At 67.3% G+C, this 53,525-nt stretch carries 60 protein-coding genes (1 of these 60 running past the window's edge); 28 read left to right on the top strand and 32 right to left on the bottom strand.

The annotated features are described in order from the left end of the window. Window positions 1–77: 77 nt before the first annotated feature. The gene (locus ACSFBE_RS14670; RefSeq protein ID WP_435491131.1) at window positions 78–740 is read right to left on the bottom strand and encodes an alpha/beta hydrolase; all 663 of its coding nucleotides are present in this window, start codon (window positions 738–740) and stop codon (window positions 78–80) included. An 80-nt stretch (window positions 741–820) separates the two neighbouring features. On the opposite strand from ACSFBE_RS14670, the gene ACSFBE_RS14675 reads away from it, so the two are divergent. Continuing rightward, entirely contained in the window at window positions 821–1,243 is a 423-nt protein-coding gene (locus ACSFBE_RS14675; RefSeq protein ID WP_435491132.1) for a hypothetical protein, read from the top strand. A gap of 21 nt (window positions 1,244–1,264) precedes the next feature. Here ACSFBE_RS14675 and ACSFBE_RS14680 read toward each other — a convergent pair whose 3' ends face one another. Next, the gene (locus ACSFBE_RS14680) at window positions 1,265–1,666 is read right to left on the bottom strand and encodes a hypothetical protein (protein ID WP_435491133.1); all 402 of its coding nucleotides are present in this window, start codon (window positions 1,664–1,666) and stop codon (window positions 1,265–1,267) included. Window positions 1,667–1,706: 40 nt separating this feature from the next. Between ACSFBE_RS14680 and ACSFBE_RS14685 the strand changes: the two genes are divergently transcribed. Beyond that, the gene (locus tag ACSFBE_RS14685; protein ID WP_435491134.1) at window positions 1,707–1,925 is read left to right on the top strand and encodes a hypothetical protein; all 219 of its coding nucleotides are present in this window, start codon (window positions 1,707–1,709) and stop codon (window positions 1,923–1,925) included. Here ACSFBE_RS14685 and ACSFBE_RS14690 read toward each other — a convergent pair. Together ACSFBE_RS14690 and ACSFBE_RS14695 are read right to left on the bottom strand one after the other, a co-directional pair. Next, complete coding sequence (locus ACSFBE_RS14690) at window positions 1,922–2,824, bottom strand: DUF808 domain-containing protein (protein ID WP_435491135.1); 903 nt, start codon at window positions 2,822–2,824, stop codon at window positions 1,922–1,924. The genes ACSFBE_RS14685 and ACSFBE_RS14690 overlap by 4 nt on opposite strands. Before the next feature lie 111 nt (window positions 2,825–2,935). Beyond that, window positions 2,936–3,454, bottom strand: a complete 519-nt coding sequence (locus ACSFBE_RS14695; RefSeq protein ID WP_435491136.1) for a GNAT family N-acetyltransferase — start codon at window positions 3,452–3,454, stop codon at window positions 2,936–2,938. A gap of 96 nt (window positions 3,455–3,550) precedes the next feature. Here ACSFBE_RS14695 and ACSFBE_RS14700 point away from each other — a divergent pair, with 96 nt between their 5' ends. The 3 genes from ACSFBE_RS14700 to ACSFBE_RS14710 are packed head-to-tail and all read left to right on the top strand — an operon-like array spanning window position 3,551 to window position 4,282. After that, window positions 3,551–3,697, top strand: a complete 147-nt coding sequence (locus ACSFBE_RS14700) for a hypothetical protein (protein WP_435491137.1) — start codon at window positions 3,551–3,553, stop codon at window positions 3,695–3,697. Continuing rightward, window positions 3,694–3,990 carry a VF530 family protein gene (locus ACSFBE_RS14705; protein WP_435491138.1) on the top strand — a complete coding sequence of 99 codons (297 nt, stop codon included), beginning with the start codon at window positions 3,694–3,696 and terminating at the stop codon, window positions 3,988–3,990. Before ACSFBE_RS14700 ends, ACSFBE_RS14705 begins: the two co-directional genes overlap by 4 nt. A 4-nt stretch (window positions 3,991–3,994) precedes the next feature. Then, window positions 3,995–4,282: a 2Fe-2S iron-sulfur cluster-binding protein gene (locus tag ACSFBE_RS14710; protein WP_435491139.1), complete on the top strand. Its 288-nt coding sequence runs from the start codon at window positions 3,995–3,997 to the stop codon at window positions 4,280–4,282. On the opposite strand, the gene ACSFBE_RS14715 is transcribed toward ACSFBE_RS14710, so the two are convergent. Next, window positions 4,279–5,520, bottom strand: a complete 1,242-nt coding sequence (locus tag ACSFBE_RS14715; protein WP_435491140.1) for an MFS transporter — start codon at window positions 5,518–5,520, stop codon at window positions 4,279–4,281. The genes ACSFBE_RS14710 and ACSFBE_RS14715 overlap by 4 nt on opposite strands. A gap of 21 nt (window positions 5,521–5,541) precedes the next feature. Between ACSFBE_RS14715 and ACSFBE_RS14720 the strand changes: the two genes are divergently transcribed. Continuing rightward, window positions 5,542–6,228, top strand: coding sequence for an RluA family pseudouridine synthase (locus tag ACSFBE_RS14720; protein WP_435491141.1), 687 nt, complete (start codon window positions 5,542–5,544; stop codon window positions 6,226–6,228). Here ACSFBE_RS14720 and ACSFBE_RS14725 read toward each other — a convergent pair whose 3' ends face one another. The 5 genes from ACSFBE_RS14725 to egtB all read right to left on the bottom strand — a co-directional run bounded on the left by ACSFBE_RS14725 (window position 6,229) and on the right by egtB (window position 10,124). Further along, complete coding sequence (locus ACSFBE_RS14725) at window positions 6,229–6,669, bottom strand: universal stress protein (protein ID WP_435491142.1); 441 nt, start codon at window positions 6,667–6,669, stop codon at window positions 6,229–6,231. A gap of 108 nt (window positions 6,670–6,777) precedes the next feature. Then, entirely contained in the window at window positions 6,778–7,518 is a 741-nt protein-coding gene (locus ACSFBE_RS14730; RefSeq protein ID WP_435491143.1) for a 2OG-Fe dioxygenase family protein, read from the bottom strand. Then, on the bottom strand, window positions 7,515–7,796 hold the full coding sequence (locus ACSFBE_RS14735) for a DUF427 domain-containing protein (protein WP_435491144.1): 282 nt from the start codon (window positions 7,794–7,796) through the stop codon (window positions 7,515–7,517). Before ACSFBE_RS14735 ends, ACSFBE_RS14730 begins: the two co-directional genes overlap by 4 nt. Before the next feature lie 85 nt (window positions 7,797–7,881). Continuing rightward, complete coding sequence (egtD, locus tag ACSFBE_RS14740) at window positions 7,882–8,874, bottom strand: L-histidine N(alpha)-methyltransferase (RefSeq protein WP_435491145.1); 993 nt, start codon at window positions 8,872–8,874, stop codon at window positions 7,882–7,884. Beyond that, window positions 8,874–10,124 carry an ergothioneine biosynthesis protein EgtB gene (egtB, locus tag ACSFBE_RS14745; protein WP_435491146.1) on the bottom strand — a complete coding sequence of 417 codons (1,251 nt, stop codon included), beginning with the start codon at window positions 10,122–10,124 and terminating at the stop codon, window positions 8,874–8,876. The genes egtD and egtB overlap by 1 nt, the downstream gene beginning before the upstream one ends. A 118-nt stretch (window positions 10,125–10,242) precedes the next feature. On the opposite strand from egtB, the gene ACSFBE_RS14750 reads away from it, so the two are divergent. After that, window positions 10,243–11,574 (top strand): NAD(P)/FAD-dependent oxidoreductase, encoded by a 1,332-nt coding sequence (locus tag ACSFBE_RS14750; RefSeq protein WP_435491147.1) that lies wholly within the window; start codon window positions 10,243–10,245, stop codon window positions 11,572–11,574. 17 nt (window positions 11,575–11,591) lie between these two features. Here ACSFBE_RS14750 and ACSFBE_RS14755 read toward each other — a convergent pair whose 3' ends face one another. Continuing rightward, complete coding sequence (locus ACSFBE_RS14755) at window positions 11,592–13,295, bottom strand: long-chain fatty acid--CoA ligase (RefSeq protein ID WP_435491148.1); 1,704 nt, start codon at window positions 13,293–13,295, stop codon at window positions 11,592–11,594. A 226-nt stretch (window positions 13,296–13,521) separates the two neighbouring features. Here ACSFBE_RS14755 and ACSFBE_RS14760 point away from each other — a divergent pair, with 226 nt between their 5' ends. Next, entirely contained in the window at window positions 13,522–13,962 is a 441-nt protein-coding gene (locus ACSFBE_RS14760; RefSeq protein WP_435491149.1) for an OsmC family protein, read from the top strand. Here the strand turns inward: ACSFBE_RS14760 and ACSFBE_RS14765 are convergent. After that, window positions 13,934–15,727, bottom strand: a complete 1,794-nt coding sequence (locus tag ACSFBE_RS14765) for a PAS-domain containing protein (protein WP_435491150.1) — start codon at window positions 15,725–15,727, stop codon at window positions 13,934–13,936. The two genes, ACSFBE_RS14760 and ACSFBE_RS14765, sit on opposite strands and share 29 nt — an antisense overlap. Window positions 15,728–15,911: 184 nt before the next feature. Between ACSFBE_RS14765 and ACSFBE_RS14770 the strand changes: the two genes are divergently transcribed. The 5 genes from ACSFBE_RS14770 to ACSFBE_RS14790 are packed head-to-tail and all read left to right on the top strand — an operon-like array spanning window position 15,912 to window position 19,717. Then, window positions 15,912–16,721, top strand: a complete 810-nt coding sequence (locus tag ACSFBE_RS14770) for a GntR family transcriptional regulator (protein WP_435491151.1) — start codon at window positions 15,912–15,914, stop codon at window positions 16,719–16,721. Further along, window positions 16,718–17,524 (top strand): transporter substrate-binding domain-containing protein, encoded by an 807-nt coding sequence (locus tag ACSFBE_RS14775; protein ID WP_435491152.1) that lies wholly within the window; start codon window positions 16,718–16,720, stop codon window positions 17,522–17,524. The genes ACSFBE_RS14770 and ACSFBE_RS14775 overlap by 4 nt, the downstream gene beginning before the upstream one ends. A 58-nt stretch (window positions 17,525–17,582) precedes the next feature. Beyond that, window positions 17,583–18,239, top strand: coding sequence for an amino acid ABC transporter permease (locus ACSFBE_RS14780; RefSeq protein WP_435491153.1), 657 nt, complete (start codon window positions 17,583–17,585; stop codon window positions 18,237–18,239). 16 nt (window positions 18,240–18,255) lie between these two features. After that, entirely contained in the window at window positions 18,256–18,909 is a 654-nt protein-coding gene (locus tag ACSFBE_RS14785) for an amino acid ABC transporter permease (protein WP_435491154.1), read from the top strand. Continuing rightward, window positions 18,893–19,717 (top strand): amino acid ABC transporter ATP-binding protein, encoded by an 825-nt coding sequence (locus ACSFBE_RS14790; protein ID WP_435491155.1) that lies wholly within the window; start codon window positions 18,893–18,895, stop codon window positions 19,715–19,717. Before ACSFBE_RS14785 ends, ACSFBE_RS14790 begins: the two co-directional genes overlap by 17 nt. A gap of 36 nt (window positions 19,718–19,753) precedes the next feature. On the opposite strand, the gene ACSFBE_RS14795 is transcribed toward ACSFBE_RS14790, so the two are convergent. Beyond that, window positions 19,754–20,119, bottom strand: coding sequence for a VOC family protein (locus ACSFBE_RS14795; protein WP_435491156.1), 366 nt, complete (start codon window positions 20,117–20,119; stop codon window positions 19,754–19,756). 96 nt (window positions 20,120–20,215) lie between these two features. On the opposite strand from ACSFBE_RS14795, the gene ACSFBE_RS14800 reads away from it, so the two are divergent. Continuing rightward, a complete protein-coding gene (locus ACSFBE_RS14800; protein ID WP_435491157.1) occupies window positions 20,216–20,812 on the top strand; it encodes a DUF1439 domain-containing protein in 597 nt (198 codons plus the stop codon). Beyond that, entirely contained in the window at window positions 20,809–21,783 is a 975-nt protein-coding gene (locus ACSFBE_RS14805) for a glycerophosphodiester phosphodiesterase (RefSeq protein WP_435491158.1), read from the top strand. The genes ACSFBE_RS14800 and ACSFBE_RS14805 overlap by 4 nt, the downstream gene beginning before the upstream one ends. 6 nt (window positions 21,784–21,789) lie before the next feature. Here the strand turns inward: ACSFBE_RS14805 and ACSFBE_RS14810 are convergent, their stop codons facing one another. Continuing rightward, the gene (locus ACSFBE_RS14810; protein ID WP_435491159.1) at window positions 21,790–22,263 is read right to left on the bottom strand and encodes a Cd(II)/Pb(II)-responsive transcriptional regulator; all 474 of its coding nucleotides are present in this window, start codon (window positions 22,261–22,263) and stop codon (window positions 21,790–21,792) included. Window positions 22,264–22,336: 73 nt separating this feature from the next. Between ACSFBE_RS14810 and ACSFBE_RS14815 the strand changes: the two genes are divergently transcribed. From ACSFBE_RS14815 to ACSFBE_RS14845, 7 genes are all read left to right on the top strand, one after another. Then, complete coding sequence (locus tag ACSFBE_RS14815) at window positions 22,337–24,406, top strand: heavy metal translocating P-type ATPase (protein ID WP_435491160.1); 2,070 nt, start codon at window positions 22,337–22,339, stop codon at window positions 24,404–24,406. A gap of 9 nt (window positions 24,407–24,415) precedes the next feature. Beyond that, a complete protein-coding gene (locus tag ACSFBE_RS14820) occupies window positions 24,416–24,826 on the top strand; it encodes a hypothetical protein (protein WP_435491161.1) in 411 nt (136 codons plus the stop codon). Between the two features lie 78 nt (window positions 24,827–24,904). Continuing rightward, window positions 24,905–26,389, top strand: a complete 1,485-nt coding sequence (locus tag ACSFBE_RS14825; protein WP_435491162.1) for a TolC family protein — start codon at window positions 24,905–24,907, stop codon at window positions 26,387–26,389. Continuing rightward, entirely contained in the window at window positions 26,389–27,771 is a 1,383-nt protein-coding gene (locus ACSFBE_RS14830) for a multicopper oxidase family protein (protein WP_435491163.1), read from the top strand. The genes ACSFBE_RS14825 and ACSFBE_RS14830 overlap by 1 nt, the downstream gene beginning before the upstream one ends. Window positions 27,772–27,804: 33 nt before the next feature. Then, window positions 27,805–28,299 carry a cupredoxin domain-containing protein gene (locus tag ACSFBE_RS14835; RefSeq protein WP_435491164.1) on the top strand — a complete coding sequence of 165 codons (495 nt, stop codon included), beginning with the start codon at window positions 27,805–27,807 and terminating at the stop codon, window positions 28,297–28,299. A gap of 26 nt (window positions 28,300–28,325) precedes the next feature. Beyond that, window positions 28,326–28,790 (top strand): DUF411 domain-containing protein, encoded by a 465-nt coding sequence (locus tag ACSFBE_RS14840; RefSeq protein WP_435491165.1) that lies wholly within the window; start codon window positions 28,326–28,328, stop codon window positions 28,788–28,790. A gap of 23 nt (window positions 28,791–28,813) precedes the next feature. Then, on the top strand, window positions 28,814–29,113 hold the full coding sequence (locus ACSFBE_RS14845) for a copper-binding protein (RefSeq protein ID WP_435491166.1): 300 nt from the start codon (window positions 28,814–28,816) through the stop codon (window positions 29,111–29,113). 3 nt (window positions 29,114–29,116) lie between these two features. On the opposite strand, the gene ACSFBE_RS14850 is transcribed toward ACSFBE_RS14845, so the two are convergent. Together ACSFBE_RS14850 and ACSFBE_RS14855 are read right to left on the bottom strand one after the other, a co-directional pair. After that, entirely contained in the window at window positions 29,117–30,439 is a 1,323-nt protein-coding gene (locus ACSFBE_RS14850; RefSeq protein WP_435491167.1) for an NAD(P)/FAD-dependent oxidoreductase, read from the bottom strand. A gap of 57 nt (window positions 30,440–30,496) precedes the next feature. Then, a complete protein-coding gene (locus ACSFBE_RS14855) occupies window positions 30,497–31,357 on the bottom strand; it encodes an SDR family oxidoreductase (RefSeq protein WP_435491168.1) in 861 nt (286 codons plus the stop codon). Window positions 31,358–31,424: 67 nt separating this feature from the next. Here ACSFBE_RS14855 and ACSFBE_RS14860 point away from each other — a divergent pair, with 67 nt between their 5' ends. Then, entirely contained in the window at window positions 31,425–31,874 is a 450-nt protein-coding gene (locus ACSFBE_RS14860; protein ID WP_435491169.1) for a winged helix-turn-helix transcriptional regulator, read from the top strand. 66 nt (window positions 31,875–31,940) lie between these two features. Next, window positions 31,941–32,957, top strand: a complete 1,017-nt coding sequence (locus ACSFBE_RS14865; RefSeq protein WP_435491170.1) for a P1 family peptidase — start codon at window positions 31,941–31,943, stop codon at window positions 32,955–32,957. Here the strand turns inward: ACSFBE_RS14865 and ACSFBE_RS14870 are convergent. The 6 genes from ACSFBE_RS14870 to ACSFBE_RS14895 form a co-directional block, all read right to left on the bottom strand. After that, a complete protein-coding gene (locus ACSFBE_RS14870) occupies window positions 32,916–35,042 on the bottom strand; it encodes a peptidase domain-containing ABC transporter (RefSeq protein ID WP_435491171.1) in 2,127 nt (708 codons plus the stop codon). The genes ACSFBE_RS14865 and ACSFBE_RS14870 overlap by 42 nt on opposite strands. 28 nt (window positions 35,043–35,070) lie before the next feature. Further along, entirely contained in the window at window positions 35,071–36,369 is a 1,299-nt protein-coding gene (locus tag ACSFBE_RS14875) for an HlyD family secretion protein (protein WP_435491172.1), read from the bottom strand. Between the two features lie 15 nt (window positions 36,370–36,384). Then, window positions 36,385–36,777, bottom strand: coding sequence for a hypothetical protein (locus tag ACSFBE_RS14880; RefSeq protein ID WP_435491173.1), 393 nt, complete (start codon window positions 36,775–36,777; stop codon window positions 36,385–36,387). A gap of 13 nt (window positions 36,778–36,790) precedes the next feature. Next, the gene (locus tag ACSFBE_RS14885) at window positions 36,791–37,510 is read right to left on the bottom strand and encodes a hypothetical protein (RefSeq protein WP_435491174.1); all 720 of its coding nucleotides are present in this window, start codon (window positions 37,508–37,510) and stop codon (window positions 36,791–36,793) included. Window positions 37,511–37,522: 12 nt separating this feature from the next. Then, window positions 37,523–37,906, bottom strand: a complete 384-nt coding sequence (locus ACSFBE_RS14890; protein ID WP_435491175.1) for a hypothetical protein — start codon at window positions 37,904–37,906, stop codon at window positions 37,523–37,525. Window positions 37,907–38,114: 208 nt separating this feature from the next. Next, window positions 38,115–38,855, bottom strand: coding sequence for a helix-turn-helix transcriptional regulator (locus ACSFBE_RS14895; protein ID WP_435491176.1), 741 nt, complete (start codon window positions 38,853–38,855; stop codon window positions 38,115–38,117). A gap of 147 nt (window positions 38,856–39,002) precedes the next feature. Here ACSFBE_RS14895 and ACSFBE_RS14900 point away from each other — a divergent pair, with 147 nt between their 5' ends. Next, complete coding sequence (locus ACSFBE_RS14900; protein ID WP_435491177.1) at window positions 39,003–40,355, top strand: TAXI family TRAP transporter solute-binding subunit; 1,353 nt, start codon at window positions 39,003–39,005, stop codon at window positions 40,353–40,355. A 16-nt stretch (window positions 40,356–40,371) separates the two neighbouring features. Here ACSFBE_RS14900 and ACSFBE_RS14905 read toward each other — a convergent pair whose 3' ends face one another. The 5 genes from ACSFBE_RS14905 to ACSFBE_RS14925 form a co-directional block, all read right to left on the bottom strand. After that, window positions 40,372–40,713 carry a hypothetical protein gene (locus ACSFBE_RS14905; RefSeq protein ID WP_435491178.1) on the bottom strand — a complete coding sequence of 114 codons (342 nt, stop codon included), beginning with the start codon at window positions 40,711–40,713 and terminating at the stop codon, window positions 40,372–40,374. 105 nt (window positions 40,714–40,818) lie between these two features. After that, window positions 40,819–41,781 (bottom strand): Bug family tripartite tricarboxylate transporter substrate binding protein, encoded by a 963-nt coding sequence (locus ACSFBE_RS14910; protein ID WP_435491179.1) that lies wholly within the window; start codon window positions 41,779–41,781, stop codon window positions 40,819–40,821. Between the two features lie 53 nt (window positions 41,782–41,834). Further along, complete coding sequence (locus tag ACSFBE_RS14915; RefSeq protein WP_435491180.1) at window positions 41,835–42,041, bottom strand: DUF2783 domain-containing protein; 207 nt, start codon at window positions 42,039–42,041, stop codon at window positions 41,835–41,837. Between the two features lie 13 nt (window positions 42,042–42,054). After that, window positions 42,055–43,725 (bottom strand): FAD-dependent oxidoreductase, encoded by a 1,671-nt coding sequence (locus ACSFBE_RS14920; protein WP_435491181.1) that lies wholly within the window; start codon window positions 43,723–43,725, stop codon window positions 42,055–42,057. A 65-nt stretch (window positions 43,726–43,790) separates the two neighbouring features. Then, window positions 43,791–44,759: an MBL fold metallo-hydrolase gene (locus ACSFBE_RS14925; RefSeq protein ID WP_435491182.1), complete on the bottom strand. Its 969-nt coding sequence runs from the start codon at window positions 44,757–44,759 to the stop codon at window positions 43,791–43,793. A 288-nt stretch (window positions 44,760–45,047) separates the two neighbouring features. On the opposite strand from ACSFBE_RS14925, the gene ACSFBE_RS14930 reads away from it, so the two are divergent. After that, a complete protein-coding gene (locus ACSFBE_RS14930; RefSeq protein WP_435491183.1) occupies window positions 45,048–45,794 on the top strand; it encodes an IclR family transcriptional regulator in 747 nt (248 codons plus the stop codon). 36 nt (window positions 45,795–45,830) lie between these two features. Here ACSFBE_RS14930 and ettA read toward each other — a convergent pair whose 3' ends face one another. Then, window positions 45,831–47,492: an energy-dependent translational throttle protein EttA gene (ettA, locus tag ACSFBE_RS14935; protein WP_435491184.1), complete on the bottom strand. Its 1,662-nt coding sequence runs from the start codon at window positions 47,490–47,492 to the stop codon at window positions 45,831–45,833. Window positions 47,493–47,772: 280 nt separating this feature from the next. Here ettA and ACSFBE_RS14940 point away from each other — a divergent pair, with 280 nt between their 5' ends. Next, on the top strand, window positions 47,773–49,575 hold the full coding sequence (locus ACSFBE_RS14940; protein WP_435491185.1) for a DEAD/DEAH box helicase: 1,803 nt from the start codon (window positions 47,773–47,775) through the stop codon (window positions 49,573–49,575). A 180-nt stretch (window positions 49,576–49,755) separates the two neighbouring features. Here ACSFBE_RS14940 and ACSFBE_RS14945 read toward each other — a convergent pair whose 3' ends face one another. The 4 genes from ACSFBE_RS14945 to ACSFBE_RS14960 are packed head-to-tail and all read right to left on the bottom strand — an operon-like array spanning window position 49,756 to window position 52,552. Continuing rightward, window positions 49,756–50,043 carry a rhodanese-like domain-containing protein gene (locus tag ACSFBE_RS14945; RefSeq protein ID WP_435491186.1) on the bottom strand — a complete coding sequence of 96 codons (288 nt, stop codon included), beginning with the start codon at window positions 50,041–50,043 and terminating at the stop codon, window positions 49,756–49,758. Next, window positions 49,988–50,200 carry a Fe-Mn family superoxide dismutase gene (locus ACSFBE_RS14950; protein WP_435491187.1) on the bottom strand — a complete coding sequence of 71 codons (213 nt, stop codon included), beginning with the start codon at window positions 50,198–50,200 and terminating at the stop codon, window positions 49,988–49,990. The genes ACSFBE_RS14945 and ACSFBE_RS14950 overlap by 56 nt, the downstream gene beginning before the upstream one ends. A 28-nt stretch (window positions 50,201–50,228) precedes the next feature. Continuing rightward, window positions 50,229–51,569, bottom strand: coding sequence for a chromate efflux transporter (gene chrA / locus ACSFBE_RS14955; RefSeq protein ID WP_435491188.1), 1,341 nt, complete (start codon window positions 51,567–51,569; stop codon window positions 50,229–50,231). Then, on the bottom strand, window positions 51,566–52,552 hold the full coding sequence (locus ACSFBE_RS14960) for a chromate resistance protein ChrB domain-containing protein (RefSeq protein ID WP_435491189.1): 987 nt from the start codon (window positions 52,550–52,552) through the stop codon (window positions 51,566–51,568). Before ACSFBE_RS14960 ends, chrA begins: the two co-directional genes overlap by 4 nt. Before the next feature lie 129 nt (window positions 52,553–52,681). On the opposite strand from ACSFBE_RS14960, the gene ACSFBE_RS14965 reads away from it, so the two are divergent. Further along, window positions 52,682–53,525, top strand: the 5' portion of a protein-coding gene (locus ACSFBE_RS14965; protein ID WP_435491190.1) for a 2-dehydro-3-deoxygalactonokinase. It continues 41 nt past the right edge of the window; the window shows 844 of its 885 coding nt (coding positions 1–844); its start codon is at window positions 52,682–52,684; the stop codon falls past the right edge of the window.

Here is a 53,525-nt window from a genome sequence, read left to right on the forward strand (position 1 = left end):
CTTTGGTGGGGCTGGAAGTTAGCACTTCTGGCGGACGTCTGCTGGCACGGGGAAACTGCCCGGCTGGCCCGCGGGCTTCAGCCCAGCACTCGCCGCAGGAAGGTGCCCAGGTCGGCGATTTCCTCCAGGCAGACCGAATGCGCCATCGGGTATTCATGCCATTCCACGGCATGGCCGAGCCGCTCGAGGGCGGCGCGGGTCTCGACGGCACGCGGCAGGACCACCACATTGTCCTGGGTGCCGTGGGCGAGAAACACGGGCGTGGTGCGGTTCGCCGGGTGGCGCTCCGCCTCGGTGGCGGCTGCCAGCGGCAGGTAGCCCGACAGGCCGACGATGCCGGCCAGCGCTTCCCCATGGCGCAGGCCGGTCAGGAGCGCCATCGCGCAGCCCTGTGAGAAGCCGGCCAGCACGATGCGCCCGGCCGGGATGCCGCGCGACTTCTCGCGCGCGATCAGCGCCTCGATCGCATCGCGCGATCGGCGCAGGCCGGGCTCGTCCTCGCGGCGCACCAGGTCGGGCGCGAAGATGTCGTACCAGGCCGGCATCGGGTAGCCGCCGTTGATGGTGACCGGCATCACCGGCGCACTCGGGAACACGAAGCGCACCGGGCCGACGTCGCCGAGATCGAGTTCCTTGGCGATCGGCACGAAATCATTGCCGTCGGCGCCCAGGCCGTGCATCACGATGACGGTGGCGGTGGGCTGGGGGGCGCTTTCGATTTCGATGGTCGGCAGGGACATGGCAGGTCTTGGGACGGGTGACAGGCCGACACGATAGCGCACGGCAGGGGGCTACCCTTCGGTGCCACCCGAGGAACCGCATGAACCACACGCCCATCCTGCCGCCGGAAATGACGGAAACGCCGGAAACGCCGGAAACGCCGGAAACGCCGAAATCGCCGACCGCCCCGCTCGCCCTGCCCCCGGGCGCGCCGGCCCCGCCCTTCGCGCGACCGAAGTTCGACGCCCTGCTGCTGGTCTGCAGCCGCTGCGCGGATCGCAGCAGCGGCCCGTCGAAACGCAAGGCGAAGAAGTTGCCGGGCGCGTTCAAGAAGGCGCTGGGCACCGGTCGACCGCGCGTGCGCATCGTCGAATCGTCCTGCCTGGGCCTGTGCCCCAGGAAGGCCACCGCCGTGGCTGTCGCCACGGGCGAGGGGCCGCTGCAAGTGGCGGCCGTGGATGGCAAGTCCGACGCGCGGGTCGTGGCCGAACGTTTGCTGCAGGGACGAAAGAAGGCGGCCTGAGCGGGCGCCTTTTCGGGCTGCTCAGCGGCCAGCGGCCTGCCGGCACTGCCGCAGGTTGGTGTCGAAGCGGCTGGCAAGCATCGCGTCGCATTCGCTGCCGTTGGGCATCAGCCGGCAAAGGCCGACGATGACGAAGTCCGACACCGCCTCGGTGCAGCTGCGGTACGGCGCCAAGGCGGGATTGGCGTGCGTCTTGAAGCCCCAGTCCTCGGAAAAGGCCACGGTACGGCCCATGGCCTCCTCGAAATAGTCCCGGTCGCGTTCCTTCACGGCGACGTCCATCCGGGGCAGTTCCCCTTCGAGGAAGCGCACGGCGGCCAGGGGGAACTGGGCCGTGTCCTGTGCTGCGGCACCGCCGGCCGCGAAGGCGGCCAGCGCAAGAAGACGCCGGAGGGCGCGCAAGGGCGGGAAGGCTAGAGTCATGGGTTCCGATTCTCCTATGGGCCGCCCCTACACTCGCCGGATGGCATCCAAACCTTCACGCGCCCCGCGCATGGCCGAACGCGGCGTCCTTTGTCTGCTGATCGGTGTCGCGGTGCTGGTCGCGCCGTACTTCCTGCCCTCGTCCGGGTGGCACGACATGATTGCGGGCGCTGCCACGGTCGGCTGGTTCGCCTTGGTGCTGGGCGCGGCACTGATCGTGGTCGACCTGGTGCAGCGCGCCAAGGGCAAGCGACCCTAGCGCTTGCCAAGCGCCTTCTTCGCCAGTTCCACCGCGCCGAGCACGATGGCGCCGGCCACGATGCCGATGCCGGCGTTGACCCCCATCGACCCGACCGTGCCCAGCGCCCCGGCGTTTGCCGCCCAGGCTTCGACCGCATGGCCGAAGGCCGGCACGCCGTGCACCAGGATGCCGCCACCGACCAGGAACATGGCGGCGGTGCCGGCCACCGACAGCGCCTTCATGAGCCACGGCGCCGCCACCAGGATGCCGCGACCGAAGGCCTGCTGCGCGGCGCTGGCGCGGCGGGTCAGCCAGAGCCCGGCATCGTCCAGCTTCACGATGCCCGCCACCAGTCCGTAGACGCCGATCGTCATGATCAGCGCGATGCCCGCGAGCACCGCGAGTTGCGTGCCGAAAGGCTGCTCGCCGACGGTGCCGAGGGTGATCACGATGATCTCGGCCGACAGGATGAAGTCGGTGCGCACCGCGCCCTTGATCTTGGCCTTTTCGGCCGCGACGACATCGACCGCCGGGTCGGCGACGGCCTGCACATGCTGCTGGACCTCGGCCTCATGCTCCTGCTTGTGCAGGAACTTGTGGGCCAGCTTCTCCACGCCCTCGAAGCACAGGAAGGCGCCGCCGACCATCAGCAGCGGCGTGATCGCCCAGGGCAGAAAACTGCCGATGAGCAGCGCCGCCGGCACCAGGATGAGCTTGTTGACGAAGGAGCCCTTGCACACCGCCCAGACCACCGGCAGCTCGCGGTCGGCCTTCACGCCGGACACCTGCTGGGCATTGAGGGCGAGGTCGTCGCCCAGCACACCGGCCGTCTTCTTGGCCGCGACCTTGGTGAGGATCGACACGTCGTCCAGGACGGTCGCGATGTCGTCGAGCAGGAGAAAGAGGCTGGCGGCCATGGCGCGGGACGTCGGAGTGATGAAGCCGCGCAGCTTAGCCGCTGGTCAGGCCCGGTTCAGGGAAATCCCGCAGCCGTCCTACGCCATCGCGAGCGGCGCAGGCGAAAACCGTCAACTCACGCTGCGCTTGAGGCGAATCTCTTCGATCTTCACGGTGCCGATGGCGGTCGTCTTGGCGGTCTTCATCTCGCGCTTGAAGCCGGCCAGTTCGTGGAAACGCATGGCGCGCTCGTTGCGCAGCGGCACCCAGATGGTGACGGTGGTGCAGCCCTCTTCTTCCAGACCGTCGCGCGCAGCGTCCCAGAGCGCCACGCCCACGCCCTTGCCCCAGTGCTCTGGCTTCAGGTAGATGGCCCAGATCTCGCCGGTCGTCGAGGGCGTCTTGGGATCGCGCGAGCGGTCGTAGCCGACGAAGCCGACCACCTCGTCACCCTGCACCGCCACCTGCACCTGCGGTTCGCTGAACTCGATGGCATCGCGCCACTTGGCTTCGCGCGTGGCCGGGGCGAGCGCGCGCAGTTCTTCTTCGGGCAGGATGTCCTGGTAGGCGGCGCGAGCGGCGGCGGCATGGACTTCGGCGATGGCTTTGGCGTCGCGCATCGTGGCGGGACGGACTTCGTAGTGGGACATGAATTCGGAGTTCTTCGATGGAGCCGTGTATTGTCGCCGCCCCGCTAAACTCCCCGGCACATTCATCATTCATCATCCATCGTCGGAGACTCCATCATGGCCAAAGGTCAGCAGCGCGCCAACAAAGAGGCGAAGAAGCCGAAGAAGGACACGTCCCCACCCAAGCCGGTGTCGACCAACCTCGAGCCCGTGCGCACCGTCACCACCGCGGTCATTCCGCGCGGCAAGCTCAAGAACAAGTGACGCCCGATGCCCTTCCGCCGGTGCCGCCCTCGGCACCGCCGCAGCCCACCCAGCCGCGCAACCCGCTGCACGGGCTGACGCTCGAGGCCATCGTGCGGGCGCTGGAGGCGGAATACGGATGGGCGGGGCTGAACGAGCGCATTCCGCTGCGCTGCTTCGGGCACGAGCCGAGCGTGGGCTCGTGCCTCAAATTTCTTCGCAAGACCCCCTGGGCGCGCGAGAAGGTCGAGAGCCTCTACCTCTTCATGCTGCGCGACCAGCGCCGCCAATCGCAGGGCGCGGCACCGCGCTGACGCGATGCGGGTGCGCATCGACCCCGGTGGTTTCGCGTTCGACGCCGCGCCCGGCCAGACCGTGCTGCGCGCGGCCGAAGCCGGCGGCATCGCGCTGCCCAGCTCCTGCCGCAACGGCACCTGCCGCACCTGCATCTGCCGGCTGCGCGCCGGCGAAGTGCGCCACACCATCGACTGGCCCGGCCTGAGCGCCGAGGAGAAGGTCGAGGGCTGGATCCTGCCCTGCGTGGCGGAGCCGCTGTCGGATGTGACGCTCGAGGTGCCAGCCGCCTTTTCGGTCTTCGGCGACTAGCCGACGATCCGGTCGCGCCGCGCGAGCGACGGGAACAACTTGAACCACGCCAGCGCAACCGCCACCGTGCCGACGCCCCCCAGCACCACCGAGCCCACCGGCCCCAGCAGCGCCGCGGTGGCGCCCGACTCGAACTCGCCGAGCTGGTTGCTCGCGCCGATGAAGATCGAGCTGACCGCGCTGACCCGGCCGCGCATGTCGTCGGGCGTCTCCAGCTGCACCAGTGTCTGGCGAATCACCACATTCACCATGTCCGCGCCCCCCGAGATGGCCAGCACGATGAGCGACACGGTGAAGCTGCGCGAGAGGCCGAACACCACCATGCACAGACCGAAGGCCGCCACCGCGATCAGCAGCGTGCGGCCGACATGCCGCTCGATCGGCCGACGGGTGAGCCAGATCGACGCCAGCAGCGCGCCGACCGCCGGCGCGCTGCGCAACAGGCCCATGCCCCAGGCGCCGGTGTGCAGGATGTCCTTGGCGTAAATCGGCAGCAGCGCCACCGCACCGCCGAGCAGCACCGCGAAGAGGTCGAGCGAAATCGCGCCGAGCACCGGCTTGCGGCGCCAGATGAAGTCGACGCCTGCGAACACCGTGGCCAGCGTGACCGGCTCGCGCACCCGCGCCGGCTGCAGGTAGCGCAGGCGTGCCACCAGCACGCCGCCGACCACGAACAGCGCCACGCTCGCACCGTAGACCACGCCGGTGCCGGCCGCGAACAGCAGGCCGCCGAGCGCCGGACCGCCGATGATCGCGCCCTGCATGCCGGCCGAGCTGAAGGCCATGGCGCGCGGCAGCATCAGCGGCGGCACCAGCATCGGCGTGAGCGCCTGCTGCGCCGGCATCTGGAAGGCGCGCACTGCGCCCAGCACCACCGACAGGCCGAGCAGCAGCGCCCGAGAATCGTGGTGCAGCACATGCGCCATCAGCAGCGCCAGCCCGACCAGGCCCTGCACCGCGAAGCAGGCGGCCACGATGCGGGCCCGGTGATGCCGATCCACCACATGGCCGGCGTACAGCGCCAGCACCAGCGCCGGCACGAACTGGTAGAGCCCGACCAGGCCGAGGTCCCAGGCGCTGCCGGTCAGGTCGTACATGTGCCAGCCGATCGCGACCAGCAGCATCTGGCTGGCGGCGGTGCCGAAGAGCCGCGCGATCCACAGCTGCATGAAGGGACGCTGGCGCGTCAGGTCGGAAAAATTCGGGGCGGCCTGGAGGGCATCGGGAGCGGCAGACATCCGTTCGAGAATAGCCGAGCCATGAACATGCCGTCCGCGACCGCCCTGACCCTGATCCACGAAGACGCCGACCTGCTGGTGCTCGACAAGCCCGCCGGCCTGCTGTGCGTGCCCGGCCGGGGCGAGGACAAGCAGGACTGCCTGAGCGCCCGCGTGCAGGCCCGCTGGCCCGACGCGCTGGTGGTGCACCGGCTCGACATGGGCACCAGCGGCCTGGTGCTGATGGCACGCAGCCTCGAGGTACAGCGGGCCCTGGGCGCCGCCTTTGCCGCGCAGCAGGTGTGGAAGCGCTACGAGGCGGTGGTCGACGGTGTGCTCGACGAGAGCCCGCACTGGTCGGTGATCGACGCGCCGCTGATGGCCGACTGGCCGCGCCGGCCGCTGCAGAAGGTCGACCCCGCGGGCAAGCCCAGCCTCACGCGCTGGCGCGTGCTCGAGCCGCTGCCGTTACTGGGAGCAAGCCGGCTGCTGCTGGAGCCGCGCACCGGGCGCTCGCACCAACTGCGCGTGCACCTGGCATCGATCGGCCACACGATCCTGGGCGATGCGCTCTATGGTGATGAGGACAGCCAGCGGCGGGCGCCGCGGCTGATGCTGCACGCCAGCGTGCTGCAGTTGCGCCACCCGGTCACGGGCGAGGCGGTGCGCTTCGAGAGCCCGCCGGGCTTCGGCGCGCTGGGCTTCGGGGACGACGCCCGAGCCGCGTGATCAGAGTCCCTTGACCACCATCACCGGCATGGTGGCGTCCTGCAGCACGCGCTGCGTCACGCTGCCGAGCAGGAGCTTCTCGATGCCGGTACGGCCGTGCGAACCCATGACGATCAGGTCGACGCCCAGCGCCACGGCGGTGTCGACGATGCCTTCGTGCACCACATGGCCGTCGATCACGCGCTGGTCGCTGTGCAGGCCCTCGGCGGCGAGCGCCGCCACGCCGCGGGCCAACGCGGCATTGGCGCTGGAGGTGGCGGCCGCCAGGTATTCGTTCTGGCCCAGCGCGTAGTCCGCGCCGACGCCGATGAAGGGGTAGTTGTCGATCACATGGATCAGCGTGATGCGGCTGCCGAAGGCGAGCGCCAGCCCGCTGGCCTTGCTGACCGCATACATCGACGTTTCGGAACCATCGATCGGAACCAGGATGTGATTGAACATGAATGCCCTCGCTGCGTTCTCGGAGCTCGCGCTGGAGCCGGGGCTGCAATTTAACCCGGCCGCCTGTTACCGGTTGTAGGACGCGCGCGGGCGCGCCCGATCCCCCGGTCAGTCGCCCTGAAAACCGCCGGCCCGGCAGGTGACGACCAGCGTGTCGCGGTGACCGCTCTGGCCTTCGACCAGCGGCTGAATCGGCGTCGACTCGTGGATCACGCGGGCGTCGTCGACCAGCATCAGCGTCCAGGGCTCGGTCAGCGTGAAACGTTCGCCGCGGCGGCCTTCGGCCTCGAACACGCGCGTCTCGCCGCCCTTGATGCCATGCCGGCCGACCAGCATCACCGCCACCAGGTCGACGCCGTCTCGGTGTGCGCCTTCGGGCGTCGGCCGGCCGATGCCGTGCGTGGTGTCGATGCGGAACTGGTGCGCCTCGACGAACCAACGCTGCGTGCCGCGCAGGCCGGTGGCCGCATCGGCGATGCGCACCAGCAGACGCTGCCAGGCCGCGTTGGCGACCGTCGCATCGTCCATCGGCGCGAACCAGCGCTGCATGCCGCCGTGCAGGGCGTTGTATTCGACGGGCTGCCAGTGCGCGCGGTGCGGCACGGGGGCCAGCGCGTCACCATCGACCGTGAAGCACGAATGCCGGCGCTGCCGGTAGCGCCCGCCGTCCTTGAGGTACTCGTCGGGCGGGAGACCGTCCCAATCGGCGCGCAGGGCCTCCAGTGCGTCGAGCGGCACGCCGAGCCATTCGGCCACGCCTTCGGGGCTGAGTACCGCGTAGCCCTGCAGGCGCAAGGCGTCGACAAGTCGTGAAGGTGGGTCGAAGGACGGCGCGAAGACGGCGCTCACGCCTCGACCTTCACGCCCTTCCAGAAGGCGACGCGGTCCTTCACCTCTTCGGCTTCCGGCTTGGGGTCGGCGTAGTACCAGGCCGCATCGGCATTGAGTTCGCCGTTGACCAGCAGCGAGTAGTAGCTGGCCGAGCCCTTCCAGGGGCAGGTGGTCTTGTGGTTGCTGAAGGTCACGTGCTCGCGCTTGAGCGAGCTCACGGGGAAGTAGTGGTTGCCTTCGACGACCACGGTGTCGTCGCTCTCGGCGATGGTGACGCCGTTCCAGGTTGCTTTCATGGGAGATCTCCGGATGCCCAGGCCGGCGCGGCATGCGTCGGCGATTCACAAGGGTGCCGCCGGCGCCTCGCGCGGCGGCAGACCCCTATTGTGCCGCTGGCGCCTGAAGCCAGTGCACGCTGAACAGATGCTGGGGATCGGTCCACACCGCCGTCGGCACGAAGCCTGCCATTTCTGCCAGTGCGCGCAGCCCGTCGACGGTGAACTTGTGCGAGTACTCGGTGTGGATCGTCTCGCCCTCGGCGACATCGAAGCGCCGGCCGTCGAGCGTCACCGCCTGCGCGCGCCGGCTCACCAGGTGCATCTCGATGCGCTGCATCGGCGCGTTGTAGAAGGCGCTGTGCCAGAAGCCGTCGAGGTCGAAGTCGGTCTGCAGTTCGGCATTGGCTCGGCGCAGCAGGTTGAGGTTGAAGGCAGCCGTCACGCCCTGCGCGTCGTTGTAGGCGGCGTGCAGCAGCGCCGGGTCCTTCACCAGGTCGACCCCGAGCAGCAGCCCGCCGCCGCGCAGCAGGCGGGCCGAAAGCTGCAGGAACGCGAGCGCCTCCTCGGGCGTGAAGTTGCCGAGTGTGGAACCGGGAAAGAAACCGACGCGCCGCCCCGCGCCTTCGCCCGGCGCGGGCAGCACCAGGGGCATCGTGTAGTCGGCCGCGACCGGCTGCACGGTGAGCTGCGGATAGTCGGCGCGCAGCCGCTCGGCCGCCGCGCCGAGGTGCTCGCCGGAGATGTCGATCGGCACATAGCGCCGCGGCGTCTGCAGCGCATCGAGCAGCAGGCGCACCTTGGTCAGCGAGCCGGCGCCGAATTCGATGATCTCGGCGTCGGGCCCGATCTGCTGGGCGATCTCGCCGGCGCGCTCGGTGAGGATGCGCAGTTCGGTGCGGGTCGGGTAGTACTCGGGCAGTTCGCAGATGCGATCGAACAGCGCCGAGCCTTCGACGTCGTAGAAGAACTTCGGCGAGATGCTGCGGGCGCGGCGTGACAGGCCGGCATGCAGTTCGCGGCCGAACTCGCTGAGTGCGGGCGCGGTGCGGACGTCGTCGCGCTGCAAATCGCGTGGGAGAGAAGCAGGGTTGCGCATCAGAGATCCTTCGCGAGCCGCAGCCCCGAGAACTGCCAGCGCGCCGCCGGCGGGAAGAAGTTGCGATAGCTCGGCCGGCTGTGGCCTTCGGGCGTGGCGACGCTGCCGCCGCGCAGCACCAGCTGGCCGACCATGAACTTGCCGTTGTATTCGGCCGCCACGCCCGGCATGGGCCGGAAGCCGGGATAGGGGTCGTAGGACGAGCGGGTCCATTGCCAGACATAGCCCGTCATCTGGGTCGTGCCTTCGTCGGCGCAGGCGGCTTCCCATTCGAATTCGGTGGGCAGGCGCGCGCCGGCCCATTCGGCATAGGCAGCGGCCTCGTAGAAGCTCAGCTGCGACACCGGTGCCTCGTGGTCCAGGGGGCGCACGCCGTTCAGGCCGAACACCTGCCAGCCCGCGGCCGCCCCGCCCTGGAACCCCAGGCGAGGATCGTCGGGCGCCAGCCAGTACGGCGGTGCTCGCCAGCCCTGCGACCGCACCGCGGCCCAGCCGTCCGACAACCAGAGTTCGGGCCGCCGATAACCGCCGTCGGCGATGAACTGGGCGTAGTCGCCGCAGTTCACCAACCGGTCGGCGATGGCATAGGGCCGCAGCAGCGCACGATGGCGCGGCGTTTCGTTGTCGAAGGCGAAACCGCCGCCCTCATGGCCGATCTCCACATGGCCGCCAGGCTGGGCGCGCCACTGCATGGCCGGCGCCACCGTGGCCAGGCGAAGCGCCGACGCAGCCGCGGGCCTGTAGGCCGGCAGCAGCGGATTGCACGACAAGGCATGCAGGATGTCGGTCACCAGCAGCTCCTGGTGCTGCTGCTCGTGGTGCAGCCCGAGCGTGAGGATCGGTTCGACTTCGGCCCACGCCGCTCCGTCGATGCCGTCCAGCAGGCCTTCGACGCCGGCATCCACATGGGCGCGGTAGGCATGCACCTCCTTCACCGAGGGCCGGGTGAGCAGCCCGCGCTGGGGGCGCGGATGGCGCGGGCCCAGCGCCTCGTAGTAGGAATTGAACAGGTACTGGAAGCGCGGATCGAAGCACAGGTAGCCGCTGGCGTGCGGCTGCAGCAGCACCGTCTCGAAGAACCAGGTGGTGTGGGCCAGGTGCCATTTGGTGGGGCTGGCATCGGGCATCGACTGGACGCACTGGTCTTCTGGCGACAGCGGGGCGGCCAGCGCGAGGCTGGCGCTGCGCACCGTGCGGTAGGCGTCGCGCAACGCATCGGGGGCCTGCGGGCTCGGCCGGGAAAGCTTCATGGGGTCTCCAAGGATCGCATCGGGCGTTTTATTCGAATGGGCTGCAAGCTGTCCGTAGGACAAGCCCGCGCACCAGCCGCCACCGGCCGGGCTCGAAGGGGTTGCACATAATGCGCGAATGCGCACGTCCCAACCTGACCGCCGACCCCAAATCCTCATCATCGGCTGTGGTTTCGGCGGCCTCGAAGCCGCGCGCCGTCTGCAGCAAGCGGCAGTCGACGTGACGGTGGTCGAGAAAACCAACCACCACCTGTTCCAGCCCTTGCTCTACCAGGTGGCCACCGCCGGCCTGGCGGCGCCCTCGATCGCCGCGCCCACGCGCCTGCTGTTCCGCGGCCAGCGCAACATCACCACCCTGCTGGGCGAGGTGAGCGACATCCTCCCGGCCGAGCGCGCGGTGCTGCTGCGCGACGGCCTTCGCCTGGGCTACGACCACCTGATCGTCGCCGCCGGCGCCACCCACAGCTATTTCGGCAACGACGCCTGGGCCGCCCACGCGCCGGGCCTGAAGACGCTGGCCGACGCCTTCGCGATCCGCCGCCACGTGCTGATGTCGTACGAAGCGGCCGAGAAGGAACAGGACCCGGTGCGCCGCCGCGCCCTGCTGACCTTCGCGGTGATCGGCGGCGGGCCGACCGGCGTCGAGATGGCCGGCACGCTGGCCGAGATCGCCCGCCACACCCTCGAAGGCGAGTTCCGCCACATCGACCCCGCCAGCGCCGAGGTGCTGCTGATCGAGGGCGGCCCGCGGGTGCTGCAAGCGATGCCCGAGGGACTGAGCCAGAAGGCGAAGGAGCAGCTCGAGCGCCTGGGCGTCAAGGTGCGGCTGGGCGCCAAGGTCACGTCGATCGACGCGACCGGGCTGGACATCGCGACCGATGCCGGCAGCGAACGCATCGCCAGCCACTGCGTGGTCTGGGCCGCCGGCGTGGCGGCCTCACCGCTCGGCAAATTGCTGGCGACCGTCACCGGCGCCGAAACCGACCGCGCGGGGCGCGTGCGCGTCGAACCGGACCTGAGCCTGGCCGGCCATCCGGAGATCAGCGTGGTGGGCGACCTTGCCGCCGCCATGAGCCATGTCCCGGGCCAGGAACCGAAGCCGGTGCCCGGCGTCTCGCCCGGCGCCAAGCAGATGGGCCGCACCGCCGCGGGCAACGTGCTGCACCGCATCGCGGGCGAGCCGACCAAGGCCTTCCGCTACGCCGACTACGGCAACCTCGCGACCATCGGCCGAAACTCGGCGGTGGTCGACCTGGGCACGCCCTTCGGCCCGCTGCGCTTCAGCGGCAAGCTCGCGTGGCTGTTCTGGCTGTTCGCGCACGCCTACTTCCTCATCGGCTTCCGCAACCGGCTGGTCGTGCTGATGGACTGGGCCAGCGCCTACTGGAGCTTTCGGCGCCATGCCCGCGTGGTGGCGGATGTGGATGGGGCGGGCAAGGGCGAGTCGTAACGCCCGGCTGCCGAGGTTCAGACGCGCGCCGGCGCCTCGGCTTCCTTCTCCTGCAGCAGCCGCCACATCACCTTGCCCGCGCCGCTCTTGGGCAGTGCGTCGACGAACTGCACCTGGCGCGGGATCTTGTAGACCGCCATGTTCTCGCGGCACCAGTCGATGATCTGCTGCTCGGTCGTGTCCTGGTGCGTCGGTCGCAGCACCACCACGGCCTTCACCGACTCGCCGCGGTAGGCGTCCTTGGTGCCGATGACGCAGGCTTCCTGGATCGCCGGGTTCTTGAACATCAGCAACTCGACCTCGGCCGGCCACACCTTGAAGCCGCTGGCGTTGATCATCCGCTTGAGGCGGTCGGTCATGAAGAAGTAGCCGTCTTCGTCGACGCGGCCCATGTCGCCGGTGCGGAAGTAGCGCTTGCCGTCGAAGTCGACGAAGGCCGCGGCGGTGGCGTCGGGGCGCTTCCAGTAGCCCTGGAACACCTCGGGGCCGCAAGTGATGATCTCGCCGGATTCGCCCACCGGCAATTCCTTGAGCGTGTCCGGGTCCACCACGCGCGAATCGCTGCTCATGTAGGGAATGCCCAGGCACTGCTGCTTCGGGTGGTCGAAGGGTTGCGCGTGCGAAGGCGCAGCAGTCTCGGTCAGGCCGTAGCCTTCCTGGTAGCGCAGACCGTACTGCTCGAACAGGCGCTGCGCCACCGCTTGCGGCATCGCCGCACCGCCGCCGCCGATGTAGGTGAGGCTGCTCAGGTCGAAGCTGGCGAAGTTGGGGCTGCCCAACAGGTCGATCACCATCGTCGGGATGTTGGTCCAGCTCGTGACCTTGCGCAGCGAGATCAGGCGCCCCGCCACCTCGCGGTCCCAGCGCGGCATGACGACCATCGTGGCGCCCGAATAGATCGAGGTGTGCATCATGCTCACCACGCCGGTGATGTGGAACATCGGCACCACGGCTAGCACCACCGCCTCCTGCGAAACCGAGCCCCACAGCTGGCCCGCCACCGCGTTGTGCATCAGGCTCGCATGGTGGTGAATGCAGCCCTTGGGCAAGCCGGTGGTGCCGCTGGTGTAGGGCAGCAGCGCCATGTCGTCGGCACCGACGACATGGGGCGGGGGTGCATGGCCGGCGGCCAGGGCGTCCTGCCAATGCAGGGCGCTGCCATCGGCCAGGGCCGGCAGCGCATGGCGCGTCAGAAGCCAGTCGCGCCAGGCCGGCGCCGGCCCTTCGTCGCCGCTTGCCTCGGGATCGAAGGCATCGGTGAACTGGGTGACGATCAGGTGCGCGAGCCGCTGCGCGGGCGCGAGCGCGTCGCTGGCCTTGGCCAGCTCGGGCGCGAGGTCGCCGGTGGTGATGGCGACCTTCGCATCGGGGTCGACGATGTAGTGCTTCAACTCCTCGGCCCGGTTCATCGGATTGACCGGCACCACCACCGCGTTGGCGCGCAGGATGGCGAAGTGCGCGATGACCAGCTGCGGGCAGTTCTGCATGCTCAGCAGCACGCGGTCGCCACGCTGCACGCCCAGCGCATGCAGGGTGCCGGCCAAACGCTCGGCCTGCTCGACCAGTTCCCGGTAGCTGAGCACGGTGCCGAAGAAGATCAGTGCGGCCTTGTCGGGATAGCGCTGGGCGGAGGTGACCAGGTTGTGCCACAGCGAGGTGGCGGGGACGGTGATGGCGTGCGGCAGGCGCTTGGGCCAGAACTTGTGATGCGGGCGGTCCATGAAATCTCCAGACGAAGCCGGGAGCCTAAGCCCCGCGCCGCCGCCGACGCATGGGGAGAAGCCCCGAAGACGTCGCGTCCGCGACGCGCTGGCTTCACCCACGGGGGATGCGCCCCTCGGCCGAAAGGGGGATCGCCCTCGGGCGAAAGGACGACAGACGCAGCCGGCCTGGCGTTCTACAAGGAAGCTCCGGTTCCCACCACCCAACACCCCCCAAGGAGATCACATGGCAGCAGACAAGAAGGCAAGCGTCCACTGGGAAGGCGCCGGCAAGACCGGCCAGGGCAAGATCAGCACCGAGACCGGCGCGCTCAAAGACTATCCCTACGGCTTTGCCAGCCGCTTCGGCGACGACCGCACCGGCACCAACCCGGAGGAGATCGTCGGTGCGGCCCACGCCGCCTGCTTCACCATGGCCTTCGCCTTCGCGCTGGAGGCCGAAGGGCTGGCCGCCACGGCGATCGACACCCGCGCCGCCGTCCGGCTGGCCAAGGACGGTGCCGGCTTCAAGATCGATCGCATCGCCCTGGAGCTCGACGCCAGCGTGCCGGGCATCGACGAGGCCAAGTTCCAGACCATCGCCGCGGCCGCCAAGGGCGGCTGCCCGTTGTCGAAGGCGCTCGCCAGCGTGCCGGAGATCACCCTGACAGCGACCCTGAAGACCTGATCGCCGGAAGGTCGTCGGCATAGACCTGCACGCAGACCGCGCCGTGCGCCTTGGCGGCGTACATGGCCTGGTCGGCATGGCGCAGCAGCAGGTCGGCGTCCCGCCCCGCCTCTGGGTACAGCGCGATGCCGATGGACGCGCCCAGCGTCAGCCGGTGGCCTTCGATGTCCATCGGCCGCTCGAGGGCCGCCAGCAGCCGCACTGCCAACCCGCGCGCCTCGTCGGCATCGACGCCGCCGCCGCCCGATTGCAGCAGTGCGAACTCGTCGCCGCCCAACCGCGCCAGCACCTCGCCGCCGCGGGCGACCTCCCGCATGCGCTCGGCCATCTTCACCAGCACCTGATCGCCGACCGAATGGCCGAAGCGGTCGTTGATGGGCTTGAAGAGGTCGATGTCGATGTAGTGCACCGCGAAGACCTCGTCTTCGGCGCCGGCCCGATCGAGCGCCTCGGCCAGGCTTTCCAGAAAAAACTCGCGGTTGACCAACCCGGTCAGCCCGTCGTGCCGGGCGAGATGCCGGATGCGGGCCTCGCTCCGGCGCCTTTCGGTGATGTCGGTGTAGGTACGGACCATGCCGCCGCCTTCGAGCGGCACGCTGAAGATCTCGATCACCCGGCCATCGGGGCGCTCGCGCTCATAGCGCTGCGAGGTGCCGAGAATGCCGCCGGAACGGATGAATGTCAGCACGTCGATCGGCGTCCGGTCGAACTCCCCCTGCGCCATCTGGTAGTCGAGCACCGCCTGGAAACTCGGCCGCGATGCCATCAGGGACTCTGGCAAGTCGAGCAACTGCATCGCGCGACGGTTGCACACCTCGACCACCCGCTGGGCATTGACCATCAGGATGCCCTGCTCCATCCGCTCCAGCGTGACCTCGAGCAGGGTCGACTTCTGCCGCAACAGGGCTTCGCTTTCGCGCGCCCGCCGCTCGGCCGTCAGCAGTTGCTGCTGCTGGCGCTTGAGCACGGTGATGTCGACGTGCGCGAAGAATCCCCGCCCGTCGGGTCCACGCTGCGCCACCACGCGGACCCAGCGCGCTTCGGGCAGGGGCAGCTCGAAGGGGGCGCCGGCAAAGCGCATGTTCTCGCCCAGGGTGGCCAGCCCCGTCTCGAACAGGACGCGCGGTGACGGCGCGGCGCCGGACCATGCCAGCCGGTAGATCTCCTCGAAGCCCAGCCCCTGGGCAGCCCGGCGGTCGGCCAGCCCGTACAGGCCGACGAAGGACGCGTTGACCCAGGCGATCCGTTCGTCCGCGCCCGTCACCATGATGCCCTCGGCCACATGGTCGAACAGCGCAGCGCCGTCGATCTCGAGCGGCTCCGGCAACCGGCCCAGCACCGCCGCGCCGGCGCCGTCGGTAGGCGCTTCCTCGCGCCACAGGCGGATGCGGCCGAGCCCGGGCAGCGGCAGGGACGCCACCTGCAACTGGCGGCCGTCGTGGCTGAAGCCGAAGGGACGCTGTTGCGCACGATGGCGCGCGACGCCTTCGGCGATGTAGCGGTCGATCGACGGCATCTCCCGCGCATCGAGTCGCTGGCCGTAGAAGCGCCGCAGGTTCTCGGCATACGGCGTCCCGACGCCAATGGCGCCCGCCTGCTCGGGAAAGAAAGCAAGGAAGGTGCGGTTCCACAGCAGGGTGTCGTCGGCCGCGTCGAACAGGCAGCAGGCGATGCCGAGACCGTCCAGCGCTTCGGCCACCGGCCTGAGAAGTTCCGCCACGGCGCAGGCGGACCGGTCGCCCGCCGGCGGCGGGTCGGAGTTCATCGGGGAGCCATCACGCGGGGACATGCGGGGTCTGCGGTTGTTCTTATGGGCTTGGATTCTGCCTGCGAAGCCTGCGTTCCAGCGCCTGTGAAAGGCACGCGCGCACGCACCGCCACGCGCAATTCACCGGCTTGGTGCACAGGCCTTGCATACCAGTGGCACAGATCCTGCTGCTGTGTGGACCATGTCCATCTCCGCATCCGAAATCAGTGCACGCATCGTCGAAGCGGTGATGGCGCGCAAGCTGGCGCCCGGCTCCCGCCTGGGCGAACAGCAACTCGCCATGCTGTTCGACTGCAGCCGAACCATCGTGCGCGAGGCCCTCACCCGCCTGGCAGCGCGCGGCATCGTCACCGTTTCGGCGCGCCGGGGCTGGTTCGTGATCGAGCCGTCCGAGGAAGAAGCGCGCGAGGCCTTCGAGGCCCGCCGCGTGATCGAGGTCGGCCTGATCCGCAGTGCCGGCAGCGTCGACAAGGCGGCACTGCGCCGCCTGAAGCAGCACCTGCAGCGCGAGAAGACCGCCATCAAGGAGAGCGACGTGGGCGCGCGCAGCTTCCTGCTGGGCGACTTCCACGTCTGTCTGGCCGAGTGCCTGGGCAACAACCTGCTGGCCGAGACCCTGCGCGACTTCACGGCACGCACCACGCTGATCGCCATGCTCTACCAGTCGACGCACGACGCCGCGCAATCATGCGACGACCACGTGCGCATCGTCGACGCACTGGCCCGGGGCGACGCCGCAACGGCCGAAGCCTTGATGGCCGAGCACATCGGGACGGTGCATTCCGCCTTGCGCCAGCAGACCCAGAACGACCCGCTCGCGCACCTGCGCGATGCACTGGCCCCGCTTCAGGGCACCAGTTCGGGCGACAAGCCTAAGGCACAGGTCTTGCATACAAGCCCTGCAGTGAAAGGCAAGGCGGCTCGCAAGACGCCCGCCAAGCCCGCAACCCCTTCCGACGATTCATCGACTTACCTAGGAGCCTTGCTATGAAGTCCGTTCTCTCCGTGTCCAAGCGCCAGTTCGCCCTGCTGGCGCTGGCCTCCTCCGCTTTGTTCGCTGCCGGCGGCGCGCACGCCCAGGCTGCGCTGGACAACATCCTGAAGTCCAAGACCCTCAAGGTCGCGGTGCCCACCGACTACCCGCCCTACGGCTCGGTCGACAAGACGATGACGCCCATCGGCCTGGACATCGAGATGGCGCAGCTCATCGCCGCCAAGCTCGGCGTGAAGGTCGAACTGGTGCCGGTCACCAGCGCCAACCGCATCCCCTACCTGCAGACCAAGAAGGCCGACCTGGTGATTTCCACGCTGGGCAAGAACGCCGAGCGCGAGAAGGTCATCGACTTCTCTTCCGCCTACGCGCCCTTCTTCCAGGCCGTGTACGCCGCCAAGAGCCTGAAGCTCACCAGCTTCGCCGACATGGCCGGCAAGACGGTGGCCGTGACGCGTGGCGCCATGGAAGATCAGGAACTGAACAAGGTGGCGCCGCCGAACGTCGACTACCGCCGCTTCGAAGACAACAACGCGACCATCGCCGCCTTCGTGGCCGGCCAGACGCAGACCGTCGCAACCAGCGCCGCCGTGGCAGGCGACATGCTCGCCAAGAACCCGAAGGTCAGCGCCGAATTCAAGCTGCTGCTCAAGGACAGCCCGTGCTTCGTCGGCATCGCCAAGAACGAGACCGCGCTGAAGGCCAAGGTCAACGAGATCATCGCCGCGGCCAAGAAGGACGGCACGCTCGACAAGATGTCGATGAAGTGGCTGGGCAAAGCCTCTGGCGACTTGCCGGTCTGATCAGCCGCTCTCCCCGTCTTCGCTTGCCGCAGGCGCGCAGCGCCAAGGAGCTTCTCACATGGAATTCGACTTCGGCGCCGTTCTGGTCGACTGGCGGCTGCTCGTCAAGGGCATCGCGTGGACCGTGGGCCTGACGGCCATCGCCACGCTCATCGGCATGGTGGTGGGCGTGGCCTGCGCCTGGGCCCGCTCCAGCGGGCCGGCGTGGCTGCGCTGGGTGGTGGGCACGTATGTGGAGCTGATCCGCAACACGCCTTTCATCGTCCAGCTCTTCTTCATCTTCTTCGGGTTGCCGGCCGCGGGCGTCAAGCTCACGCCGGAGACGGCCTCGATCATCGCGATGGTGGCCAACCTCGGTGCCTACGCCACCGAGATCATCCGCGCCGGCATCGAGGCCACACCCAAGGGGCAGATCGAAGCGGCGGTGAGCCTGGCGCTCAACAAGATGCAGGTGTTCCTGCGCGTGGTGCTGCCGCCCGCGCTCAAGAAGGTCTGGCCCGCCATGGTGAGCCAGATCATCATCGTGATGCTCGGCTCGGCGGTCTGCAGCCAGATCTCGGTGGAAGACCTGAGCTACGCGGCCAACCTGATCCAGAGCCGCAACTTCCGCGCCTTCGAGGCCTTCATCATCGCCACGCTGATCTACCTGGCGCTGTCGATCGGCCTGCGCCGCCTGCTCAACTGGGCCGGCCCCCGTCTTTTCTTCGGCCGCTGAACCGAGGGACCCACGCATGAACGACTTCTCTCTCTGGGACATCCTGCGCAACCTGCTGATGGCCCTGCGCTGGACGGTGGTGCTGTCGCTGATCGCCTTCGTCGGCGGCGGGCTGGTGGGCGGGCTGCTGCTCTTCCTGCGGCTGCGCGCGGGCAAGTGGCTCGACCGCGCGATCGGCACCTACGTCCAGCTGTTCCAGGGCACGCCGCTGCTGATGCAGCTTTTCCTCGCCTACTTCGGCATCGCGCTGATGGGCGTCGAGGTGTCGGCGTGGACCGCCGCCACGGTGGCGCTCACGCTCTACACCAGCGCCTTCCTCACCGAGATCTGGCGCGGTTGCGTCGCCTCGATCCCCAAGGGGCAATGGGAAGCGTCGGGCAGCCTGGCGATGACCTTCGGCGAGCAGATGCGCCACGTGATCCTGCCGCAGGCGGTGAAGATCGCGACCGCGCCTACCGTCGGCTTCCTGGTGCAGGTGGTCAAGGGCACGGCGCTCGCCTCGGTGATCGGCTTCGTGGAGCTCACCAAGGCCGGCAGCATGATTTCCAACGCCACCTTTCAGCCCTTCGTGGTCTTCAGCTGCGTCGCGCTGATGTATTTCGCGCTGTGTTTCCCCATCAGTCTGTTCGCCAAACATCTCGAGAGGAAGACCCATGTCCGCCGTGCTTAATTCGTCCACCTCGCCGTCCGCTTCCACCGCCATTGCCGCTGCCGATGCGGGCGGTGCTCATGTCGCCACCGGTGCACCCATCGTGCAGATCACGGCGTTGCGCAAGTCCTACGGCACCAACGAGGTGCTCAAGGGCATCGACCTGACCGTCAAGCGCGGCGAGGTGATCGCCATCATCGGCAAGAGCGGCTCGGGCAAGAGCACGCTGCTGCGCTGCATCAACGGGCTGGAGGTGTTCCAGGAGGGTTCCCTCTCTGTGGACAACAAGCCGCTGCTGCACGAGAGCGCCATGGCCATGCGCGAGCTGCGCCAGCGCGTGGGCATGATCTTCCAGGGCTTCAACCTCTTCCCGCACCTCACAGTCGGCAAGAACGTGATGCTCGCGCCGACGCTGGTGAAGAAGCGCGGCCAGGTCGAGGCCGCCGCACAGGCGCGCAAGTTGCTGGCCCGCGTGAATCTGGCCGAGAAGTTCGACGCCATGCCCGAGCAGCTCTCCGGTGGCCAGCAGCAACGCGTGGCCATTGCACGCGCGCTGGCGATGGAGCCGGCCGTGCTGTTGTGCGACGAGATCACCTCGGCACTCGACCCCGAGCTGGTGGGCGAGGTGCTGCGCGTCGTCGAGTCGCTGGCCGACGAGGGCATGACCCTCTTGATGGTCACGCACGAGATGAGCTTCGCCCGCAAGGTGGGCGACCGCGTGATCTTCATGCACCAGGGCCGGGTCCACGAGATGGGACCGCCGGCCGAGCTGTTCAGCAATCCGCAGACGCCGGAGTTGAAGCAGTTCCTGTCTTCGCTGCACGACTAGCAGCGGGCGGCTGCACAGGAGCGGCCTCGGCAACGTTCAACTTTGGCCCTGCTGTTCGGACCAAACCGCCAACTCGTAGCCATCCGGATCCAGAAAGTGGAAACGGCGCCCGCCGGGGAAAGCAAAGACCGGCTTCGTGACGGTGGCGCCCGCCGCCTCAATGCGCCGCTGCGTTTCGGCAAGATCGTCTGCATAGAGGATCACCAGCGGCCCGCCCGGGCGGATGGGCTCGCCTGTCGTGAAGCCGCCGGTCAATCGACCATCGCTGAATTCGCTGTACGTGGGCCCGTAGTCGGTGAAGGTCCAACCGAACACCGCGCCGTAAAACGCCTTGCTGCGCGCGATGTCAGTGACGTTGAACTCGATGTTGTCGATTTGCCTGTCCCGGCCCGTGACTGCCATGCATGTGTCCTGATGTTGACTGAAGAACGGCCATGATCGCATGGCCGCAATTCGCCGACATGGAACGATTCCATCTATGGCAAGCTCGAAGCCGCCATGCAGCAATCTTCTTCGCACTACGCAGCCGTCAGCGGTTCGACCCGCCGCAGGACCGTCCTGAAAGTCATCGTGGGCACGACCGTGGCGGCCCCCGTCGCCGCCCTGGCCGGCTTCAACTTCTTCACCAGCGAATACACCATCGGCCGCGACGAGCTGCAGGCGCAGATCGCCAAGCGCTTCCCGGTGCGCCAGCGCTATGCCGAGCTGTTCTCGGTGAACCTGCGCGACCCGAGGCTGGTGCTCGACCCGACCGGCAACCGCGCGGCCATCACGGCCTTGATGACCATCGGCAGCCCGTTGATGCAACCTTCGAGCGTCGAGGGCATCGTGTCGGTCAGCAGTGCCTTGAAGTACGACGTGCCGGCCCTGACGCTGCGCCTGCACGACCCGCGCGCCGAGCGCATCGAGCTGCAGGGCCTGAACGGCCGCGACGCCGAACGGCTTCAGCAGATCGGTGGCCTGGTGGCGCAGGAGCTGCTGCGGGACTACCCGCTGCACACCTTCAAGGCCGAGGAGCTGACCGTCGGCCGCAAGACCTACGAGATCGGTGACATCACAGTGCAACAGGACGACATCAAAGTAGCGCTCAAATGAGCAACACGCGCGCCGTCTTCGTCGCAGCGCTGACGGCGCTTGCGCTCAGCGCCGCGCACGCCTTCGATATCCAGGCGCACCGTGGCGGCCGTGGCCTATGGCCCGAGAACACGCTACAGGCCTTCGACCAGGCCATCACCCTCGGTGTGAGCACGCTCGAACTCGACGTCGCGCTGACGGCCGATGGCGTGGTGGTGGTGTCGCACGACATGGCGTTGAACCCGGACCACACGCGCGACGCCACCGGCGCGTGGCTGCCCGCCACCGGCCCGCTGATCCGGTCGCTCACCTTCGCCCAGCTGCAGGCCTACGACGTGGGCCGGCTGCGACCGGGCAGCCAGTACGCGGAGCAGTTCGCGACGCAGACGTCGAAGGACGGCGAACGCATCCCCACCCTCGCGGGCGTGTTCGCGTTGGTGAAGGAACGCCGCGCCCATGCCGTGCGCTTCAACATCGAGACCAAGCTCGACCCGGCTCGCCCCGACGACAGCGCATCGCCCGAGGCGATGGTGCGAGCACTGCTGGCCGAGATCGACAAGGCCGGCATGGCCGAGCGCGTGACGATCCAGAGCTTCGATTGGCGCTCGCTCGTGCTGGTCGGAAAGATCACGCCGCAGATGCCGCGGGCCTACCTCACGACCGCGCGCACACTCAAGGACAGCCGCTGGACGGCGGGGCTGAATGCGGCGGATTTCGGCTCCACACCGCAATTGGTGAAGGCCGTGGCCGGCACCGCGCCGGGGCCGGTTGTCTGGTCGCCCGCCGGCAACACGGTGACCGCTGCGGCGGTGAAGGAAGCACACGCCCTCGGCCTCCAGGTGATTCCCTGGACCATCAACACGCGCACCGATATGGCGAACCTGATCGACCTGGGTGTCGACGGGCTGATCAGCGACTTCCCCGACCTGCTGCGCACCGAGGTGCGCCTGCGGGGCCTACCGATGCCGCTGCCGGCCGGGCCGGTCAACTAACGGCAATCAGACGTGCCGCGTGGCCGAGGTGCCGCGCTCGCCGCGCAGCGGCTGCGCATCGGCCCGCGCATGCAGCGCTTCGATGATGTGGCATTGCGCATCACTGCCGTCGCAGCTGTTGCGCAACGCGAGCAGGTCTTTCTCCAGCGCGCGCAGTTCGCGCAGCCTTTCGCGCACATGGCCGAGGTGCGCGTCGAGCGCGACGCAGGCGGCATCGCAATCGGCCTTGCTGCGCAGGTCGAGGCCGAGCAGCGTGCGCACCTCGTCGAGCGACATGTCCATCGCCCGGCACAGGCGGATGAAACGCAGCGTATGCACGTCGGCATCGCTGTAGAGGCGGTAGCTGTTGTCGCTGCGGCCCTGCGGCGCCATCAGGCCCTGCTTCTCGTAGTAACGGATGTTGGCAGCGCTCACACCGCTGGCGTGCGCTGCCTCGCCGATGCGGAAACCTTCAGCGGCGCGCGGCATGGAAGCAGACATGGCTTGACCTTCAAGTGACTTCAACGTTTCCAATCGTGGCACATCTTCAGAATCCAGAAAGCGCACGCCCCGAATGTCCCAGGATCACGCCTCCGCCACGACCGTGCCACAGCGCCCGGTCAAAGACGCCACCGGCTGCGAAAGCTGCTGCGGTGCGCCGATGCGGCTGCGCCCCGCCAGCGCGCCCGTAGCGCCTGCCGTGCCCGCGCATGGCGAAGCGGGACACGGTCACGATCACGCGCACGACGAGGCCAACGGCGACGGGCACGACCACGGCCCGCTGCCCGCGCTGCCGCGCATCATCGCCGCGCTGGTCGTCGCCGTGCTGGCCGAACTTGGCCACCTGCTCCTGCCCGACACCACCGTGGGCCGCGTCGGCGGCATGGTGCTCGCGGCGCTGGCCATCGCGCTGGCCGGCACCGGCATCTACCGCAGCGGCCTGAGCTCGCTGCTGCGCGGCAAGCTGGGCATCGACGCGCTCATGGCGGTGGCGGTCACCGGCGCCTTCCTGATCGGCCAGTGGCCCGAAGCGGCGATGGTGATGGCGCTCTACGCATTGGCCGAATTCATCGAGCACAAGGCGGCCGACCGCGCGCGCAACGCCATCGGCGGCCTGATGGCACTGGCGCCCGACGAAGCCGAGGTGCGCGGTGTCGACGGCCGTTGGCAGCGCGTGGCGGCACGCAGCGTCGCGGTCGACGCGGTGGTGCGCATCCGCCCCGGCGAGCGCGTGCCGCTCGATGGCGTGGTGACGGCCGGCAGCAGCGCGGTCGACCAGGCGAGCGTCACCGGCGAGAGCATCCCGGTGGACAAGGCCGTCGGCGATGCGGTCTTCGCCGCCACGGTCAACCAGACCGGCGAACTGGAGATGCGCGTGACCGCGGCGGCCGGGCACACCACGCTCGACCGCATCATCGAATCGGTCGAGCAGGCGCAGGCCTCGCGCGCGCCGACGCAGCGCTTCATCGAGCGCTTCGCCGCGGTCTACACGCCGGCCGTGTTCGCACTGGCAGTCGCCGTGGCGGTGCTGCCGCCGCTGCTGCTTGACTGGGCCTGGCTCGATGCGATCTACAAGGCGCTGGTGCTGCTGGTCATCGCCTGCCCCTGCGCGCTGGTGATCTCCACGCCGGTGACGGTCGTGAGCGGCCTCACCGCTGCGGCGCGGCGCGGCATCCTCATCAAGGGCGGCACGCACCTCGAGGGCGCGCGCAAGCTGCGCGCGGTGGCGCTCGACAAGACTGGCACGCTGACCGAGGGCAAGCCCGCGCTGGTCGCTTTTCAGGCCTGGGGCGGCGCGGACGAGGCGCAGGCACGCAGCCTGGCAGGCAGCCTCGCCGCGCGCTCCGACCATCCGGTGTCGAAGGCGATCGCCGCGGGCATCGACCTGCAGCGCGACGACGTGGCGGATGTCCGTGCCATGGCGGGACGCGGCACCGAAGGCCGCATCGGTGGGCGCGCGCTGGTGCTCGGCAACCTGCGGCTGATCGACGAGCGCGGCCTGCGCAGCGACGCGCTGGTGCAGGCCCTGACCGCGCACGAACGGCAAGGCCGCACCGTGACACTGCTGGCCGATGCGCAGGCGGTACTCGGCCTCTTCGCGGTGGCCGACACCGTCAAGCCCGGCGCGCGCCAAGCGGTGGCCGACCTGAAAGCGCTGGGCGTGACGCCCGTGATGCTGACCGGCGACAACGCGCTCACCGCCCGCGCCGTGGCCGACGCCGCCGGCATCGACGACGCGCGCGGCGACCTGCTGCCCGACGACAAGCTGAAAGCGGTGCGGGACATGCGCGAGCGCTACGGCATGACCGGCATGACCGGCGACGGCATCAACGACGCACCGGCACTGGCCCAGGCCGACATCGGCTTCGCGATGGGCGCGGCCGGCACCGACATCGCCATGGAAACGGCCGACGTGGTGATCATGAACGACGACCTCGGCCGCATCGCCGAGACCATCCGCCTGTCGCGCCGCACGCACACGGTGCTGTGGCAGAACATCTCGCTCGCGCTGGGCATCAAGGTGGTTTTCTTCGCGCTCGCGGTTTTCGGCAGCGCGACCATGTGGATGGCGGTGTTCGCGGACATGGGGGCGAGCCTGCTGGTGGTGGCGAATGGCTTGAGGCTGCTGCGCGCCCGGCTCTAGAATCGACCCATGCGTCTGCTGGTGCTCGTCCTCGCCATTGTTCTGCTGCCCCTGCGCGGTTGGCTGGGCGAGGCCATGATGCTCGCGCCGGTGCAGCAGGCCACGACCGGCCACGCGATGCATGCCATGGCCGAGGGCGCCATGGCGACGCACACGACACACACCACGCCGTCGGCAGACGCCCACGACATGCATGCAGCTCATGCCGCGATGGACCCAGGTGCCACACACGACGCACCCGACAGCGGCCATGGCGCGCACACCACCTGCGACACCTGCCAGTTCTGCCATTCCGTTGCGGTGACGGCCTGGCCCGAGGTGCCGATGCCGGCCGCAGCGCCGGCCCACGCGCCGGTCGCCGGCGCCATGCGCTTCGCCAGCGCCGAAGCCGTTCAGGGCTTCAAGCCGCCTATTTCCTGATCTCCCTGCCCGCAGTCCGTCCGCTGATCGCCTGTTCGGGGTGCTATGCGGCCGTTTCCTCGCTCGTGGAGATCCATCGTGTCCCAATTTCATCGCCCCGTCCGGGGCCGACCGCGCCGTCCTGACGGCGGCCTTCGTCTTCCTTTCACGCATCGTGCGGCGGCCGCCGCGCTTGCGCTCTTTCTGGCTGGTTGCGCCAGCGTCTCACCCGATGGCGGCGAGCGCGACGTGCAGGCGCTCGTCGCGCGCAACCCGATCGTCGGCGATGCCACGCCACGCCGCGCACCTGACGACGCCAGCCGGCAAGCCATCGATGCGCTCCTGCTGCAACCGCTCGACGCGCAGGCCGCCGTGCGCATCGCACTGGCCAACGGCCCGCGCATGCAGGAGGCCTTCGCGACGCTGCAACTGAGCGATGCCGACCGCGCGCAGGCCGCGTCGCTGCCCAACCCCGTGTTCGCCTTCGGCCGCCTGCGCGAAGGGCGCGAACTGGAGCTGGAACGCGCGCTGAGTTTCAACGTGTTGGGCCTGCTCACCCTGCCCTGGCAGGCCCGCTGGGCCGGCCAGCGCCATGAGGTCGCCAAGCTGCAGGCGGCGCAGAGCGTGCTGCAACTGGCAGCCGACACGCGTCGGGCCTGGGTGCGCGCGGTGGCGGCGCAGCAGGCGGTGATCTACCTGCGCGACGCCCGATCGGCGGCCGAGGCCGGTGCCGACCTGGCGCATCGCATGACGCAGGTCGGCAACTGGAGCGCACTGCAGCGCACGCGCGAGCAACTGCTCCTGGCCGACGCGTCGGCGCAGCTCGCGCGCGCCGAGCAAGCGGCGCTGGCCAGCCGCGAACAGCTGACCCGACTGATGGGCCTGACGAGCGCGCAGTCGGCATACCGTCTGCCCGACCGCCTGCCGCCCCTGCCGGTGTCGACGCCCACGCTGCCGGACGTGCAGGCCAGCGCGCTGCGCGACCGGCTCGACGTGCGCGCCGCGCAGGCAGAGGCCACGGCCACCGCCGATTCGCTCGGCCTCACGAAGGCCACGCGCTTCGTCGATGCACTGGAGATCGGCGCGGTGCGCAACACCACCTTCTCGAACGACGCCGATGGTGGCCGCAGCACGCAACGCGGCGTCGAGCTGGCGCTGCCGATCCCGCTCTTCGATTGGGGGCAGACCCGCAACGCGCGCGCCGAGGCGCTCTACGGCCAATCGGCCGTCCGCGTGCGCGCCACCGGCCTGCAGGCCGCGAGCGAGGCGCGCGAAGCCTACGGCGGATGGCGCAGCGCGTGGGACGTGGCGCACCGCTACCAGACCGAGGTGCTGCCGCTGCGCCAGAAGGTCAACGACGAGATGCTGCTGCGCTACAACGGCATGCTCGCGAGCGTGTGGGAACTGCTCGCCGAAACGCGCGCCAGCATGCTTGCGGTGAACGCGGCCATGGACGCGCAGCGTGACTTCTGGCTCGCCGACACCGAGCTGCAACTCGCGCTCACCGGCAGTTCGCCCGCGGGCCTGAGCGCCTTGCAGACCTCCGGCGACAGCGCCGCCGCCCCCACCGCAGGAGCCCACTGATGGACCGCCGCCACTTCTTCACCGGCGCGGCCACCGCCGTGGCCGCCGCCAGCGTCAGCCGCGTCGCGCTTGCTGCGCTGCCCGACGCGCACACGCAGTCGTCCACCGCCACCGCCGCGCCGCTGCTGCCGCCCGATGGCCGGCCCTACAACCCGGTCGTCACGCTCAACGGCTGGACGCTGCCGTGGCGCATGAACGGCAACGTCAAGGAATTCCACCTGGTCGCCGAGCCGGTCGTGCGCGAGATGGCGCCCGGCTTCAAGGTCAACATGTGGGGCTACAACGGCCAGTCGCCCGGCCCGACCATCGAGGTGGTCGAGGGCGACCGCGTGCGCATCTTCGTGACCAACCGCCTGCCCGAGCACACGACAGTGCACTGGCACGGCCAACGCCTGCCCAACGGCATGGACGGCGTCGGCGGCATCACGCAGCCGCACATTCCGCCGGGCAAGACGTTCGTCTATGAGTTCGTCGCGCGCCGGCCGGGCACCTTCATGTACCACCCGCACGCGGACGAGATGACGCAGATGGCGATGGGCATGATGGGCTTCTGGGTGACGCACCCGAAGGCCCGGCATCCGCTGATCGCCGAGGTACAGCGCGACTTCTGCTTCCTGCTGGGCAGCTTCGACGTCGAGCCCGGCAGCGCGACGCCCAAGGTCAACACCATGACCGACTTCAACACCTGGGCCTTCAACAGCCGCGTGTTCCCCGGTATCGACACGCTCAACGTGCGCCGCGGCGACCGCGTGCGCATCCGCGTGGGCAACCTCACCATGACGAACCACCCGATCCACATCCACGGCCACGAGTTCGAAGTGACCGGCACCGACGGCGGGCCGGTACCGAAGACGGCACGCTGGCCCGAAGTGACGACCGACGTCGCGGTCGGCCAGATGCGCCAGGTCGAGTTCGTCGCCGACGAGGAAGGCGACTGGGCGTTGCATTGCCACAAGAGCCACCACACGATGGGACCGATGGGGCACGAGGTGCCCACCATGATCGGCGTCGACCACCGCGGCATCGCCGAGAAGATCCAGAAGCTGGTGCCCGACTACATGGTGATGGGCGACAAGGGCATGGCCGACATGGGCGCGATGGAGATGCCGCTGCCCGATAACACGATGCCGATGATGACCGGCAGCGGCCCCTTCGGCCCCGCCGAGATGGGCGGCATGTTCACGCTGCTGAAGGTGCGGCGCGACCAGCGGCCCGGCGACTACCGTGACCCCGGCTGGTTCAAGCACCCGGCCGGCACAGTCGCGCGCGAGGTGCCCGGCGGCAGCGCGCCGCCCGCACCGTCACCGGCTGTGCCGCGCGCCACGGGTGCCCCCGACGCCAGCGTGCGCAAACCTTCCGGCCATGGCGGCCACGCGCATTGAACCCCTCCCTCACTTCTTCTCGAAAGATCCCCCATGAAACTCTTCCGAACCCTCATCGCCAGTGCCCTGCTCGCAGCGCCGGCCTTCGTCCTGGCACATGAAGCGCACACGCCCCGTGCCACGCAGGCCGCGCTGCCGCCCGAACAGCAGGCCTGGGGCATCGCCGGCGAAGCCCGGGCCGTGCGACGCACCATCGACATCGCCATGACCGACGACATGCGCTTCACACCGTCGGTGATCGAGGTGCGCGAAGGCGACACCGTTCGCCTGCGCCTGCGCAACCGCGGCAAGGAGCTGCACGAGCTGGTGCTCGGCACCCGCGCGACCATCGACGAACATGCCGAACAGATGAAGAAGCACCCCACCATGGAGCACGACGACCCGTGGATGGCGCATGTGAAAGCCGGCCGCACCGGCGAGCTGGTGTGGCACTTCAACCGCCCCGGCGACTTCGACTTCGCCTGCCTGGTCGGCGACCACTACGAACTCGGCATGGCCGGGCGCGTGCGTGTGCTGCCCGCCCGATGAACCCGCTGAACAACATGGAGTCCCTCATGAAAAGACGCACGCTTCTGCGCCACACGCCCTTCGCACTGCTCGCCGTCGGCACCCTGCTGTCGCCGGGCGCCTATGCGGCCGCACCGATGGTCGACATCTGGAAAGACCCCAACTGCGGCTGCTGCCTCGACTGGGTCAAGCACCTCAATGCCAACGGCTTCGCCACGCGCGTGCACGACGAAGGCAATGCCGCGGCGCGCCAACGTCTGGGCATCCCCGCACAGTTCGGCTCCTGCCATACCGGGCAGGTCGACGGCTACGCCATCGAGGGACACGTGCCTGCAGCCGACCTGCGACGACTGCTCAAGGAACGACCCCGTGCCGTGGGCCTCGCCGTTCCCGGCATGCCGATCGGCTCGCCGGGCATGGACGGCGCGGTATACGGCGACAAGCGCGACCCCTACGACGTGCTGCTGGTGCTGGCCGGTGGCGGCTCGCGCGTCTTCAGCAGCCACCGTTGAACCCACCGACGAAGGGACCCTTCATGACGCGACGATTCATCACGCCCCTGACCCTCGGCCTGGCCACCCTGTCCCTCGCCGCCTTCGCCCAGGCGCCGCTGCCCCTGGTCGACGGCGAGGTGCGCAAGGTCGACACCGAACAGCAGAAGATCACGCTGCGCCACGCCGAGATTCCCAATATCGACATGAGCCCGATGACGATGGTGTTCCGCGTGAAGGAGCCCGCCCTGCTCACGCAGGTTCAGGCAGGCGACAAGGTACGGTTCACCGCCGACAAGGTCGACGGCGCGCTCACGGTGATGACGATCGAGCCGGCGAACTGAGCCTCAAGCCGCGGCGCGCCTGCGGCTGAAGCGCTGCGGGTCGAAGGGCGCAAGCGACGTCTCCGGCGTCCGGCCGGCGAGTAGCTGCGCCGCCAGTCGGCCAGTGCGGGCCGAACCGCCCAGCCCGACATGGCCGTGGCCGAAGGCCAGCACCACGTCGGGCGTCGCAGCCGCAGGCCCGATGCAGGGCAGCCCATCGGGCATGCTCGGCCGGTGGCCCAGCCAGTGGCGCACGCCGGCTGCCTGTGCATCGAGCGGCAAGGCAGGAAACATCGAGCGCAGGTGGCTGTACAGGATGTCGGCACGGCGCCAGTCGGGTGCCGCATCGAGCCCACCGATCTCCACCTGGCCCGCAGCGCGCAGGCCGCCGTCCATGCTGTGCGCGATCAGCTTTCCGTCGGCCGCCATCATCGGCGTGCGCGGACCACCCCCGGGGGCGTCGACCATCACGTGGTAGCCGCGCTCTGACTCCAGCGGCACCGGCGAGCCCGCCGCACGCGCAAGCCCGGCCGAGTGCGCGCCAGCACAGATGGCCGCCGCGTCGCAGGCGATCTCGCCATGGTCGGTCAGCACGCCCCGCAGCCGGCCACCCTCGATGCGGAAACCCGTGGCACGCGCCACCACGCGCTGCGCGCCCAGCCGCTCGGCATGGCGCGCGAGTGCCGCCACATAGGCGCCCGGATCCCGGCAGTGCCCGGCCTCCGCCACGAAGATGCCGAGCGTGTAGCGGTCGTCGAGGTCGGGCTCGTGCGCGCGCAGTTGCGCCGCATCCCACTGGGCCCAGCGCACCCCTGTGCGCTCTCGCACGCGCCACGCCAACGCATCGCCCATGAACTCGGCCTGCGAGCGATAGACGTGCAGCAGTCCGCGGTGTTCGATCAGCCGCGGCACGCCGGCCTCGCTCGCCAGTTGCTGGTGCAGCTGCGGCGCATCGACGAGCAAGGTGCGCAACGCATCGGCGGTGCGCTGCACCCTTGCTTCGGTCCAGCCCGACAGCAGATAGCGCAGCAGCCATGGCGCAGCGCGCGGCAGGTGGCGCCAGCGCACCGCCAGCGGACCGAGCGGGTCGGCCAGCCAGCCCGGCACCTTGCGCCAGGCGCCCGGCAAGGCCGGCGGCACGACCGAATGGGACGACAGCCAGCCGGCATTGCCATAGCTGGTGGCGTGCTCGGCACCGGGCTCGCCTGGCTCGATCACGGTGACGCGCAGCCCCGAGCGCAAGGCTTCGATGGCTGTTGCGCTGCCGACCGCGCCGGCGCCGATGACGACGACATGGCGCCCGACTTCCGTGGATCGAAGGCTCTCTGGATGTTCACGTACCTTCATCACGCCGATCGTACGTGGCGCGGCCCCATTGGCCCGACGTTCGCCCGACAGTGGCGATCACGGCGATGATTGACCTTGCAGCGCCGCCGCGACCGACACTGCCAGCGGCGTCGTGGCGCGTCCGATCAGCGACGACAGGGCGCGACTGTCGTCGAACAGTGCGCCCTTCGACACCTCGACGTCGATCGCCGCCAGCGCCTCCGGCCACGGTGCCGGGACGCCAGCGCCGGCGAGCGCAGCGGTGAAGTCGGCCGGCGGCAGGTTCTTGTAGGGAATGTCCTTGCCCGTCTGGCGCGTGATTTCCGCCGCGAGTTCGGCCAGGGTATAGGCCGAGTCGCCTGCGAGTTCGTACGTCTTCCCCTCGTGGCCCGGCGTGCTCAGTACCGCCACCGCAGCGTCGGCGTAGTCGGCACGCGCGGCCGAAGCGATGCGGCCGTCGCCGGCACTGCCGATGAACGCGCCATGGGCGACGGCGGAGCCGACCGAGGCCGTGTAGTTCTCGGTGTACCAGCCGTTGCGCAGCAACGTGACATGCAGGCCCGAGGCGCGCAGCAGCGCCTCCGTCTCGACGTGCTCGGGCGCCAGGCTCAAGGTCGAGCGGTCGGCGTGGAGCAGGCTGGTGTAGACCACGCGCGTGACGCCCGCTGCCTTGGCCGCATCGATCACATGACGGTGCTGCGCCACGCGCTGACCGACTTCGCTGGAGGAAATGAGCAGCAGCGTCTCCACCCCGGCCAACGCCCGGCTCAGTGTTTCCGGGCGGCTGTAATCGGCCTCGCGGGCTTCGACACCCAGGTCGGCAGCCTTCGAAGGGCTGCGAACCAGCGCGACGATGTCGGCCGCCGGCAGCTTGGCGCGAAGTCCTTCGATGACGAGGCGACCGAGTTGGCCGGTGGCGCCGGTGACTGCAACTTTCATGAGATGTCCTGTGAAGTGATGAAAGCAGGCACTGTAGGATCTACACAAACTTTTTGTAAGTACGCACATGAAAGTAAGTACCCTCCCCACGCCGCCGCAGCCCGTGCCGCAGCAGCCCGCTCCACGGCCCCCCGCCCAGGACACGTCGGCGCTGCGGGGCGCCATGCGTCGCGGCGAGTTGCTGGTCGCAACCTGTCCCTCGCGCCAGGTGCTCCAGCACCTCACGAGCCGGTGGGGCGTGCTGGTCCTGCTGGTGCTGGAGACACGCATGCACCGCTTCAGCGAGCTGCGCCGGGCGATCGGCGGCGTCAGCGAACGCATGCTGGCCCAGACGCTGCAGGCGCTCGAGGGCGACGGCCTGGTCGACCGCGTGGCCTTCGACGTCGTGCCGCCCCACGTGGAGTACAGCCTCACGCCGCTCGGCCTGGAGGCTGCGGAAAAGGTCCGGGGTCTGGCCGATTGGATCGAGACCAGCCTGCCCCGGATTCTTCGGGCCCAGGACGGCCGTCGGCCCTAGTTCGACGCCCGGTACATCGGCGGCGCGATCCCGGGCCGGCAGGCCACCGCCGTATCATGCCGGCCGATGTCACACACCCCTTCCAACGCCCCGCCGCAGGCCAGCGCGATCACCGATGTCGCCGGCATCGAGGTCGGCCACTTCAGCGACAGCCGCCGGCCCACCGGCTGCACCGTGATCCTCACACGCGAGGGCGCCGTCGGCGGCGTCGACGTGCGCGGCGCTGCGCCCGGCACGCGCGAAACCGACCTGCTCGCGCCCGGCAACCTGGTGCAGCAGGTCCACGGCATCCTGCTGGCCGGCGGCAGCGCCTGGGGCCTGGCGGCCGCCGACGGTGCGATGCGCTGGCTGGAAGAACGCGGCGTTGGCCTGGACGTGCGCTTCGGCACGTTGCCGATCGTGCCGGCCGCGGTGCTGTTCGACCTGCCGATGGGCGACGCGCGCATCCGGCCCGACGCCGCCGCGGGCTATGCCGCCTGCGAGGCCGCGTCGACGCAGCCGCCGGCCGAGGGCAACGTCGGCGCCGGCAGCGGCGCACTGGTCGGCAAGCTGTTCGGTGTCGAACGGGCGATGAAGGGCGGCATCGGCACCGCGTCGATCACCGTCGGCGGCGTCACCGTGGGCGCGCTGATCGCCTGCAATGCGCTGGGCGACGTGATCGACCCCGATACCGCGCAGGTGGTGGCCGGAGCGCGCACCGCCGACGGCGCTGCGCTGCTCGACACCCGCCGTGCGCTGATGCGAGGCGAGCTGCCCAAGCCGTTGCTGGCCGGCACCAACACCACCATCGGCGTGGTCGCCACCGATGCGGTGCTGACCAAGGTGCAGGCCAACCGCCTGGCGATGGTGGCGCACGACGGGCTGGCGCGCAGCATCAACCCGGTCCACACCATGAGCGACGGCGACACGCTGTTCGCGCTGGCCACCGGCCGCGTGCCGCTCGACGGCACGACGCCGGGCATGACCGTGCTCGGCGCGATGGCCGCCGAGGCCGTGGCGCGCGCCACGGTGCGCGCGGTGCGTGCGGCCATGTCTGTGACTTCAGGCGGCTTGTTTGTCCCTGCTGTCTGCGACATGGGGTAGCGGCGGCACGCCCAGCACGATGACGCGCCCCATCGCCTGGATGGTCTGCGGGCGATGCGCAATCACGATCCGGGTCATGTCGAGTTCACAGACGGCCTGGTTGACGACACCCTCCGTGGTGGCGTCCAGGTTGCTCGTTGCTTCGTCCAGGAACAACATCGCGGGTCGCTTGTACAACGCACGAGCCAGAACGACACGTTGACGCTGACCGCCGGACAGCGCATTGCCCATGTCACCTACCAGCGTGTTGTATCCCATCGGCATGCGGCAGATTTCCTCGTGAATGGCGGCGAGTTTCGCGGCCCCCTCGACCTGCTCATGATCGATTTGCGGGTCGAAAAGCGCGATGTTCTCTGCAACGGAACCGGCGAACAGCCGGTCGTCCTGCATGACAACACCGATCCGGTCGCGGTAGTGTTGGAGCCCCAGTTGCTTGAGCGGTATGCCTGCAACCAGAACCTCACCCTCTTGCGGCTCCAGTTGTCCCAGCATGATTTTGAGCAAGGTCGTCTTGCCGCATCCGGACGGCCCGACGATCGCGACGGACTCCCCCGGCAGAATTTTCAGGTTCACGCCGTCGAGCACCCAGGCCTCGCCCGGTGCATAGCGAAAGCGCACATTGCGCAATTCGATGGATCCGCTGAACGCCTCGCTGGAGCGATGCGCGGCTGCACCCATCCTCGTTTCAGGCTCGGCCAACACGATGTCGGCCAAGCGCTCGGTCTGAAGACCCAGCATCTTGAACGCGAGCGTCTGATCGACCAGGGCAGAGGCACGCGCCATAAATTGCGCCTTGTAGCCAAGGAAGGCAATCAGCATGCCGACCGACAACTGGCCACCCAGCACCAGCTTCGCGCCCAGAAACAAGATCGCCGCGTTCTCGAACGTCACCAACAAACCGTTGAGCGTGTTGAACGACAACACCTGGCGTTGCACCGACAAGCCCGCGTTGGTGCTCTCTACCGCCAGATTCATGAATCGCCGCAGGCGGTCGTCCTCGCGATTGAAGAGCTTGAGCACCTGCATCCCGCGGATGCTCTCCATGAAGTAGCTCTGCTGCCGTGCCGCACGAACGATCTGCTCGCCACTGGCACTGCGCAACGCGCCATAACGAATCACGCGCACCAACGCGTAGAGGGTCACGGCGGAGCCCGCCACCAGTGCCAACTGCGCGCTGTACACCAGCATGACCCCCAGCGTCACCACCGCCATGATGCCGTCGATGACCGCGCCCACCATCCCGCCCGTGAGCGCCTGTTGCAAGGCGCCGATGCTTCCAAACCGGGAAATCACATCTCCCAGGTGGCGCTTTTCAAACCAGGGCATCGGCAGCCGCAGAAGATGTGCAAACGCGTTGCTCGTCCATTGCAGGTTGAGCAAAGTCGTGACCTGCATCAGCACCCAGCCGCGCGCCCAACCGGCTGCGACCTGAACCGCGCCGACGGTCACGAGCCCGATCATCAGCACCACCAGAAGATCGGCATCGTTCGACACCAGGACGTCATCAATGACCCACTGCGAGAAGAACGGCAAGACCAAACCGAACACTTCCATGGCAAAGGCCAGCGCGAAGATCTGCAGCAACGCGGAGCGCAGCCCCTGCACGCGTTTCAGCAAGGCGCCCACGCGCAGTTGCTGCCTGTCGGTTCGAGGCTTGAAAGCCAGCCCCGGTGCCAGTTCCAGCGCCACCCCGGTGAACGACCGGCCGGCCTCCGTCTTCTTCAAAACCCGCAGCCCGCGCGCCGGATCCATGATTTCAACGGTGTTGCGCCGCACTCGCCGCAAGACCACGAAATGCTTGAGATCCCAGTGCAGAACGCAAGGGAGAGCAAGTTGATCGAGCTGCGCCATGTCAAGCCGCACGGGTCGACTTTGAAAGCCCATGCTGCTGGCGATCTTCATCAACTGTGCGAGGGTCGCTCCCTTGAGAGAAACCGCATAGCGAGCGCGCAGGCTTGCCAAGTCGGTGTTGTATCCGTGGAAGCCAGCGACCATCGCAAGGGATGCCAGCCCGCATTCCGCGGCTTCGGTCTGCAACACGAGCCGCAACTTGCGCCTAAAGCCAAACTGCAACCGCTCAAGCATCGTGGCGCGCTCGTCGAATAGGCGGCATTCAATGCGCCCACTTTCCCGACACCGAATACAACGGCTCGAACACCCATTCGAGCAGACTGCGCGTTTCGAGCAGAAGGCTGGCATCGAACCCCATGCCTGCCTGAAGCGGCTCTTCCTTGCCGTAGGCGAGCACGGTGGTTTTCGAAAGCGCCAGACTGGCGACGTAGAACAACTCTCCGGGCGCCGCGCCAGCGGGCGCCGGATAGGGCAGTTCTGCTGCCCCCAATGCGACTCGCGACAGCCTGACGACCTCCGCTCTCTGACTTCCAAATTTTTGGTAGGGAAAGGCCTGGAATTGCAGCAACGCCTGTGATCCCACCCGGACGAATCCGGCCGCCCGCGATGGCAGGTATACGTCGGCCTGCAGTTGCGCGCCTGCGGGGATCAGGCTCAGCAATGTCTGGCCTGGCACTGCCGGCCTGCCGACGTCCGTGATGATGGCAGTTACCACGCCAGGCTGTGGCGCCTTGAGCAGCAATTCCCTGCGCGCCTCGTTTTCGATCCGATCCTGTTCCAACGCTGCCAGATTGCGTTCGATCGCCGACAACTCATTGGCATGCCTGGCGGGCAGCGCTTCCTTGTCGGCCTCCGAGGACGCAAGCTCGCGCAGCAGCGTCATTCGACTGCGTTTGATCGTCTCCAAAGCGGACAAGTCGCTCATGCGCTCCTGCTCCTTCTGTTGAAGCGCCATGTCGGAGATGAAACGCTCGGCGTGCAGCTTTCGCTGGTTGCCGAGGATTTGATCTGTCAGACGAATGCGCTCCTCCTGCAGCCGGAACGCAGCGTCGATCTGCGACAGTTCCACCCGCAGATTGGCAATGCGTACGGCGAGTGCCTTCAGCTGCCCGTCGAACAGTTCGTTGACCTTCGATTGCTCCTGGCGCAGCGCCGCATGCCGCAAGCGGATCTGCTTTTGCACCTCGGCAGAAGCATCGCCGCCCGCCGTCGCACGCTCCGAGTTCAGGATCGCCAGCGTGTCGCCCGCTACAACGTGCTGGCCTTCGACCACAAGCATTCGCGCGACCACTCCCGGCTGAGATGGCCCGATCTTCACCACACCCAGATCCGGCACAACATAGCCGCTGGCCCGGATCTTTTTGGTGTACTCGCCCCACACGGCAAAGGCGATCAGTGCCGCGGATGCCAAGAGAAAGCCGGTCGCCAGCATCACGAACGAAAAGCTGCGGGTCAGCGCGACATCGCCAAGCCACGCATCCTTGCGTGCCGTGAAAACCTCGGGCCGAAAGAACGCGCCATCTTGATGACCTTTTGAGGTCTGGACTTGATCCAAAGACATGTGATCAGGATCGCGCTACGGCGGCGCAGGCTGGTCACTGCCTGCTGCGGCGTTTGCCGTTGAAGCCGAAATGTCGTGACCGCCGGCCGGTTCACTGATGGCCTGCCCGTGCAAGCTTTCCAAGCCGGGCGGCTCCTGGCTCCTCGGAAAAATGAACCATTGCGCATCGGTCGCGCCACGATTCAGCGCCCACTGGTTGAACGCGCCAACGACGACGATGGAAAGCGAGATCGCCACGAGGAAGCAAGCTGCACCGCCGGCCACATAGAGAAGGACATGCAGGGAGTCAAGGCCGGGCGCGATGCTCCTGGCCGCAATGAGCACCAATGCAGATAACAAGAGCAAGGCGAGAAGAATCTTCCCCGTCACGATCCAGTCAATTTTCAATGACGCGAAGTACGTCTTCATTAAAATCTTCAGGTTACTCGGTCAATATTCCCATTTCAAATGGGTCCGCATTAAACATGTAACTGCATTTACTGGTGTCGAGCCCCTGCGAACCATCGCAATACAGCGTAGTTTTTCTTGCTCCAAACCAACCAGGTCCGATGGAAAAAACCACTCCGGAAGCTTCTCCCCAAGAGATAGCTATTTTTTCCAACACTTCAGGGGTTATTTTTCCGCCCGTCAGTTCGCGGATCAAAGCCACTGTGATATCGTTTTTATTAGATGGCCGCGCCACGCCATTCTCTATCACCCTGGCAACATGTAAGACGATCATGTTATTAACACCTTCCGTTGCCGACCGTCGAGACCCAGCCAGGAACGCGAGCGCGCAAGCAGAAAAGCATTTTCCCTTTACGATCGTTCGCAATTTTCGTCGCTTTATCAGCTCAATGTACGCCCGCGCAGCCTCCATCGTTCCGCCCAGCGAGTCCTGGAAAACAATGGCATTCAATCCGTCGACGTCCAACTCTTTCGCATCAGATGTTAAAATTGGACCTTTAGCGTATGCATTTCCGCCCTCTCTTCTCAATTCGCCCGAATGAACGAGTAGACTCACAAGACAAATGAGGGTGAAGAATAATTTTTTGCTTTTCCATTTTTGGAACTGCACCCCCTTGAGAGTCGATTTCAGTGCAACGCAGAAAGATCGGCGTAGGGCCGAATTGGGTCGACTTTCAAGGGAGGTTGGTTTCATTTTTTTAGATGCTCATGGCCCCTCACTCCCTGGGTTTCCAATAGGCCCACTGGGCGCTGCGTTGGCAAAAAAGTTTGCGATTGTCCCGACGAACAAAGCTGCAGCGAATACCGGATTGTTTAGCGCCAGATCAATATTCTGGACCATCTGTGCCGCTTCAGCATCCCCTATGGTTTGAGAGCTGGCGGTAACAGTGGTCTCTGGCAGCGACCCAACAGACTCCCCGCTGCTCGCATCACCCTGAGCAGCGCAATTGCCATCTGCGCCACTATCACTGGGCGAGCATCCGGCGCCGCCATCGTCGCCGCCACTAACGAGAAGAATTTCCTCGTTCGTCAACAAGGTTATTTCGCCAGACCATTCTCCAAATCCATCAACGCATTTTTGTCGAAACATCACACGCTCCCTTTTTTGGCCGAAGCCAAATTCACCAAGTCGGACATCGGCTTGGCCTCTCCGCCAAGCTGGCGGAGAACCTGTCGGCTGAATGGGTCTTTCGCGCAGTGCAGCCGTATGCCGCGATATTGATAGCGCCTCAAACACCCGGCAATAGGCCCGATCGGGTGTATTGCCAGAGTTCAGCGAGCGTGGTAGCGCGGCTCGTTTATGGCAGCCGCGCCTGGACGACCTGCGCCCGCGAAATCAGGTCGACGAGCTCGGTGCGGTTCTTGACTTTCAGGCGGCGAATCAGGTTGGCGAGCCGATGCTTCACCGTCTCGTCGCTCTTGCCGAGTTGCCTGCCGATTTCCTTGTTGGTCTTGCCCTGGCGAAGCAGCGCAACGATGGCTTCTTCGACCGGCGCGAGCCTGATGGCGGGGCTCGCCTCATGCGGCGTGTTGCCGAAGTCGGTTTGACGCATGGCCTTGAACGCTGCATGCAGTTGCGGCATCACAATTTCTTGCAGCACTGCGGCGGAGTACTCGGCTTCCGGCGCCACGTTGTAGAAGCCGGCGGCGGTCAGCAACACGTCGTCGCCGGCACCGTCGCTGCATGCCATTGCCAGGATGTTGCGCCACCCAAAGCTCCTGAGCTCGGCCAGCCATGCTGGATCGATGGTGCTGGCGTGTCTTTCTGCATCGAAGAATTCGGGCCCACCGCTGCGCATCAAGCGTGAAAGGATGGGGCTGCGGACGTTGAGGCCTCCGCAACTGATCCGCTTCAGATAGTCCGTCTGCAAGCCGACGCTGCGCCGTTCTATGGCGGTGTATCCGCCCGAATGGGGGATGTACTGGCCACACAGAAGGGCCTGGTGCGGAAGCGCAGCCGCGAGCGGACCGCCGAGCCAATTGTCGAACGTTGCAACATCGCGCACCGCGTGCACGCTGTCGCCCAGCGCCTTGTTCAAAGCCGCTCGCTTCATCCCTGTTCACTCCCCTGAGCCACTTAGTACAGGGCTGCAGCGCTCTGCCGTGTCTCTGCAGCAAAGCATATCAGCGGCTCGCACAGCCTATATTTGGCCTCCTTCGTCGCCCCCGCAACCCATCGCAAGCCCATGCCCAGATTCCTCAAGCTGATCCTGCTGTCCATCCGCGACTTCATCGTCTCCGCCGGGCCGGTGGTTTTTTTGGTCGTGGGCCTGCTGGTCGCTGCCTACTGGTGGCTGCAGCCGCAGCCCCCCAGGCGCGTGACGCTCGCCACCGGCCCGGCCGGCAGCGCCTATGCCGAATTCGGTCAGCGCTACGCGCGTGCCCTGGCTACCAACGGCATCGAGGTCGTGCTCAAGCCCAGTGAAGGTTCGTCGGACAACCTGCAGATGCTGCGCAACGGCACGGCCGACGTGGCCTTCGTGCGGGGCGGCAGTGCCGACGTGGTGGCCGACGAGGAAGCCGGCCTGACCTCGCTGGGCAGCCTGTTCTACGAGCCGCTGTGGATCTTCTACCGCAGCGATGCGGTGCGCACGGTGAACCGCAAGACGGGCACGCTCGAATCGATCGCACAGCTCAAGGGCCTGCGGGTGAACATCGACAAGCCGGGCAGCGGCGTGCCAGAGATCATGGAGCGCATGCTGCGCGCCAACCACCTCGACGCGAGCGCGCTGCAGTTGGCGAACCTGGAGCAGACGCCGGCGACCGAGGCCCTGCAGGCCGGGCTGCTCGACGTGATCGTGCTGGCGTCGGCGCCGCAGTCGCCGCAGGTGCAGCAGCTGCTGCGCGCGCCGGGCATCGCGTTGATGGACCTGACGCAGAGCGACGCCTATTCGCGCCGCTTCGCCTTCCTGTCGGCCGTGTCGCTGCCGCGCGGCGTGGTCGACCTGGCGCGCGACGTGCCGACGCGCGACGTGTCGATGCTGGCCGCCACCACCTCCTTGCTGGCGCGCGAGCAGACGCACCCCGCCCTGCGGCAGCTCTTCGCGCAAAGTGCGCAGACGCTGCACGGGGAGGCCGGCTGGTTCAACCGCGCCCGCGACTTCCCCAACACCCGCACCAGCGAATTGCCCGTGAGCCCCGAGGGCGACCGCGCCATCAACGGCACGCCGCCCTTCTGGCAACGCTACCTGCCCTTCTGGGCCAGCAACCTGATCGAGCGCATGTGGCTGGTGCTGGGCGGGTTGGTGGTGTTGATGCTGCCGCTGAGCCGCGTGGTGCCGCCGCTCTACCAGTTCCGGGTGCGCTCGCGCGTGTTCCGCTGGTACGGGCAGTTGCGCGACATCGAAACGCAACTGGAGTCCGCCGAAGGCGATCGCGAAGCACTGCTGACGAAGCTCGACGAACTCGACCGTAGCGTCAACAAAGTGGCCGTGCCACTGTCCTATGCCGACGAGCTCTACGCGCTGCGCAACAACATCGCCGCGGTGCGCCAGCGCGCGCTGGCAACCGTCGGTACGCGCCTCATCGCAGCGGCCTGAGCGTTTCGGGCCGACGTCAGAACTTGATCTTGACACCGGCCTTCACGCCGGCGCTTTCCTTGCGGCCATCCGACGACACGCCGGCCGAGAAGGAGGTGTCGCCGCCGGTGCTGGCGCCGACGGAATACGTGGGCCGATCGCCGGCGGTGTTCATGCCGCCGTACGTGGTGCTGCCGTCGGGGCGCTGCACGCCCACGGTGGCACCGTGGGTGACGACCGTGCTGCCGGTAGGCGCGACGTCGGGAGCGACGTAGATGATTCGCTTGTCGTCGCTGTCGACGGGTACCTTGATCTCTTCCGCCCGCGCCAGGGAGACGACGGCGAGAAAGCTCAACACGAGAGCGCTTGCGGTTTTCATGCGGGCCAGTTTCTCACGGATGAGTGCTGGCACCTCGTGAACGCCCTTCGCAGCTGCGGGTTCTGGACTCGCTGCCGGGGCAGTTTCGGCTTGGCGCCGTCCCTGTCAGTCGACCTTGATGTTGCTGGCCTTGATCAGTCGGCCCCATCGTTCGCGTTCGCCGTTGACGTAACGCGCCATCGCAGCCGGGCTGCCCGGCAGGCCTTCTACGCCGAGGGCCAGGAAGCGTGCCTTGACCGTGGTCGATTCCAGCGCGTCGACCAGCGCCTTGTTGAGGCGGACCACGGTATCGGGTGGCGTGCCGGTCGGCACCGACAGGCCCTGCCACGCATAGGCCTCGAAATCGGTCAGGCCCTGCTCGGCCAGGGTCGGCACGTCGGGCAGCGTGGCAATGCGCCTGGCGCTCGCAACACCGATGGCCTTGACCTTGCCCGCCAGCACGAACTGGTTGCCGCTGGCCGTGTCGACCAGCATGAATGGCACCGAACCACCCAGGATGTCCTGCATGGCCGGTGCGGCGCCGCGGTAGGCGACATGCGTCATGGCCAGGCCGGTTCGCTCCCGCAGCAGTTCTCCTGCCAGGTGGTGCGGGCTGCCGACGCCTGCCGACGCATAGTTCACGCCACCGGGCCGCGCCTTCGCCCAGGCCAGGAACTCCTTCCAGTTCGTCGCCGGCACCTGCGGCCCGACCACCAGCACCAGCGGAAAGCGCGCCAGCATGCCCACCGGCGTCAGATCCTTCTCGGCGCTGTAGCTGAGCTTGGAAAAAAGGAACGGGTTGGCTGCCAGGGTGGCGAAATCTGCCGTGAGCATGATGTTCCCGTAGTCCTTGGAACGCGCCGCGTAATCGGCCGCGATGTTGGTCGCGGCGCCGGGCTTGTTGGTGACGACGATTGGCCGGCCCAGGTTCTTGGACATCGTCTCGGCCGTGATGCGCGCGACCGAATCGGAACCGCCGCCGGCCGCATAGCCGACCACCCATTCGATGGGCTTGTCCTGTGCATGGGCGAGAAGGCTGGCAGCGGCCAGTGCAATACCGGCGATTCCGGTGAGGCAAGCGCGAATCATGGATATGTCTCCGTGGTTTGTTGTACGAGCAAAGAGGAAAAGGCGTCGGCCGCTCAGCGGTGCTTGGCGGCGTCGAAGGCTTGGCGCAGCACCTCGAGCGACCCGATGTGGTTGGCCAGCACCAGAATCAGCCGCGCATTGAAGGCATGGCTTTCTTCGGTGGACAGGCCCTGGTGCGCTTCGATCAGCGCCTCGTAAAAATCGTCGGGTGCCACCAGGTTGGGCGTCGTGACCAGCGATGTATGGGGTGGATGTGTCATGGCAATCGGCTCCTCAGGCGTGGCCCAGTGCGCGATCCAGCGCGCTGCGGATGTCGGCGGCTTGCGGCTGTCGCCAGCGGGCGCAGACGTGCTGGTCGGGTCGCAGCAGGTAGGTGGTGCCTTCGCGCGCGTCGTAGCGGTCGCGTACCGGCGCATGCGCGTCGTCGAGCGGCACGCGGACCAGAGCGACCGCCACGCCGGAGTCGAGCGTCGCCTGCGCCAGGGCGCGCGCTGCGCGATCCGACGCCTCGCCTGCACCGAACACCAACGCGGTGAAACCATCCCTCGCCGTCTGCTGCAGCAGCCAGCCTGCCATGCCTTCGGCCGACACGAGCGGCGCGTCGGCGGCCACGGCGCCGGGCACCATCCGGCCCTGGAAGTCGTCGCTGTCGGCCGTGTTCAGCACCGAACCGTGCAGCGTGGCCGGCACGGATAACCGCCCGCTGTTGACCAGCGTCCGCGCAAAGGCGTGGCGTTTGGCGAGTTGCAGAACGGCGTCCCGGAACAGACGGCTGACCTCGCTCTTGGGCGTGATGAAGTCGGTGGCGCGGGTCGAGTTCAGGATGTTCTCGTCGGCCGCGTATTCACGTTCCTGCCCGTAGCTGTCGAGCAGCGCGTCGGCCGCGCGGCCCTGAACCACGGCAGCGAGCTTCCAGGCCAGGTTCTCCGCGTCCTGCACGCCCGAATTGGCGCCGCGCGCACCGAAGGGGGACACGCCATGTGCTGCGTCGCCGGCAAAGAAGACGCGGCCTTGCCGGAAGGCGTCCATGCGCAGGCAGGAGAAGGTGTAGACGCTCGCCCATTCAAGCTCGAACTGCGCGTCGTCGCCCAGCAGGGCCTTGACGCGCGGAATGATCTTCTCCGGCTTCTTTTCTTCTTCAGGGTCGGCGTCCCAGCCGAGCTGAAAGTCGATACGCCACACGTTGTCCGGCTGCATATGTAGCAGCACGCTCTGGTTGCGGTGGAACTCGGGGTCGAACCAGAACCAGCGCTCGGCCGGACGGTCGAGCTTCATCTTCACATCGGCAATCAGGAAGCGGTCCTTGAACTGCCGGCCCTTGCTTTCCTGGCCCAGCAGGCGCCGCAGGCTCGAGCGGCCGCCGTCGCAGGCCGCCACGTAGTCCGCCTGCAATTGGTAGGGCCCATCGGGCGTGTCCACGGTCAGCGTCACATGATCGGCATGCTGGACGATGCCCGAGACGCTGTTCTTCCAGCGCACGTCGATCAATGGCAGTTCGGCCGCGCGTTCCGCGAGAAAGCCTTCGACGTAGTACTGCTGCAGGTTGATGAAGGCCGGGCGCGCGTGGCCGGCTTCAGGCAACAGGTCGAAGCTGTAGATCTGCTCGTTCCGGAAGAAGACGCGGCCCACGTTCCACGACACGCCCTTGTCCACCATGCGCTCGCCGCAGCCCAGCCGGTCGAAGATCTCCAGCGTGCGCTTGGCAAAGCAGATCGCGCGCGATCCGGACGACAGGGCGTTGTCGTTGTCCAGCAGCACGACGGGCACTTCGCGCTGCGCGAGGTCGATGGCCAATGCCAGCCCCACGGGCCCTGCGCCCACCACGACCACCGGGCGTCTGTCAGGCGCAGCGCCATCCTGGTCCGCATGGCGGACATAGTCGAACACCAGCTTCTGGTAGTCGACCGCCCGCCCCTTGCCGGCGGCAAGTTCGTTCAACTGCATTTCTTGTCTCCAGTGGCGCGGCTTCGGCGCCTGGCTTGTGCGTCGGCTTTCTTTCGAGGCTCGAATCACTGACCTTCGAGCGTCTTCCACATCTCCACGTCGCGCTCGGCCGTCCAGATGCGCGGATCGGGGTACTGCGTCACTTCGTCGTAGCAACGCGTCACGTCGAACGGCATGCAGTGGTCGAAGATCACCCAATGCCCGTACCGCGGCCGCAGCGCGGCGACCGTGTTCTGGTAGACCGCATGCAGGTCCTTGCCGGCGGCGACGCCCTTCTGCACGTTCGCATAGACGTCCGCGATGAAGCTGCGCGTTTCACCCACGCCCTGGGCCACCTGCTCGGGTGTCGTCAATGCGGCACCGCGCCCCGGTACCACCACCTTGGGCTGCAGCGCCAGGAGGTTGTCGAGCGTCTGTGGCCAGTCCTTGAAGTACGCGTCTCCGGCGTAAGGCGTCGCGCCGAACTCGACCAGATCGCCCGACAGCAGCGCCTGTTCTCCCGGCAGCCAGACCACCGTGTCGCCCTTGGTGTGTCCGCGTCCGAGCTGCAGTAACTGCACTTCGAGCTTGCCCAGCCACAGGGTCATCTTGCCGGTGAAGGTCATGGTGGGCCAGGTCAGGCCCGCAGGCACCGACTCGACGTTCTGGAACAGGCGCGGGAAACGCCCGATCTCGCTGGCCTTGTCGTACTCGCCGCGCTCGACGATCAGGTCGCGCGTGTCCTGGCTGGCCAGGATGTGCTCGGCACCGTAGGCACTGGCGCCCAGCACGCGCACTGCGTGGTAGTGGGTCAGCACCACGTACTTGATCGGCTTGTCGGTCACCTCGCGGATGCGGCGGATGACGTCGGCGGCCATGACGGGCGTGGCTTGCGTATCCGCCACCAGCACCGCGTCGTCGCCGATGACGATGCCGGTGTTGGGATCGCCTTCGGCCGTGTAGGCCCAGGCGTGCTCGGAGATCTGGCTGAAGGTGACCTTCTTTTCATCGAGGTCGGCTTGGCTGGCGAATTTCTTGGTGGTGGCGGTGGTCATGGTCGGTTCTGCAACGATCGTGAATTTGTTAGTGGCAAATCTGTTTGCAGTATGCATTCATAATTTGCTCACCGCAAACTCATTTGCAGGAGACAAACCCGGTACTTTCCCTGAGGACCTTGAGCGCCGCGGCGTCGTCATGCCCTACTTCAGAGGTTTGGGAATGACAAAGCGCTTTGCTCAAGACGAACTAAACTCGGGAGCGCCCTCGGGCCACCCCCATAAAGCCAGCCATTCGGGAGTTCAGTGAAGGAAGAGAAAGAGCAGCGTGCCGTCCAATCCATCGAGGTGGGCGGCCGCCTGCTGCTGGCGCTGGCGAACAGCCCTACCCCGCTCACGCTGCGGGACCTGTCGAGCCTTTCATCGCTGCCCGCGGCACGCGCGCATCCCTACCTGGTGAGCTTCGGCAAACTGGGATTGATCGAACAGGAAGCCGACACCGGCCGCTACGCGCTCGGGCCGGCGGCGCTGCAGTTGGGCCTGACCTGCCTGCATCAGCTCGATCCGGTGAAAGCCGCATGGCCGGTGGCGCAGCAGTTGGCGACCTCCACGGGGCACGCGGTGGCGTTGGCGGTCTGGGGCAATTTCGGCCCGACCATCATCCGGATGATCGAGGCGGTGGAACCGCTGCACGTCGCCATGCGAGCCGGAACGGTGATGTCGCTGTTCGGCACCGCCACGGGCCGCGCGTTCGCAGGTGCCCTGCCTGCAGAGCGCATCGAGAAGGCAATGACCGTGGCGCTGGGCGACGTCCATGGACGCCCCGCCGCGCTGCTTCAGCACCAGACGGAAACGCTGGCGGAGGCCGTGGCCGAACTGCGCAACCACAACGTCACGCGCGCCAAGGGCAAGCCGATTCCGGGGGTGAACGCTTTCAGTGCGCCGGCATTCAACCATGAAGGCGACGCCGTGATCGTCATCACTGCGCTGGGCCACCAGGACCGCTTTGAAGCCCAGTGGACCTCCAGCATTGCGCTGGCGGTGCGCGACGCGGCGAGAGACATCTCGACACGCCTGGGCTGGCGCAGCGCCTGACAGGACACGCGCCGCCGCCTCACCTGCGGGTGAGCGTTACTTCAACGCCTTGTAGCGCATGCGCTTGGGCTTGGCGCCTTCTTCGCCCAGGCGCTTCTTCTTGTCGGCTTCGTACTCCTGGTAGTTGCCGTTGAAGAAGGTCCACTGGCTGTCGCCTTCGGCCGCGAGGATGTGCGTGGCGATGCGGTCGAGGAACCAGCGGTCATGGCTGATGACCATCACAGTGCCGGCGAATTCGAGCAAGGCGTCTTCCAGCGCACGCAGGGTTTCCACGTCCAGGTCGTTCGACGGTTCGTCGAGCATCAACACGTTGCCGCCGGCGATCAGGGTCTTGGCCAGGTGCAGGCGACCGCGCTCGCCGCCCGACAGCGTGCCGACCTTCTTCTGCTGGTCGGCGCCGTTGAAGTTGAAGCGGCCGGCATAGGCACGGCTGGCCATCTGAAACTTGCCGACGTTGATGATGTCCAGGCCGTTGGAGATGTCTTCCCACACGGTCTTCTGGTTGGCCAGTTCATCGCGGTGCTGGTCGACGAACGCTGCGCGCACCGTGGAGCCGATGATGACTTCGCCGCTGTCGGGCTGCTCCTTCCCGGCGAGCAACTTGAAGAGCGTCGACTTGCCCGCGCCGTTCGGGCCGATGATGCCGACGATGGCGCCCGGTGGCACGGTGAAGCTCAGGTTGTCGATCAGCATGCGGTCGCCGAAGGACTTGCTGACGCCGTGGAACTCGAACACCTGCTGGCCCAGTCGCTCCGCCACAGGAATGAAGATTTCCTGCGTTTCGTTGCGCTTCTGGTATTCCATGTCGCTCAGCTCTTCGAAGCGCGCGAGACGGGACTTGCTCTTGGCCTGGCGCGCCTTGGGGTTCTGGCGCGACCATTCCAGTTCCTTCTTCAGCGCCTTGGCATGGGCTTCTTCGCCCTTTTGCTCCTGCGCCAGGCGTTCGCCCTTCTGCTCGAGCCAGGTGCTGTAGTTGCCCTTCCATGGAATACCGCGGCCGCGGTCCATTTCCAGAATCCATTCGGCCGCGTTGTCCAGGAAGTAGCGGTCATGGGTGATGGCCACCACAGTGCCTGAGAAGCGCTGCAGGAACACTTCAAGCCACTCCACCGATTCGGCATCCAGGTGGTTGGTCGGCTCATCGAGCAGCAGCATGTCGGGCTTGGACAGCAAGAGACGACACAGCGCAACGCGGCGCTTTTCGCCCCCTGACAGCAGGCCGATCTTCGCGTCCCACGGCGGGAGGCGGAGCGCATCAGCGGCGATCTCCAGCTGGTGTTCGGAATCGGTGCCGGCGGTGGCGATGACGGCTTCGAGCTGGGCCTGCTCGGCGGCCAGCGCATCGAAGTCGGCGTCTTCGGCGCCATAGGCGATGTAGACCTCTTCGAGCCGCGCCTTGGCCGCGAACACCGCGCCCATGGATTCTTCGACCGATTCGCGCACCGTGTGCTCGTTGTCGAGCTTGGGTTCCTGTTCCAGGTAGCCGATGGTCATCCCCGGCATGGGCAGCGCCTCGCCCTCGAACTCCTTGTCGACGCCGGCCATGATCTTGAGCAGCGTGGACTTGCCCGAGCCATTGAGGCCGAGCACGCCGATCTTGGCGCCGGGGAAAAACGAGAGCGAAATGTCTTTCAAGAGCTGCCGCTTGGGCGGCACGGTCTTGCTGACGCGGTTCATCGAATAGACGTATTGGGCCATCTGTGTACTTGCGTTGGGTCAGGGTGGTTGCGCAGGCGGCCGAGAAAATCGGGCGCGGCAAACCGTCGATTATCGACTCATGCGACAATCGCGCCTGTTGCCGGGTCCAGTTGCCCGCAACAGCGGCTCTTCTGCCGGGGACAAGAAGGCTTCAGCATCCCGATGCGACAGCCCTCGGCTCCCACCCTTGATTCATCTGCCTGAACTGACCATGCCGCCCCAGCAAAGGGTGCGTGGAAGGCCGATGCCACTGCGCCGTGCAAGGCGCTATTGCTTCCAAATGACCTTTGACGATCTGAAGTTGGCCCCGGCCATCCTGAAGGCTGTGCTCGAGCACGGCTACGACACCCCCACCCCCATCCAGGCCCAGGCGATCCCCGTGGTGCTCGACGGCCACGACTTGCTTGGCGGCGCCCAGACCGGCACCGGCAAGACGGCCGCCTTCACGCTGCCCATGCTGCACAAGCTCACCATGAGCCGCAGCGCCACCAACAAGTTCGGCGGCACCGGCATCCGCGCCCTGGTGCTCACCCCGACGCGCGAACTCGCCGCACAGGTCGAGGAATCGGTGCGCACCTACGGCAAGTACCTGCAGCTCGAATCCACCGTGATCTTCGGCGGCGTCGGCATGAACCCGCAGATCAGCAAGCTCAAGAAGGGCGTCGACATCCTGGTGGCGACGCCCGGCCGTCTGCTCGACCTGCAGCAGCAAGGCATGCTGGACCTGTCGCAGGTGCAGATCCTGATCCTCGACGAAGCCGACCGCATGCTCGACATGGGCTTCATCCACGACGTGAAGAAGATCCTCGCCCTGGTGCCCAAGGAAAAGCAGAGCCTGCTGTTCTCGGCCACCTTCAGCGACGAGATCCGCGACCTGGCCGCGAACCTGCTCAAGAACCCGCAGAGCATCCAGGTGACGCCGCGCAACACCACGGTGCAGCGCATCACGCAGGTGGTCCACCCCGTGGGCCGCGGCAAAAAGAAGGCGCTGCTCGCGCACATCATCAACGAGCACAACTGGAGCCAGGTGCTGGTGTTCACCCGCACCAAGTTCGGCGCCAACAACGTCGCCGAATTCCTGACCAAGAACGGCATCGAGGCGATGGCGCTGCACGGCAACAAGAGCCAGAGCGCCCGCACGCAGGCGCTGGCCGGCTTCAAGAGCGGTGACATCCGCGCGCTGGTGGCCACCGACATCGCGGCCCGCGGCATCGACATCGACGAGCTGCCGCACGTGGTGAACTACGAGATCCCGAACGTCAGCGAAGACTACGTGCACCGCATCGGCCGCACCGGCCGCGCGGGCAACAGCGGCGAAGCCGTGAGCCTGGTCTGCCTGGACGAAGAAGGCTTCATGCAGGAGATCGAGCGCTTCACCAAGCAGCAGATCCCGGTCGTGACCGTCGAAGGCTTCGGCCCCGAAGAAGGCGAGCGCGCCGAACCGATCGCCATGGGTCGCCAGACGATCTGGGGCGGTGCCGGCCGTCCGCCGAGCCGTGACGTGATGCAGGCAGCCGCCAAGGCCGCCCGCACCGAGATGCTGCAACGCGTGCGCGACAACAAGGCCGGCCAGGGCGAGCGCTCGGGTGGTGGTGGCGGCAATGGCGGTGGCGGCGGTGGTCAACGCCGTGGCGGTGGCGGTGCCCCGCAAGGCGCCCGCAACGGCGGCGGTGGTGGTGGCCAGGGCCAGGGCGCCCGTGGCCAGGGCCCGCGTCCGCAAGGTTCGGGCCGCGGCCCGCAAGGCCCGGCGCGCGCACCGCAAGGCCTGCCACATGACGAACGCCAGCCGCGCGACGAGCGCCAACCGCGCCATCACGGCAACAGCCACAGCCCGACGCAGGCCAACCAGGTCGCGCACCTGCGCGCCGAAGCCGTGACCGGCGGCGTTGCCGGCCAGCCCGATCCGTTGCGCACCAGCGTCGACGCGACCTTCGGCGCAGGCCGTGGTCGCCGTGGCGGTGGTGGTGGTGGTGGTGGTGGTGGCGGCTACGGCGGCAACCGTTCCGGTGGTGGTGGCGGCGGCGGCCGCTCGGGCGGCGGCTACGGTGGTGGTGGTGGTGGTGGCCGTTCCTACGGCCGCTGATCGACCTCCATCGATCGACAAAGAAAGGGCGCCTCGGCGCCCTTTCTGCTTCATGCCGGACGGTCTAGTCAAGCGCGAGGTGTGGTGCGGTTCATGTGGGTCTGGGTTCCGTGGCGCCGCCGCTGGCTTTCCACGCGTCAATGCCACCCAAGAGAAATTGAGCATCGAGTCCGGCCGATCTCAAAAGCAAAATGCGGTTCCGCGACTCATCTCGTGGCCAGCAACGCAATAGACGACGACCTTCTGATCCGACCGGATCTCTTCGACCCAGTCACGGACGCGCGCAGGGTCGCCCCAGATGGCGCCAGCGATCAGGTCTTTTGCCTCTTCGAATGCGCCGGCCCGACGAACGTCAAGGAGTACTCGGGAGGCAACGGGGTCTCCGCGGACGGCGGCGAGCGGCTCGGCCGCGTCATGAACGACGCGCTGGTAGCGTCGATGCACGCCTTCCCAGCGGATGTTGCTCATGAACGCATCGACATACGCCCCTGCGCGCGCGCCGTGGTCGACGGCGAAAGGTCAGCAGCACCCAGCCCGAGCCGTCCGATTGGGCGCACCCCATTGGAGCGAACTCATCTTTCCAACGTTGCACGCTGCCGAAGTTCGCGGTCAAGGCGACCGCCATGGGAGGGGAAATGTCAGAGGTGCGATCGCTAGCGCGACAGCAAAGTCACGGCCAGACCGACGGCTGCGCAAGCCCCGAGCAGCGGCATCACGCCCACCTTGAATCGAAAGAGCGCGATCGCCGCGGCGATGGCAATGGCTGCAGATGCCACATCGAACCGACCGCTGAACCCGTGCGGCCACAGCACGTGGTACCCGAAGAAAAGCGCCAGGTTCAGGATGACGCCCACGACGGCTGCGGTGATCGCAGAAAGTGGTGCGGTGAAGCCCAGCTTGCCATGCGTAGCCTCGATCGCCGGGCCGCCCGCAAGGATGAAGACGAATGACGGGAGGACAGTGAAGAAAGTGACCACCGCGGCCGCGAGCGCAGCGCCAAGGAAGATCGAATCAGGCCCCAGCACCTGCTTGGCCCAACCGCCCACAAAACCGACGAAGGCCACCACCATGATGAGCGGGCCTGGCGTGGTTTCGCCCAGTGCCAGCCCATCGATCATCTGTGCGCCCGAAAGCCATCCGTGCTGCTCGACCGCTCCTTGGTACACATAGGGGAGCACCGCATACGCACCGCCGAAGGTCAACATCGCGGCCTTGGTGAAGAACCAACCCATCTGCGTCAGCGTGCTCGACAGTCCTTGCGTGACGATCAACGCTGCCATGGCGAAGAGCCAGAGGCCAAGGCCTATGCCTAGCACCTTGAGCAGGTGAGCACGGGAGAAACGTGCATGGGCTGGGGGCGGCGTGTCGTCGTCGATCAGCGCGGGTCCGTAGCTGTGCTTTGCCGCGCCATGGCTCCCGCCAAGTGCGAACAAGGAAGGCGCCCACCGGGCCCCGAGGTAGCCAATCAGCGCTGCCACTGCAACGATGACAGGAAACGGTGCGTCGAATGCGAAGATGGCCACGAAGGCGGCCGCCGCAATTCCCCACATCCATCGGTTCTTCAGTGCCCGTATCCCGATGCGATGCGCCGCATGCAACACCAATGCCGTGACGGCGGGCTTGATGCCATAGAAGATGCCGACGACCCATGGCACGTCGCCGAACCGCAGGTAGATCCAGGACAGCGCGATCAGTATGAAGAGCGATGGCAGGACAAACAGCGCGCCAGCGATGATCCCGCCCCAGGTCCGATGCATCAACCAGCCAATGTAGGTGGCCAATTGTTGAGCTTCCGGACCCGGGAGCAACATGCAGTAGTTGAGCGCGTGCAGGAAGCGCTTTTCACTGATCCAGCGACGACGCTCCACCAGCTCGGTGTGCATGATCGCAATCTGCCCGGCCGGCCCGCCGAAGCTGATGAAACCCAATTTCAGCCAGAACCGCAGCGCTTCTCCGAAGCCAACCGGATCGGGTGCGGCGGCGATTCTGGTCACTTGCGTGCTCCTGGGTTTTTGTTGCGTTGCTCGTCACGTTGGTAGTGCGCATAGAAGGAGTCGAGCGCAACGCTGATCTCGGCAAGCAGGCTGTCGTCGTCTGGCAGTCGCTCCCGAGCGCCAGTCAGCATTGCCTCGAAGCCCATGGCCTCCGGCACGGACGCGCCACCGACATCGAGCGAGTGCACCATGGCACCGACGCGCATGAGCGCGAGGTCTTGCTCAAGACCGAAACTTGCCAACAGGGTTTCGAAGGTCACGCGTTCTCCTACATGGGTAAAAGTCGCGCCGTCGAAATCGAAGCCGAGCGCCTTGCGCGGGCAGTCTGATGGTTTTGCCAGCCATTGAAATCGCGCGGCAGGATCGATGAAGCGTCGAATCAACCAGGCACTCGCAACACGATCGACCCAGAGGCGTTGACGGGTTGCCCACAGGCGGCCTTGGTAATCGCTCACCTTGAGTCGCGGGACTTTGTGGGACGTCTCATGCGGCTCGTCCGGAGACAGCAGTTGTTCGACCCGATTGCTGAAGTCCGTCCATGAAGCCTCGGCTTCGACGCCTGTATCGCCCGGGAAAAAGTCGATGGCACGCAATGCGTCGTAGTCGCGCCGAGATTTCTTGTGCAGACGCGTCAGCTCGGCGGGAGCCAGCGCCGGCAACGACCCCGCCGACTCCTTCCAGCTCTTGATGAGGGCTGCGTATTCTTCGCCCCTGTCAAAGAGGTCTGGGTATGCCGCTGCATCATCGGTATTCGTGGCCACCGCCGCCAAAATCCAGGCACTGCCGCCTTCGCGCTCGCATTCGTCGGCCAACGCCTTCAGCGCAGCCTGGTGGGAGGGACTGGCTGGCAAGAGGTAGGCGCCATCGCGCAAAGCCGCGCACCCTAGCGCCTTGAGGGCGCGCCAAATGCGCATTCGGGCCGTGGCGCTCTGCGTGGGAAGCGAAAGGACCAGCACCAGCCATGGCGTGTCTGCGATGTTCATGTAGCGAATAATACATTTTTGTATGTATAGCTACTAGTACTTGTTTGTCGCTGGTGACGCCGGTTTCGCCGACCGCGGGGTCGCCGCACTTATCATTCGGCCCTCGAGGACACGGTGGAGAGACACGGCATGAATCTGGTGGCAATCGACTGGGGCACCAGCTCACTGCGCGGCGCGCTGCTCGATGCAGCGGGCCGGGTGATCGACGAACGCAGCGCGGCGCGCGGCATCCTGAGCGTGCCGGCCGGTCAATTCGGCGCGGTGTTCGACAACCTGTTCGGCGACTGGATGCAAGGGCCGGGCCGTCCGCGCTGCCTGATCTCCGGCATGGCCGGCAGCAAGCAGGGCTGGGTCGAAGCGCCCTACTGTCCCTGCCCCGCCGGCCTGGCCGAAATCGCCGCGAAGGTCATCCCGGTGGACACCGACCGCGTCGCCATGGTCCCGGGCCTGAGCGACGAGCAGAGCGGCGTGCCCGACGTGATGCGCGGCGAGGAAGTGCAGATCTTCGGCGCCATGGCGCTCACCGGCCGGCGCGGCGGCCTCTTCGTGCTGCCCGGCACCCACAACAAGTGGGCGCGCGTGGCCGACGGTCGCGTCACCGGCTTTCGCACCTTCATGACGGGCGAGTTCTACGCGCTGCTGGGCACGCATTCGATCCTCTCGCGCACCATCGACACCCAGGCGCCGCTCGACGAGGCGGCCTTCCTGCTTGGCGTGGCGCAGGCCGGCAACAACGAGGGCCTGCTGCACAACGCCTTCGGCGCGCGCACGCTGTCGCTGTTCGGCCGCATGAGCGCAGCCGACCTCGCGAGCTATCTGTCGGGCCTGCTGATCGGCGAGGAGATGCGCACGCAGTCGCTGCATACGAAGGACGAGGTCGTGCTGATCGGCGCGCCCGCCCTCACCCGGCGCTACGAACTCGCACTGCAATCGCACGGCGCCGCCAGCCGCACGCTCGGCGCCGAGGCGACCT

It is taken from the genome of Variovorax sucrosi (assembly GCF_051216635.1).
Taxonomy (GTDB): Bacteria; Pseudomonadota; Gammaproteobacteria; order Burkholderiales; family Burkholderiaceae_C; genus Variovorax.

Coding starts and splice junctions, on each gene's coding strand:
- ACSFBE_RS14675 (WP_435491132.1), top strand. CDS start 821: ATGAACCACACGCCCATCCTGCCGCCGGAAATGACGGAAACGCCGGAA.
- ACSFBE_RS14830 (WP_435491163.1), top strand. CDS start 26,389: ATGGACCGCCGCCACTTCTTCACCGGCGCGGCCACCGCCGTGGCCGCC.
- ACSFBE_RS14775 (WP_435491152.1), top strand. CDS start 16,718: ATGAAGTCCGTTCTCTCCGTGTCCAAGCGCCAGTTCGCCCTGCTGGCG.
- ACSFBE_RS14960 (WP_435491189.1), bottom strand. CDS start 52,552: ATGAACATCGCAGACACGCCATGGCTGGTGCTGGTCCTTTCGCTTCCC.
- ACSFBE_RS14715 (WP_435491140.1), bottom strand. CDS start 5,520: ATGTCTGCCGCTCCCGATGCCCTCCAGGCCGCCCCGAATTTTTCCGAC.
- ACSFBE_RS14780 (WP_435491153.1), top strand. CDS start 17,583: ATGGAATTCGACTTCGGCGCCGTTCTGGTCGACTGGCGGCTGCTCGTC.
- ACSFBE_RS14750 (WP_435491147.1), top strand. CDS start 10,243: ATGCGCACGTCCCAACCTGACCGCCGACCCCAAATCCTCATCATCGGC.
- ACSFBE_RS14805 (WP_435491158.1), top strand. CDS start 20,809: ATGAGCAACACGCGCGCCGTCTTCGTCGCAGCGCTGACGGCGCTTGCG.
- ACSFBE_RS14670 (WP_435491131.1), bottom strand. CDS start 740: ATGTCCCTGCCGACCATCGAAATCGAAAGCGCCCCCCAGCCCACCGCC.
- ACSFBE_RS14845 (WP_435491166.1), top strand. CDS start 28,814: ATGACGCGACGATTCATCACGCCCCTGACCCTCGGCCTGGCCACCCTG.
- ACSFBE_RS14940 (WP_435491185.1), top strand. CDS start 47,773: ATGACCTTTGACGATCTGAAGTTGGCCCCGGCCATCCTGAAGGCTGTG.
- ACSFBE_RS14835 (WP_435491164.1), top strand. CDS start 27,805: ATGAAACTCTTCCGAACCCTCATCGCCAGTGCCCTGCTCGCAGCGCCG.
- ACSFBE_RS14915 (WP_435491180.1), bottom strand. CDS start 42,041: ATGACACATCCACCCCATACATCGCTGGTCACGACGCCCAACCTGGTG.
- ACSFBE_RS14800 (WP_435491157.1), top strand. CDS start 20,216: ATGCAGCAATCTTCTTCGCACTACGCAGCCGTCAGCGGTTCGACCCGC.
- ACSFBE_RS14880 (WP_435491173.1), bottom strand. CDS start 36,777: ATGAAGACGTACTTCGCGTCATTGAAAATTGACTGGATCGTGACGGGG.
- ACSFBE_RS14765 (WP_435491150.1), bottom strand. CDS start 15,727: ATGAACTCCGACCCGCCGCCGGCGGGCGACCGGTCCGCCTGCGCCGTG.
- ACSFBE_RS14760 (WP_435491149.1), top strand. CDS start 13,522: ATGGCAGCAGACAAGAAGGCAAGCGTCCACTGGGAAGGCGCCGGCAAG.
- ACSFBE_RS14910 (WP_435491179.1), bottom strand. CDS start 41,781: ATGATTCGCGCTTGCCTCACCGGAATCGCCGGTATTGCACTGGCCGCT.
- ACSFBE_RS14815 (WP_435491160.1), top strand. CDS start 22,337: ATGTCCCAGGATCACGCCTCCGCCACGACCGTGCCACAGCGCCCGGTC.
- egtD (WP_435491145.1), bottom strand. CDS start 8,874: ATGCGCAACCCTGCTTCTCTCCCACGCGATTTGCAGCGCGACGACGTC.
- ACSFBE_RS14950 (WP_435491187.1), bottom strand. CDS start 50,200: ATGGCGGTCGCCTTGACCGCGAACTTCGGCAGCGTGCAACGTTGGAAA.
- ACSFBE_RS14810 (WP_435491159.1), bottom strand. CDS start 22,263: ATGTCTGCTTCCATGCCGCGCGCCGCTGAAGGTTTCCGCATCGGCGAG.
- ACSFBE_RS14790 (WP_435491155.1), top strand. CDS start 18,893: ATGTCCGCCGTGCTTAATTCGTCCACCTCGCCGTCCGCTTCCACCGCC.
- ACSFBE_RS14925 (WP_435491182.1), bottom strand. CDS start 44,759: ATGACCACCGCCACCACCAAGAAATTCGCCAGCCAAGCCGACCTCGAT.
- egtB (WP_435491146.1), bottom strand. CDS start 10,124: ATGAAGCTTTCCCGGCCGAGCCCGCAGGCCCCCGATGCGTTGCGCGAC.
- ACSFBE_RS14680 (WP_435491133.1), bottom strand. CDS start 1,666: ATGACTCTAGCCTTCCCGCCCTTGCGCGCCCTCCGGCGTCTTCTTGCG.
- ACSFBE_RS14685 (WP_435491134.1), top strand. CDS start 1,707: ATGGCATCCAAACCTTCACGCGCCCCGCGCATGGCCGAACGCGGCGTC.
- ACSFBE_RS14870 (WP_435491171.1), bottom strand. CDS start 35,042: ATGCTTGAGCGGTTGCAGTTTGGCTTTAGGCGCAAGTTGCGGCTCGTG.
- ACSFBE_RS14720 (WP_435491141.1), top strand. CDS start 5,542: ATGAACATGCCGTCCGCGACCGCCCTGACCCTGATCCACGAAGACGCC.
- ACSFBE_RS14890 (WP_435491175.1), bottom strand. CDS start 37,906: ATGTTTCGACAAAAATGCGTTGATGGATTTGGAGAATGGTCTGGCGAA.
- ACSFBE_RS14770 (WP_435491151.1), top strand. CDS start 15,912: ATGTCCATCTCCGCATCCGAAATCAGTGCACGCATCGTCGAAGCGGTG.
- ACSFBE_RS14920 (WP_435491181.1), bottom strand. CDS start 43,725: ATGCAGTTGAACGAACTTGCCGCCGGCAAGGGGCGGGCGGTCGACTAC.
- ACSFBE_RS14700 (WP_435491137.1), top strand. CDS start 3,551: ATGGCCAAAGGTCAGCAGCGCGCCAACAAAGAGGCGAAGAAGCCGAAG.
- ACSFBE_RS14820 (WP_435491161.1), top strand. CDS start 24,416: ATGCGTCTGCTGGTGCTCGTCCTCGCCATTGTTCTGCTGCCCCTGCGC.
- ACSFBE_RS14735 (WP_435491144.1), bottom strand. CDS start 7,796: ATGAAAGCAACCTGGAACGGCGTCACCATCGCCGAGAGCGACGACACC.
- ACSFBE_RS14885 (WP_435491174.1), bottom strand. CDS start 37,510: ATGAAACCAACCTCCCTTGAAAGTCGACCCAATTCGGCCCTACGCCGA.
- ACSFBE_RS14855 (WP_435491168.1), bottom strand. CDS start 31,357: ATGAAAGTTGCAGTCACCGGCGCCACCGGCCAACTCGGTCGCCTCGTC.
- ACSFBE_RS14725 (WP_435491142.1), bottom strand. CDS start 6,669: ATGTTCAATCACATCCTGGTTCCGATCGATGGTTCCGAAACGTCGATG.
- ACSFBE_RS14785 (WP_435491154.1), top strand. CDS start 18,256: ATGAACGACTTCTCTCTCTGGGACATCCTGCGCAACCTGCTGATGGCC.
- ACSFBE_RS14945 (WP_435491186.1), bottom strand. CDS start 50,043: ATGAGCAACATCCGCTGGGAAGGCGTGCATCGACGCTACCAGCGCGTC.
- ACSFBE_RS14840 (WP_435491165.1), top strand. CDS start 28,326: ATGAAAAGACGCACGCTTCTGCGCCACACGCCCTTCGCACTGCTCGCC.
- ACSFBE_RS14905 (WP_435491178.1), bottom strand. CDS start 40,713: ATGAAAACCGCAAGCGCTCTCGTGTTGAGCTTTCTCGCCGTCGTCTCC.
- ACSFBE_RS14850 (WP_435491167.1), bottom strand. CDS start 30,439: ATGAAGGTACGTGAACATCCAGAGAGCCTTCGATCCACGGAAGTCGGG.
- ACSFBE_RS14695 (WP_435491136.1), bottom strand. CDS start 3,454: ATGTCCCACTACGAAGTCCGTCCCGCCACGATGCGCGACGCCAAAGCC.
- ACSFBE_RS14875 (WP_435491172.1), bottom strand. CDS start 36,369: ATGTCTTTGGATCAAGTCCAGACCTCAAAAGGTCATCAAGATGGCGCG.
- ACSFBE_RS14755 (WP_435491148.1), bottom strand. CDS start 13,295: ATGGACCGCCCGCATCACAAGTTCTGGCCCAAGCGCCTGCCGCACGCC.
- ACSFBE_RS14900 (WP_435491177.1), top strand. CDS start 39,003: ATGCCCAGATTCCTCAAGCTGATCCTGCTGTCCATCCGCGACTTCATC.
- ACSFBE_RS14710 (WP_435491139.1), top strand. CDS start 3,995: ATGCGGGTGCGCATCGACCCCGGTGGTTTCGCGTTCGACGCCGCGCCC.
- ACSFBE_RS14860 (WP_435491169.1), top strand. CDS start 31,425: ATGAAAGTAAGTACCCTCCCCACGCCGCCGCAGCCCGTGCCGCAGCAG.
- ACSFBE_RS14690 (WP_435491135.1), bottom strand. CDS start 2,824: ATGGCCGCCAGCCTCTTTCTCCTGCTCGACGACATCGCGACCGTCCTG.
- ettA (WP_435491184.1), bottom strand. CDS start 47,492: ATGGCCCAATACGTCTATTCGATGAACCGCGTCAGCAAGACCGTGCCG.
- ACSFBE_RS14865 (WP_435491170.1), top strand. CDS start 31,941: ATGTCACACACCCCTTCCAACGCCCCGCCGCAGGCCAGCGCGATCACC.
- ACSFBE_RS14795 (WP_435491156.1), bottom strand. CDS start 20,119: ATGGCAGTCACGGGCCGGGACAGGCAAATCGACAACATCGAGTTCAAC.